This is a genomic window from Mucilaginibacter antarcticus (genome assembly GCF_042686155.1).
Taxonomy (GTDB): Bacteria; Bacteroidota; Bacteroidia; order Sphingobacteriales; family Sphingobacteriaceae; genus Mucilaginibacter; species Mucilaginibacter antarcticus.
Window position 1 is genome coordinate 1 of sequence record NZ_JBHUON010000029.1, and the last position, 50,199, is coordinate 50,199.

At 42.4% G+C, this 50,199-nt stretch carries 46 protein-coding genes; 23 read left to right on the top strand and 23 right to left on the bottom strand.

What is annotated here, in order from left to right; translation table 11 throughout:
• Positions 1-220: 220 nt before the first annotated feature.
• On the bottom strand, positions 221-835 hold the full coding sequence (locus tag ACFSYC_RS17760) for a nuclear transport factor 2 family protein (RefSeq protein WP_377130192.1): 615 nt from the start codon (positions 833-835) through the stop codon (positions 221-223).
• A gap of 302 nt (positions 836-1,137) precedes the next feature.
• Here ACFSYC_RS17760 and ACFSYC_RS17765 point away from each other — a divergent pair, with 302 nt between their 5' ends.
• A complete protein-coding gene (locus ACFSYC_RS17765; RefSeq protein WP_377130193.1) occupies positions 1,138-3,048 on the top strand; it encodes an AMP-dependent synthetase/ligase in 1,911 nt (636 codons plus the stop codon).
• 116 nt (positions 3,049-3,164) lie between these two features.
• Here ACFSYC_RS17765 and ACFSYC_RS17770 read toward each other — a convergent pair whose 3' ends face one another.
• From ACFSYC_RS17770 to ACFSYC_RS17780, 3 genes are all read right to left on the bottom strand, one after another.
• Positions 3,165-3,848 carry an HAD family hydrolase gene (locus ACFSYC_RS17770; RefSeq protein ID WP_377130194.1) on the bottom strand — a complete coding sequence of 228 codons (684 nt, stop codon included), beginning with the start codon at positions 3,846-3,848 and terminating at the stop codon, positions 3,165-3,167.
• A 36-nt stretch (positions 3,849-3,884) separates the two neighbouring features.
• On the bottom strand, positions 3,885-4,610 hold the full coding sequence (locus ACFSYC_RS17775) for an SDR family oxidoreductase (protein WP_377130195.1): 726 nt from the start codon (positions 4,608-4,610) through the stop codon (positions 3,885-3,887).
• Positions 4,611-4,680: 70 nt separating this feature from the next.
• Positions 4,681-5,574, bottom strand: a complete 894-nt coding sequence (locus ACFSYC_RS17780; protein ID WP_377130196.1) for a helix-turn-helix domain-containing protein — start codon at positions 5,572-5,574, stop codon at positions 4,681-4,683.
• 80 nt (positions 5,575-5,654) lie between these two features.
• Between ACFSYC_RS17780 and lysS the strand changes: the two genes are divergently transcribed.
• Entirely contained in the window at positions 5,655-7,376 is a 1,722-nt protein-coding gene (gene lysS, locus ACFSYC_RS17785) for a lysine--tRNA ligase (protein WP_377130197.1), read from the top strand.
• A 219-nt stretch (positions 7,377-7,595) separates the two neighbouring features.
• Positions 7,596-7,808, top strand: a complete 213-nt coding sequence (locus ACFSYC_RS17790) for a hypothetical protein (protein WP_377130198.1) — start codon at positions 7,596-7,598, stop codon at positions 7,806-7,808.
• 40 nt (positions 7,809-7,848) lie between these two features.
• Here the strand turns inward: ACFSYC_RS17790 and ACFSYC_RS17795 are convergent, their stop codons facing one another.
• Positions 7,849-8,400 (bottom strand): DUF2892 domain-containing protein, encoded by a 552-nt coding sequence (locus ACFSYC_RS17795; RefSeq protein WP_377130199.1) that lies wholly within the window; start codon positions 8,398-8,400, stop codon positions 7,849-7,851.
• Positions 8,401-8,474: 74 nt separating this feature from the next.
• Between ACFSYC_RS17795 and ung the strand changes: the two genes are divergently transcribed.
• Positions 8,475-9,158, top strand: coding sequence for a uracil-DNA glycosylase (gene ung / locus ACFSYC_RS17800; RefSeq protein WP_377130200.1), 684 nt, complete (start codon positions 8,475-8,477; stop codon positions 9,156-9,158).
• Positions 9,159-9,223: 65 nt separating this feature from the next.
• Here ung and ACFSYC_RS17805 read toward each other — a convergent pair whose 3' ends face one another.
• Entirely contained in the window at positions 9,224-9,694 is a 471-nt protein-coding gene (locus tag ACFSYC_RS17805) for an Lrp/AsnC family transcriptional regulator (RefSeq protein WP_377130201.1), read from the bottom strand.
• A gap of 307 nt (positions 9,695-10,001) precedes the next feature.
• Between ACFSYC_RS17805 and ACFSYC_RS17810 the strand changes: the two genes are divergently transcribed.
• Together ACFSYC_RS17810 and smpB are read left to right on the top strand one after the other, a co-directional pair.
• Positions 10,002-11,888, top strand: coding sequence for an Nramp family divalent metal transporter (locus ACFSYC_RS17810; protein WP_377130202.1), 1,887 nt, complete (start codon positions 10,002-10,004; stop codon positions 11,886-11,888).
• 85 nt (positions 11,889-11,973) lie between these two features.
• Positions 11,974-12,426 (top strand): SsrA-binding protein SmpB, encoded by a 453-nt coding sequence (gene smpB / locus ACFSYC_RS17815; protein ID WP_377130203.1) that lies wholly within the window; start codon positions 11,974-11,976, stop codon positions 12,424-12,426.
• 24 nt (positions 12,427-12,450) lie between these two features.
• On the opposite strand, the gene ACFSYC_RS17820 is transcribed toward smpB, so the two are convergent.
• Positions 12,451-13,107: a protein-L-isoaspartate(D-aspartate) O-methyltransferase gene (locus ACFSYC_RS17820; protein ID WP_377130204.1), complete on the bottom strand. Its 657-nt coding sequence runs from the start codon at positions 13,105-13,107 to the stop codon at positions 12,451-12,453.
• Between the two features lie 221 nt (positions 13,108-13,328).
• Between ACFSYC_RS17820 and ACFSYC_RS17825 the strand changes: the two genes are divergently transcribed.
• Positions 13,329-13,901, top strand: coding sequence for a hypothetical protein (locus tag ACFSYC_RS17825; protein WP_377130205.1), 573 nt, complete (start codon positions 13,329-13,331; stop codon positions 13,899-13,901).
• Here the strand turns inward: ACFSYC_RS17825 and priA are convergent, their stop codons facing one another.
• Positions 13,902-16,391 (bottom strand): replication restart helicase PriA, encoded by a 2,490-nt coding sequence (gene priA / locus ACFSYC_RS17830; protein ID WP_377130206.1) that lies wholly within the window; start codon positions 16,389-16,391, stop codon positions 13,902-13,904. It lies immediately after the preceding gene.
• A 3-nt stretch (positions 16,392-16,394) separates the two neighbouring features.
• Positions 16,395-16,781, bottom strand: a complete 387-nt coding sequence (locus ACFSYC_RS17835; RefSeq protein WP_377130207.1) for a DUF423 domain-containing protein — start codon at positions 16,779-16,781, stop codon at positions 16,395-16,397.
• Positions 16,782-16,864: 83 nt separating this feature from the next.
• Here ACFSYC_RS17835 and ACFSYC_RS17840 point away from each other — a divergent pair, with 83 nt between their 5' ends.
• On the top strand, positions 16,865-18,457 hold the full coding sequence (locus tag ACFSYC_RS17840) for a hypothetical protein (RefSeq protein ID WP_377130208.1): 1,593 nt from the start codon (positions 16,865-16,867) through the stop codon (positions 18,455-18,457).
• Positions 18,458-18,579: 122 nt separating this feature from the next.
• Positions 18,580-20,043, top strand: a complete 1,464-nt coding sequence (locus ACFSYC_RS17845; protein WP_377130209.1) for a DUF5723 family protein — start codon at positions 18,580-18,582, stop codon at positions 20,041-20,043.
• Here the strand turns inward: ACFSYC_RS17845 and tsaB are convergent.
• The 5 genes from tsaB to mscL form a co-directional block, all read right to left on the bottom strand.
• Positions 20,040-20,723 carry a tRNA (adenosine(37)-N6)-threonylcarbamoyltransferase complex dimerization subunit type 1 TsaB gene (gene tsaB / locus ACFSYC_RS17850; RefSeq protein WP_377130210.1) on the bottom strand — a complete coding sequence of 228 codons (684 nt, stop codon included), beginning with the start codon at positions 20,721-20,723 and terminating at the stop codon, positions 20,040-20,042. The genes ACFSYC_RS17845 and tsaB overlap by 4 nt on opposite strands.
• A gap of 82 nt (positions 20,724-20,805) precedes the next feature.
• Positions 20,806-21,048 (bottom strand): membrane protein insertion efficiency factor YidD, encoded by a 243-nt coding sequence (gene yidD / locus ACFSYC_RS17855; protein ID WP_377130211.1) that lies wholly within the window; start codon positions 21,046-21,048, stop codon positions 20,806-20,808.
• Positions 21,045-21,428 carry a ribonuclease P protein component gene (locus ACFSYC_RS17860; RefSeq protein ID WP_377130212.1) on the bottom strand — a complete coding sequence of 128 codons (384 nt, stop codon included), beginning with the start codon at positions 21,426-21,428 and terminating at the stop codon, positions 21,045-21,047. The genes yidD and ACFSYC_RS17860 overlap by 4 nt, the downstream gene beginning before the upstream one ends.
• Positions 21,429-21,502: 74 nt before the next feature.
• Positions 21,503-21,661, bottom strand: coding sequence for a 50S ribosomal protein L34 (gene rpmH / locus ACFSYC_RS17865; RefSeq protein WP_175268754.1), 159 nt, complete (start codon positions 21,659-21,661; stop codon positions 21,503-21,505).
• Positions 21,662-21,833: 172 nt separating this feature from the next.
• A complete protein-coding gene (gene mscL / locus ACFSYC_RS17870) occupies positions 21,834-22,223 on the bottom strand; it encodes a large conductance mechanosensitive channel protein MscL (RefSeq protein WP_377130236.1) in 390 nt (129 codons plus the stop codon).
• A 150-nt stretch (positions 22,224-22,373) separates the two neighbouring features.
• Here mscL and rpoN point away from each other — a divergent pair, with 150 nt between their 5' ends.
• Positions 22,374-23,849, top strand: a complete 1,476-nt coding sequence (gene rpoN / locus ACFSYC_RS17875; protein WP_377130213.1) for an RNA polymerase factor sigma-54 — start codon at positions 22,374-22,376, stop codon at positions 23,847-23,849.
• Positions 23,850-23,968: 119 nt separating this feature from the next.
• Here the strand turns inward: rpoN and ACFSYC_RS17880 are convergent, their stop codons facing one another.
• The 3 genes from ACFSYC_RS17880 to ACFSYC_RS17890 form a co-directional block, all read right to left on the bottom strand.
• On the bottom strand, positions 23,969-24,979 hold the full coding sequence (locus tag ACFSYC_RS17880) for a PorP/SprF family type IX secretion system membrane protein (protein ID WP_377130214.1): 1,011 nt from the start codon (positions 24,977-24,979) through the stop codon (positions 23,969-23,971).
• Positions 24,980-25,262: 283 nt separating this feature from the next.
• On the bottom strand, positions 25,263-28,823 hold the full coding sequence (locus ACFSYC_RS17885) for a PKD domain-containing protein (RefSeq protein ID WP_377130215.1): 3,561 nt from the start codon (positions 28,821-28,823) through the stop codon (positions 25,263-25,265).
• An 83-nt stretch (positions 28,824-28,906) separates the two neighbouring features.
• Complete coding sequence (locus tag ACFSYC_RS17890; protein WP_377130216.1) at positions 28,907-29,353, bottom strand: response regulator; 447 nt, start codon at positions 29,351-29,353, stop codon at positions 28,907-28,909.
• 103 nt (positions 29,354-29,456) lie between these two features.
• Between ACFSYC_RS17890 and ACFSYC_RS17895 the strand changes: the two genes are divergently transcribed.
• The gene (locus ACFSYC_RS17895) at positions 29,457-31,640 is read left to right on the top strand and encodes a sensor histidine kinase (RefSeq protein ID WP_377130217.1); all 2,184 of its coding nucleotides are present in this window, start codon (positions 29,457-29,459) and stop codon (positions 31,638-31,640) included.
• On the opposite strand, the gene ACFSYC_RS17900 is transcribed toward ACFSYC_RS17895, so the two are convergent.
• Positions 31,637-33,394 (bottom strand): ABC transporter ATP-binding protein, encoded by a 1,758-nt coding sequence (locus ACFSYC_RS17900; RefSeq protein WP_377130218.1) that lies wholly within the window; start codon positions 33,392-33,394, stop codon positions 31,637-31,639. The genes ACFSYC_RS17895 and ACFSYC_RS17900 overlap by 4 nt on opposite strands.
• A complete protein-coding gene (locus ACFSYC_RS17905; RefSeq protein ID WP_377130219.1) occupies positions 33,384-35,123 on the bottom strand; it encodes an ABC transporter ATP-binding protein in 1,740 nt (579 codons plus the stop codon). The genes ACFSYC_RS17900 and ACFSYC_RS17905 overlap by 11 nt, the downstream gene beginning before the upstream one ends.
• A 99-nt stretch (positions 35,124-35,222) precedes the next feature.
• Here ACFSYC_RS17905 and ACFSYC_RS17910 point away from each other — a divergent pair, with 99 nt between their 5' ends.
• The 3 genes from ACFSYC_RS17910 to ACFSYC_RS17920 all read left to right on the top strand — a co-directional run bounded on the left by ACFSYC_RS17910 (position 35,223) and on the right by ACFSYC_RS17920 (position 37,017).
• Positions 35,223-35,822 carry a GNAT family N-acetyltransferase gene (locus ACFSYC_RS17910; RefSeq protein WP_377130220.1) on the top strand — a complete coding sequence of 200 codons (600 nt, stop codon included), beginning with the start codon at positions 35,223-35,225 and terminating at the stop codon, positions 35,820-35,822.
• A 74-nt stretch (positions 35,823-35,896) separates the two neighbouring features.
• On the top strand, positions 35,897-36,118 hold the full coding sequence (locus ACFSYC_RS17915) for a CDGSH iron-sulfur domain-containing protein (RefSeq protein ID WP_377130221.1): 222 nt from the start codon (positions 35,897-35,899) through the stop codon (positions 36,116-36,118).
• A 98-nt stretch (positions 36,119-36,216) separates the two neighbouring features.
• Entirely contained in the window at positions 36,217-37,017 is an 801-nt protein-coding gene (locus ACFSYC_RS17920; RefSeq protein WP_377130222.1) for a tRNA pseudouridine synthase A, read from the top strand.
• Between the two features lie 49 nt (positions 37,018-37,066).
• Here ACFSYC_RS17920 and ACFSYC_RS17925 read toward each other — a convergent pair whose 3' ends face one another.
• The 4 genes from ACFSYC_RS17925 to ACFSYC_RS17940 form a co-directional block, all read right to left on the bottom strand.
• Complete coding sequence (locus tag ACFSYC_RS17925; RefSeq protein WP_377130223.1) at positions 37,067-38,296, bottom strand: hypothetical protein; 1,230 nt, start codon at positions 38,294-38,296, stop codon at positions 37,067-37,069.
• Between the two features lie 44 nt (positions 38,297-38,340).
• On the bottom strand, positions 38,341-38,553 hold the full coding sequence (locus ACFSYC_RS17930; RefSeq protein ID WP_377130224.1) for a VF530 family protein: 213 nt from the start codon (positions 38,551-38,553) through the stop codon (positions 38,341-38,343).
• Positions 38,554-38,625: 72 nt separating this feature from the next.
• Positions 38,626-39,285, bottom strand: a complete 660-nt coding sequence (locus tag ACFSYC_RS17935) for a bifunctional 4-hydroxy-2-oxoglutarate aldolase/2-dehydro-3-deoxy-phosphogluconate aldolase (protein WP_377130225.1) — start codon at positions 39,283-39,285, stop codon at positions 38,626-38,628.
• Positions 39,286-39,368: 83 nt separating this feature from the next.
• Positions 39,369-40,016 carry an ankyrin repeat domain-containing protein gene (locus tag ACFSYC_RS17940; protein ID WP_377130226.1) on the bottom strand — a complete coding sequence of 216 codons (648 nt, stop codon included), beginning with the start codon at positions 40,014-40,016 and terminating at the stop codon, positions 39,369-39,371.
• Between the two features lie 93 nt (positions 40,017-40,109).
• Here ACFSYC_RS17940 and ACFSYC_RS17945 point away from each other — a divergent pair, with 93 nt between their 5' ends.
• From ACFSYC_RS17945 to ACFSYC_RS17985, 9 genes are all read left to right on the top strand, one after another.
• Positions 40,110-42,668, top strand: a complete 2,559-nt coding sequence (locus tag ACFSYC_RS17945) for a DNA translocase FtsK (protein ID WP_377130227.1) — start codon at positions 40,110-40,112, stop codon at positions 42,666-42,668.
• 64 nt (positions 42,669-42,732) lie between these two features.
• Entirely contained in the window at positions 42,733-43,407 is a 675-nt protein-coding gene (locus ACFSYC_RS17950; protein ID WP_377130228.1) for a LolA family protein, read from the top strand.
• A gap of 65 nt (positions 43,408-43,472) precedes the next feature.
• A complete protein-coding gene (locus ACFSYC_RS17955) occupies positions 43,473-44,288 on the top strand; it encodes a hypothetical protein (protein ID WP_377130229.1) in 816 nt (271 codons plus the stop codon).
• 259 nt (positions 44,289-44,547) lie between these two features.
• Positions 44,548-45,387 (top strand): hypothetical protein, encoded by an 840-nt coding sequence (locus ACFSYC_RS17960; RefSeq protein ID WP_377130230.1) that lies wholly within the window; start codon positions 44,548-44,550, stop codon positions 45,385-45,387.
• A 58-nt stretch (positions 45,388-45,445) separates the two neighbouring features.
• On the top strand, positions 45,446-45,718 hold the full coding sequence (locus ACFSYC_RS17965; RefSeq protein ID WP_377130231.1) for a hypothetical protein: 273 nt from the start codon (positions 45,446-45,448) through the stop codon (positions 45,716-45,718).
• Positions 45,718-46,479, top strand: coding sequence for an MBL fold metallo-hydrolase (locus tag ACFSYC_RS17970; RefSeq protein ID WP_377130232.1), 762 nt, complete (start codon positions 45,718-45,720; stop codon positions 46,477-46,479). The genes ACFSYC_RS17965 and ACFSYC_RS17970 overlap by 1 nt, the downstream gene beginning before the upstream one ends.
• Before the next feature lie 62 nt (positions 46,480-46,541).
• Positions 46,542-47,726, top strand: coding sequence for an SGNH/GDSL hydrolase family protein (locus ACFSYC_RS17975; RefSeq protein WP_377130233.1), 1,185 nt, complete (start codon positions 46,542-46,544; stop codon positions 47,724-47,726).
• A 60-nt stretch (positions 47,727-47,786) separates the two neighbouring features.
• Complete coding sequence (locus ACFSYC_RS17980; RefSeq protein ID WP_377130234.1) at positions 47,787-48,707, top strand: DUF72 domain-containing protein; 921 nt, start codon at positions 47,787-47,789, stop codon at positions 48,705-48,707.
• A gap of 125 nt (positions 48,708-48,832) precedes the next feature.
• Positions 48,833-49,897 (top strand): M20 family metallo-hydrolase, encoded by a 1,065-nt coding sequence (locus tag ACFSYC_RS17985; protein ID WP_377130235.1) that lies wholly within the window; start codon positions 48,833-48,835, stop codon positions 49,895-49,897.
• The last annotated feature ends 302 nt before the right edge of the window (positions 49,898-50,199 follow it).

Here is a 50,199-nt window from a genome sequence, read left to right on the forward strand (position 1 = left end):
CTCGCTATAGCCCTGATCGTTGTGCAATGCGGCGGAGACCCGGGTTTGTTTTTCAAAACATAAAAATGGTCGGAATTTCTTCCGACCATTCGTGGCTATGAGCGCCTTTTCTGTTTTCCCCCGTTGTCATTCTAAGCGTTAGAAAAGAATCCTCTACACCTGGCTTAGTCGCATGCATAAGATTTCTCACTACGTTTCGAACTTACAGATGGTGTTTACGCTAAATCATCCCATTATCATGCATCATCACATCTGGCGCCGCTTGTTTGATGCTGTAATGATTGGCAATGGTTCCATTTACCACCTTAAAGATATCATACGAAGCAAAACTCTTCCCATCCTCTGCTATAGCTGATTGTGTGACGACGACATCACCCTCTCCTATTATCCGTTTGGCGTTCATACCCGGGCGGGCAGCAACGAATGCCTTACTGGCGTTTACATCCTCAGCATCGTCGGCCACAATCTTGTCTAAAACAAAATCATCGCCTACTTCCTGCACCGCGTCCCAATGTTCGGCAAGCATGCCGTTCTGCAACCTGAACAGGTCTATCACCAGCATGCGCTTACCCATAAACTTGATATCTAAAAGTCCGGCAACCATATCGCCTTCTTCTATAATCATTTTTACTGGTGACTGCGTTTCTGTTGATGGTGGTAAGGTTTTTAAAAACGCAATCATTTCTATCAATGCTGCGCGCCCGTCTTTGCCTGCTGGGCTATGTTGTATATAATCTTCGCGAACTAATAAATAAATCAATGTAGTATCTCGCTTGCCTACTACTTGTTTATAAAATTGAGCTATAATAGCTTTATTGGATAATATATTTTCCATACTGTCCATATGTTTTTAAGGCGATGCCCTGCAAGAGCAGGCTGGCCATTATAATTTAATGTTATGCAATAAAAATGCTGCACCAGGATATGGCGTAGCTAATAACCTGCATTAAACAGGTGTGCCGTAAGCGGCCCTTAAACTGAGTATGTGATGATAGTAATTATGGTTTAAAGATAGCAAAAAACCGATTTTCAAAACGCAATGCCTTGAGTTTTGAAAATCGGTGAAATCAAATTCAATCGGAGAAATTATTATAAATAAACTAGCTTTGTTATCCTTAAAAAACCGATTATCCTGTTATGAATCCAACACCTGAGCGCGGCACCGTACCCAGCCTGATACGTTATTTGGTAAAACATATCCATCCGGATACGCAAACTTTTATGAGCCATAAAGTTGATGAAACCTGGATTAATATTAGTTATCGTGAAGCATTGGAAAAGATCGACGCCATATCAGTCTGGTTTTTGAGCATCGGCATAAAAAAAGGCGACCGACTGGCACTTTTAATGGAAAACGGGCCGGATTATATTTATTACGACCAGGCGCTGCAACAAATTGGCGGCGTAAACACCTCCATATACCCTACGCTTAGCGAAAACGAAATTGAATATATACTAAACGATTCGGGTGCTAAAACCATTTTGGTTGGTAACCCATTCTTGTTTCGCAAGGTTATTAAAATAGCCGATAATTGTCCGGAGCTCATTCGCATTATTGCCTGCGACAAGGTTGATAGACACAAAGAGAAATCAAAATTAAAAGCTGGATTGATAGGATTGGGTGCTTTGATTGAAGAGGGCAGGCGGTTAATTCCAGCATATCGTCAGGCTATTAATATAGCCCGCGAAGCCATTATCCCATCAGATCTATCTTGCTTGATTTACACCTCCGGCACCACAGGTATACCAAAGGGTGTGATGCTTACCCACCATAATTTAGTCGAGAATGTTCGAGTTTCATTGATCCAGATACCGATTATTGAAAAAACTGATACGTTCTTATCTTTCCTGCCGCTCTCGCACGTATTTGAGCGTACGGCAACTTACCATGTTTGCCTGTACTCCGGTGCTAAGATTGCCTTTGCGCAAAGTTTGGAACTGTTAGCCAAAAATATGGGCGAGGTTAGGCCCAACGTTATGAACTGCGTTCCGCGATTGCTGGAGCGCATCCATGACCGCGCCATGAAGAACGGCACCAGCGCCGGCGGAGTCAAATCTAAAATATTCTTGTGGGCGCTTGAGGTTGGTAAAGATTACCGCATAGCTAATGAGGATGATAAAAAATCAGGATTGATTTTGAATGCTAAACATGCGCTTGCAGAAAAACTGGTGTTCAGCAAAATTAAAGAGCGTACCGGTGGTAATTTAAAAATTATGCTATCGGGCGGTGGTGCGCTACCTAAAAATATTGGCGAGTTTTTTGGCGATTTGGGCATAAAAGTATTGGAGGGCTTTGGCCTTACAGAAACATCCCCGGTGATGGCTGTTACCGAAGTTCACCGTCAAATATATGGCACCGTAGGCCGCATTGTGCCGGGTATTGAAGTGGCTATCCAAAATATTGATACTAAAGAAATTTACACAGTGCAAACGCACGAGTCGTTTAAAGAAAGCTTTCAGTCTGAAGAGGGCGAGATCATTACACGCGGGCATGGCGTAATGAAAGGCTACTTAAACAAGCCTGAAGAAACAGCTGCCACTATTGATAAAGACGGCTGGCTTCATACCGGCGACATAGGCAGATTTTTTAAGGGTAACCTGCAAATTACCGACCGCCTTAAAAACATGTTAGTTAATGCCTACGGCAAAAACATATACCCTAACCCGGTGGAGAATACCTACCTTAAAAGCCCTAAAATTGAAGGCGTATTTTTACTTGGCGATAAGCAAGAGTATATAACCGCTTTCATCATCCCGGCAAAAGACGCCTTGCAAGAACAGTTTGGCTTAACAGAAGCCTTTTTTGAAGAAGCTGATCCGTTTATTGATAATAAGGAGATCAAAGACTGGTTAAACGCTGATATTCGCAAACTATCAAATGAGTTAGCCAAGTTTGAGCGCATAAAAAACTTCAAGATCAAACGCAAACCCTTCAGCATGGAAGATGGCGAGATTACCCCAACCATGAAACCAAAACGCAAGATTATTGAAAAGAAATACGCGGACGCGATTGAAGAGTTATACGCGGGGAGCGGTGAAGCGGATTAAATAGTTCCATTGTCATTGCGAGCGTAGCGTGGCAATCGCACGGAGGAAAGTGCAGACCTCTAAGTGTGCGATTGCCACGCTCATTCCTCGCTCGCAATGACACAGCTTATTTTAATCTACAAAAACGCCAACACATCCTTTATACGCTCTACGCTCCTAAACATCCCACTATCAATACTGTGTTCAATTTCCTCATGCGCCCAGGTTATATGGTAGGGTACGTGGATAGCATAGCCGCCAATGTTAAGTACCGGCAGCACATCGCTTTTTAGCGAGTTACCGATCATCAGCAATTCGCTTGGGCGGATGTCGAGGTGTTTGATGAGTTTAAGGTAGTTGGCATCGTCTTTTTCTGACATTACCTCTACGTGGTGAAAGTACCCGTTAAGGTTCGATTTCTTGAGTTTACGCTCCTGATCTAACAGATCGCCTTTGGTGGCAACTACCAGGCGGTACTTGCCTTTTAACTCAGCCAGTACTTCTTCTACCCCATCTAACAATTCAATAGGCTGGTTAAGCATGGCCTTACCCAGGTCCATAATCTCGCCGATGGTTTTAGCGCTGATCATATTATTGGTGGCAACCATCGCGGTTTCAATCATGGACAGTATAAAACCTTTTATGCCATAGCCGTATAAGTTAAGGTTTCCTATTTCGGTTTTAAGCAGCTCACGCTCTAGTTCATGCCGCGGCAGAAATTCGCTTAATAAGGTACAAAACGCTTCTTCAGATGCTCTGAAATAGGGCTCATTTACCCACAGCGTGTCGTCAGCATCAAAAGCGATAACCTTTACGTTCATAACGTAAAGGTATCAAACTTAACTTATAACCAAAAGTTACCAGGGGCTTTCCTGATCCGCAGTTTCAATATCATTACTGTAGAACTTTCCTGTGGGGCCGTCTTGACCGAGGGTAGCATATTTTACTATTATTGCTGCAGCGGCTTCAACCGAGCCCAGTCCATTATGGTGGTTAAAATCCGTTTTTGTGTAACCTGGGTCCACGGCATTTATTTTAAACGCAGTATCTTTCATTTCATACGCCAAATGGACCGTATAAGCGTTCAGGGCAGTTTTAGAAGGACCATAAGCTGCACCCTTAACCTGATAAAACTTCCAGGCCGGATCGCTGTGCAACGTCAATGACCCCAAGCCGGATGTTACATTCACAATTCTGGGCGCGACTGATTTTTTCAGAACATCTATAACACTTTGCGTCACACTTATCGCTCCAAAAAAGTTAGTCTCAAAAACGTCTTTTATTAATGACAATGGTGCTGTGCTTGGAGCTTGTTCCCAAGCGCCTAAAATACCGGCATTATTAATCAAGACGTCCAATTCCTTGATTTGTGTAGCGGCAAGCGCAACAGATTCCGGGTTGCTAACGTCGATTTGCAACAATTGGACATTGTTTAAACCTTCGGCTTTTAATTGCGCTACGGCTTCTTCACCATTTGCCTTGTCGCGGCTGCCCAGGTAAACAAAGTAGCCTTGTTGTAATAGTTGTTTTGCGGTTTCAAGGCCGATACTTTTATTGGCTCCGGTTATTAATACTTTTTTCATGTTAGTTGTTTTTTTAAGTCGATACAAAAGTATCTACCAAAATCACATTGACACTTCACTCCTAAAGGTTTCAATGATACATTTCGCGGATGGTGGTTCTGTAACTAACCGGCGTATCGCCTACTATACGTTTAAAGAAACGGTTAAAGTAAGATGCTTCCTCAAAGCCCAGCCTGAAAGCAATTTCTTTAATAGAGTGATCAGTATGAAATAGCAGGCGCTTTGTTTCTAATATCAGTCGCTCATGGATGTGAACGATAGCGGGTTTTCCGCTTTGCTCTTTCACCACTTCACTTAAATGCCCAGCGGAAAGGTTCAACATGTCTGCATAAGTGGCTACGTCATGCTGTTGCTGATAATTCTCTTCTATTTTTGTAAGGTAACGTTTCAACAAAACGCGGTCAGGGAGAGCGCCTGCTTCATTAAACTGTTCGGTATATAAACGGCTCAGGTATATCATCAATATCCGCAGGTAGCCTATTACCATGCTATGCTGCCAAGTGTTATGCGTTTGATTCTCCTGGTAGATCTTTTCCAGCATATCTTCAATAAACGTTACATCAGCATCGCTCAAATTTAACTCGTGCCCATTGTTTTGATTTTGAATGATGGGCAGCTGGCGCAAAAAACTGTTTTCTTCGAGCGTTAAAAACTCCTCTGTAAAGCCTAAGCTGATTGCTGTTAATGGCGAGGTATCTTCTTTTAGATGTACTTGATGCGGTATGGTAAAGTAGAAAGTATTGGGCTGTAAAGTATAAGGCTTCATATCTATCCAATGCCTGCTGCTGCCCTGTTTAACAAACGCCCAGAAATAATAATCTTTACGGTGCGGCGTCAAAAAATCTTTACGCAGGTAGTTGGTGGCGTTGGCAATTTTATTAATAGCAAATAGTGTACTGCCCGTAACCAGATCAGCGGCCAACGAATATTTGGGAATCACAATTTCGGTATCGATAGCGTACATAATTCAAAGTTAAGCTAAACGTAACAGACAACCGGAAAAAATCCTATTTTTGCACCTTCAATAAAATATCGTTACAAAACATGAGTATTGCATTATCCGAACAGGAAATTATTCGCCGCGAATCACTTAAACAACTGCGCGAACTTGGTATTAACCCCTATCCTGCCGAAGAATATAAGGTTACCAACACGGCACAAGATATCACCGATAATTTCAAGGATAAGCCAGATAGTTACAAAGAAGTAACTATCGCGGGCCGTATCATGACCCGTCGTATTATGGGCAGTGCATCATTTGCTGAAATACAGGACAGCACCGGCCGGATGCAGATTTATCTTAAACGCGATGATATTTGCCCTGACGAAGACAAAACTTTATACAACACCGTATTTAAAAAATTGCTGGATATTGGCGACTACGTAGGCATTAAAGGCTACGTATTTTTTACCCAAACCGGCGAGATATCTATACATGTCCAAGCGCTAACTATCCTTTCAAAATCATTAAAACCATTACCTATAGTTAAACGCGATGAGGAAGGCAATATACACGATGGTTTTACCGACCCCGAGTTACGTTACCGCCAGCGTTATGTTGATTTGACGGTCAATCCGGAGTTTAAACAGATCTTCATCAATCGCTCAAAAGTGATTAGCACCATGCGTAATTATTTTAACGCGCAAGGCTGGATGGAGGTTGAAACCCCTATACTGCAAGCTATACACGGCGGTGCAGCGGCGCGTCCGTTTAACACACATCATAACACTTTGGATATGCCGCTTTACTTGCGCATAGCTAACGAATTGTATCTAAAGCGCCTTATCGTAGCGGGATTTGATGGTGTTTATGAGTTTGGTAAAATGTTCCGTAACGAGGGCATGGACCGCACACACAATCCGGAGTACACTGCTATGGAGATTTACGTAGCCTACAAAGACTATGTTTGGATGATGGCGATGGTTGAGGACTGTCTAGAGACTGTTGCCAAAGCCGTACACGGTGTTACTGAGGTACAGGTTGGTCAGCATAAAATAAACTTTGCCGGCCCGTACGAGAAGTTAACCATGTATGAGTCGATAGAGAAATATACAGGTATTGATGTGTCTGCAATGGACGAAGTGGGCCTGCGCGAAGTATGCGCAGGGTTAAGTATCGAGACTGATGCCAGTATGGGTAAAGGCAAACTGGTTGACGAGATCTTTAGCGCTAAAGTTGAAGCAAACCTAATTCAGCCAACATACATTACCGACTACCCTATCGAGATGACCCCGCTTGCTAAAAAGCACCGTAGTAAAGAAGGTTTGGTAGAGCGTTTTGAACTGTTTGTTAACGGTAAAGAAATTGGTAACGCCTACTCTGAGCTAAACGACCCCATAGACCAGCGCGAACGTTTTGAAGATCAATTAGTATTGGCAGGCCGCGGTGATGACGAGGCAATGGCAATGGATGATGACTTTTTGCGAGCGTTAGAGTATGGCATGCCGCCAACATCAGGCCTGGGCATTGGTATTGATCGTTTGGTAATGCTAATGACCAATCAAACTACGATCCAGGAAGTACTATTCTTCCCGCAAATGCGCGCTGAAAAGAAAGTTAAGGTAGCTACTGCCGATGATTTCATTAAAGTAGGCGTACCTGCCGAGTGGGTCGCCGTATTAAATAAAATGGGCTTTAACACTATTGAAGAACTTAAGGCCGGAAACCCAAACAAAGTGTTTAATGATTTGGGCGGAATACGTAAAAAATTGAAATTGGAAATCACTATGCCTGTAAAAGAAGTGGTGATGGCTTGGTTTGAATAGGTTGATATCTCCAAAACCTAGGGTTAAATTGGTATTAAACTTTTGGACTTAAAAAAACATTTTTAGGTTCAAAAGCTAATACTATTGTTATCCCCATTATCTCTGATCGGGTTTTCCACATCCGTTATTAACAATTCTTTAATATAAAAATAAACTTCTAGAAACTTTGGCATTCAATGTGTTGCGTAAGTTTACAAACACACATTTAATGCTAAAGTTATGACTAATTCCGTATTAGAAATTACAGAAAACGAATACCTGATTAAATTGAACAGATCCAATTTCAACCTGTCGTTTATCAGAAGCTTGTTGCAGATTGTTGAGGTGGCCGACCCAGTAGAAGGTTATCTGGAGACACCTGACAGAAACATCAGCTATAATAAAAGTCACCAGTCTGAGCCTGATTATTTCAGTTCTATTGAAGATAAATAGCCTTTAAAACTTAGTGTTTTAAAGACTATTTATTGATCTCTTAAAATTGTTGGCGATACCCGCCTTTAACTACTTGCTTGTCCATTTGCGCCATTTGCTGTTTCATCATTTTTATCTGATCAGCAAGTAACTTATTTTTATCATCCTTACCGGCTTCCTGTAAATACATAGTGGCTTCGCGCTTGTTGCGTTTAGCCATTGCTATGCCTGCCAGGCTTAATTTGGCAAGAGCTGTATTGTGCGACATATTCATCCCCAAAGAAAGCGCCTTTTTAAAATATTTCTCTGACTTTAGCGGCGCTTTACGCGATTCGATCAAACCTATCAACAAGTTATAATAACCGTGTTGGTTTTTGTGCAGTTGCTTTTCGTAATCAGTAACTTTTAATAACCAAACTTCAGATTTTTCAGTATTCTCTTTACGCAGAAAGTATTGAGCAATGATCATGTTTTCGTTAAAGAAAAACGATAACAGTACTATACCACCTAACAGCAGCACCAATATCCCCCATCCCCAAAAACTAAACACACAAAGTGCAATGGCGGCACCAAAAAAAACGCAGGCTGCAATAAGCCGAACTATATTTGACATAATTTGTTATCGTATAAATTAGAAGTGCAAATATCCGTTTATTTGTACTCTTAACCAACACTTCATAAATATTTATGGCAATTGAGTTAGAAGCCTCATGGCTTAAGGTTTTAAGCAGCGAATTTGATAAAGATTACATGCTTAAACTTAAGCAATTTTTAAAAGATGAAAAGCATGCCGGCAAAACCATATACCCCAAAGGCTCAGATATATTTAACGCATTTACCAAAACTCCTTTTAGTGATGTAAAAGTGGTTATACTGGGGCAAGATCCTTATCACGGCCCTAACCAGGCACATGGGTTATCGTTTTCGGTACAAAAAGGGGTTGATGTACCACCCTCACTTAAAAACATTTACAAAGAACTAGCCACTGACATTCCGGGATTTATCATACCCAGGACAGGCGACTTGACCCACTGGGCTGAACAAGGTGTACTTTTATTAAATGCGACGCTAACTGTACAGGCAGCAAATGCCGGTTCGCATCAGAAAAAGGGATGGGAACAATTTACTGATACGGTGATAAAAACTATATCAGACAAGAAAGAAGGTGTTGTTTTTATTTTGTGGGGTAATTACGCGCAATCAAAAGCGGTATTGATAGATGACACCAAACATCTGATTATCAAATCAACGCACCCATCGCCGCTTGCGGTAAGCCGCGGCGGATTTTTCGGTTCAAAGCCTTTCTCTAAAACAAATGCTTACCTGGAGCAACGAGGCGATAAAGGGATTGATTGGTCTATTATAGATTAATTATTGAAGATTAAAGATTAGTAAGTCGGCTCTTAACCACTAATCTTTAATCTTCGCCGAGGGTACTAATACTCCAACGGAACTATTGGCTCTTTTTTACTGGTAGACATGATCATCATGGTTTGAAAAGTTTTAACCACGCTGATGCGGCTAATCTTTTCCATGATCAATTGCTCGTACGATTTGATGTCACGTACATAAACTTTCAGCAAAAAGTCGCACTGGCCGGTTACGTGGTGGCACTCAGTCACTTCTTTAATTTGCTGTATCTCGCTAATAAAGGTATGTATCGTATCTTTTTGATGAAAATCCAGCGATATCTGTATAAAAGTTTTAATCCCCAGTCCCAACTTCTCCTCGTCAACTAACGCGTGGTAGCTTTTAATGTATGCGGCATTTTCAAGCTTGCGTACACGCTCTAATGTGGGTGCCGGCGACAGGCCAATTTCGGTAGAAAGCTGAAGGTTCGTTATCCTTCCGTTTTCTTGTAACGTCTTGAGTATCTGAAGGTCTATCCTATCTAATTCTGCTGCCATAATTAATTTATAAAATTCATACAAATTACAAAATTATATTCTTCATAATCAAGTATGGGAAAATATTATTTTTAAGATCATATATTAGACAAGTCTAAAAACTTTAATTAGATTTGTTTAAGTAAAGTAATAGGACAATTATAAAAGCACGAAGAGTGCGCAGTGTGCCAAAACCAAATGAAGACCTTCAGCGTTTATGAGTGTAAGGATTGAAAGATATATTTGATTACGACCGTTCCATGATATCACAGGTTGACTTAACCACATACATACGCCGCAAAGTGGCTAAAAAGACACTGATCGCTATATGAGCAAAAAACATACAGAATCATTAGGCGATATACACAGTTCGGTAAGCACTGAAAATAAAACCGGCTGGAAAAAGATCCTGGCGTTTATAGGCCCTGCCTACCTGGTAAGCGTTGGTTATATGGACCCCGGCAACTGGGCTACTGACATTGCCGGCGGCAGCGCTTTTGGGTACAAACTAATTTGGGTACTACTGGCGTCAAACCTTATAGCCCTGCTGCTACAATCATTAAGCGCCCGTTTAGGCATTGTACGTGGGCTTGACCTCGCCCAGGCATCAAGAATAACCTATCCGCCATTTGTAAACTTTTGGCTATATATATTAGCGCAAATAGCTATTATAGCCTGCGATTTGGCGGAGATTATTGGGATGGCCATAGGCTTAAACCTATTATTCGGCCTTCCGTTAATATGGGGCGTTTCATTAACCATAACCGATACGCTGCTGATGCTCTTTTTAATGAACAAGGGCATGCGCAAGCTTGAAGCCTTTATTGTTTCGATGATATTTATTGTGGGCCTCTCGTTTTTGGTAGAGATGTTTATTGTACAGCCGGATATAAAGGAGGTTGCTTTGGGCTTTATCCCAAGTAATTTAACAGGTAATGCCTTATATATTGCCATAGGTATTATCGGTGCAACGGTAATGCCGCATAACTTGTATTTACACTCATCATTGGTACAAACACGGCAAATAACACGTACGGATGCCGGGATCAAAACGGCTATCAAATTCAATATGTTTGATACCGTTATAGCGCTTAACCTGGCGTTTTTGGTTAATGCGGCTATTTTGATATTAGCTGCCAGTGCCTTCTTTAAAAATGGATACTTCCAAATAGCCGAAATCCAGGATGCTTACCGTTTGCTTGAAAACATATTTGGCAAAACAGCGCCGGTGCTCTTTGCAGTTGCTTTGATAGCTGCAGGGCAAAGCTCTACCATAACAGGCACATTAGCCGGTCAAATAGTAATGGAGGGCCATATTAACCTGCGCATTGAGCCTTGGTTGCGCCGTTTGCTTACACGGGCACTAGCTATTGTTCCCGCTGTATTTACCATCCTGCATTTTGGTGATGAGGGCTTAGGTGACCTGATTATTCTAAGCCAGGTGGTACTGAGCTTGCAGTTGGGTTTCGCAGTTATACCTTTAATTCACTTTACGTCTGATAAAAAGAAGATGGGCAACTTTGCCATTGGGACCCTTGTAAAAATTGGCGCCTGGGCAAGTGCGTTGATTATTGTAGGCCTAAATGCAAAGCTGGTGTACGAACAGGTAAACAGTTGGATACAGGCAGCACCGCAAAGCGCCTTTTGGGTATACGTGGTAGTTTTACCCATAGTTGGCGGCATAGTATTGTTATTGCTGTATATTACGCTCAGGCCATGGTTATTTAAACATAAAGACCAGCCTATATATATCCCACATGGCATAGCCAGCCAATTAGGCGATCTGGGCGCGATAGAATATCATCACATTGGCGTTAGTATTGATTTTTCAAAGAACGACACTAACTCCTTACGCCATGCCATAATGCAGGGAGGGAAAAAGGCCACCTACTCACTTATCCACGTGGTTGAAACGGCCGGCGCACGTTATTATGGTGGCGAAGTGCTTGACCACGAAACACAAAGCGACGTAGATAATCTTGATCAGTATATAAGTGCGCTAATAAAACTTGGCTATAAAGCCGAAGCAAAGATTGGCTACGGTATAGCTGCTATTGCAATAGCCGACATCGTAAACAAAGAAAAAATAGACTTCATCGTGATGGGTTCGCACGGCCACAAGGCATTTAAAGATCTGATATTTGGCACCACGGTAAATAAGGTTAGGCATATGGTGAATGTGCCTGTGTTGGTAGTGAAACCATTTGGCAAGTGATTAGTTAATTAGTGATTGCGATTAGTCATGATGGCTAATAACTGATTAACCAATAACCAATCACTTTACTTACTTTTGTAGCCCCATGAGCGACGATAGAATATATATAAAGAATAAAAAAGCATACTTTGAATATACCATCCTGGATAAATATGTGGCCGGGGTGAAACTGCTGGGTACAGAAATTAAGTCGATACGCGCTAATAAGGCGAACATTAACGATGCCTTTTGCACTTTCATAGGCGGGCAACTTTATATCCGCAACCTTCACATTGCCGAATATACCTTCGGCTCGTTTTACAACCACGAAGCCAAACGCGACCGTGTGCTGCTTCTGAATAAAAATGAGCTTAAAAAATTACTCACCCGCGGCGAAGAAAAGGGATTAACCATTGTACCGCTGGCAATTTTTATTAGCGAGCGCGGATTTGCCAAGATCGAAATAGCACTGGCGCAAGGTAAAAAGACCTTCGATAAACGCGAAACGCTGAAAGAGCGCGATACTAAAGTGGAAATGGATAGAGCGATGAAAAGATAGTTGATGTCGGATACCCGGAATCAACTACCAGGCTCTCTCTCCTACCAACGGCACAAACCTAAAAGTGTCCAGCACATGCTTTTCGTAGTCATGTTCGCCGGTTTTTAGTATGGTTACCATTTTTTGAGAGTTTTCGTCGCCAACCGGGATAACTAAAGTACCGCCAATATTCAATTGGCTTAACAGTATCTCGGGTACCGTAGGTGCACCGGCGGTTACTATGATCTTATTATAAGGTGCATGGCTGGCAATACCTTTTGAGCCATCGCCTAAAAAAAAGTTAGCTTTATAACCCATGCGGGGTAACAGCAGCCTGGTGCGTTCGTAGAGTTTCTCCTGTCTTTCTATGCTATAAACTTTGGCCCCTACCTCCATCAACACACAAGTTTGATAGCCACACCCGGTGCCAATTTCCAACACCTTATCGCCTTTTTTAATGTGGAGCAATTCAGTTTGATAAGCAACGGTATAGGGCTGCGAAATAGTTTGCCCCTCGCCTATCGGGAATGCAATGTCTTTATAAGCCTGGTTCCAAAAAGTTTCGTCGAAAAAAAAGTGGCGGGTAACTTTACCAATGGCTTTAAGCACCGCTTCGTCCTCAATTCCTTTTTTTCGTAACTCTTCTACCAGTTTTTTGCGGGCACCTTGCTCGCGGTAATTATCAATATACTTATAAGCCATTATAGCGTAAAGTTATACAAAAACAGGGTTGTTTTAAGGCAATGAGCCATCCATGCCTCAAAAAAGATCGCGGTAGCCTGATTGCTAACAAATTAATTTCTTTACAGATTAAAGGGGTACCAATGTAGCGAAGCTTTAAGCAGTACCGTTTAATCAACATATAACAAGCTAGTGTAACGCGCCCATTATAAAACAGCTAAATTCCAAACTCACATCTCATTATGAAAAAACCAATTATCTCTTGTCTGCTAATTATCATAGGCCTGTTAGTAGTGCTTACCTTCTCGCTTTGCAAAAAAACAGATAAGGATGTGTATACCGCCGAAGCTAAAATTTACAATTCGGGCCCGATTGCGCTTGACGGCTGTGGTTGGTTTCTTCGGATTGACAGCACCAAAGAATACAGCCCGGTTACGCTACCCGAAGATTTTATGGTAGGCCAGGGTATGAAAGTTACTGTACGTTACCGCCCGTTAAACACAACCTTTCAGTGTGGCTGGGGCGCCAAACTGAAACAGATAGAAATTTTAGACATTAAACGTAAAGATCCAATTGCGCTGCCTACAGAAGCTACGGTAATAAATGCCGGCCTAACCGGTGCAGACGGTTGCGGCTGGCTGCTAAAGGTTGATACAACCTTTTACAGCCCTAACAACCTGCCGGAGAAATATAGGAAAGACAACCTTAAAGTTAAGATGGCTTTCATCAAAACTAATTTTAAATATCAGTGCGGCGTTGGCGCTAACCTTCAATATTTCAGGATAGATCTTAGAGATATACAGCCAGGCCAATAATTAATAAGGATCAACGTCCGGTTGCACAATACTGCCCTTGCTTAATTGGGTAGTTTGAAACTGGGTGATAATATCCCTAATGCCTGCTTTTACCTTATTAATAGATACGCCGTCCTTTTCAAACTTTAACATGATGGACTGGATAAAATAATTGCGGATGCGGCTAACCAGTGGCACTTGCGGACCATTAACCCGGTCTGCACCAAAGTGCTTACGCAGCTCGTTTCCCAGGTAAATTGCCTGGTTATGCAGTATCTCAGGATTTTTGTGTTTGATATCTAAGTTAATAATGCGATAGAACGGCGGATAGTGAAAGCTACGCCGTTCTTCCATTTCTGTAAGATACAAGTCTAAATAATCGTTCTCTATCACCTGCTTTATTACCCTATGCGATGGGTCGTAAGTTTGTATCACCACCTTGCCCTGTTTGCCGCGCCTGCCTGCCCTGCCGCTTACCTGCGCCAGTAACTGAAAACTGCGCTCATTAGCACGATAATCGGGGTATTTTAGCAAACTATCCGCATTAATAATCCCTATTACTGTAACGTCCGCAAAATCAAGCCCCTTGGCAACCATTTGTGTACCAACCAGTATATCGATCTTTTTTTCTTCCAGATCATTCAGGATATTCTGTAGCGCATTGCGCGATCTGGTAGTATCCAGATCCATACGGGCAATGCGGGTTTCGGGTAGCAACAGGCTTAATTCATCCTCTATCTTTTCGGTACCAAAACCGCGGTATTCTAAATGTGTTGATCCGCAGGCCGGGCAAATATTGGGCGTATCTTCTTTATAACCACAGTAGTGGCAATGCAATTTTCCACTATGTTTATGGTAGGTTAAGCTAACATCACAATTAATGCATTTAGGTGTGTAGGCGCATATTTTACAAAGCAGCACCGGGGCGTATCCCCTCCTGTTTTGAAAAAGTATTACCTGCTCTTTATTTGCTAACGCGACGCCAATATCATTCATTAAAACACTGGTAAAGTGCGATTGAATGGTTTTCTTCTTGGTTTCTTCGGCAATGCTCACCACTTCTATGATGGGCATTTGTACGCCGCCGTAACGCTCGGTCATTTCGGCAAAACCATATTTATTGGTGCGGGCATTGTAGTAACTTTCAAACGATGGCGTAGCCGAGCCGAGCAAAACTTTGCCTTTATACATATTGGCTAAAAACACAGCAGCGTCGCGGGCGTTGTAGCGCGGGGCCGGATCAAATTGTTTGTATGATGTTTCGTGCTCTTCGTCAACTATAATCAAACCCAAATCAGCAAACGGCAAAAAAACAGCTGAGCGTGCACCCAGCACAACTTTATACTCGTTATTTAATACCTTTTGCCAAACCTCTACCCGCTCATTATCATTAAATCGCGAGTGATAAACGCCAATGCTCGATCCAAAATATTTTCGAAGGCGCTCTATGATGTGTGTGGTAAGCGCAATCTCAGGCAGCAGGTAAAGCACCTGCCTGCCTTGTGCCATCATCTCCTCTATCAGGCGGATATAAATCTGTGTTTTGCCTGATGATGTAATACCATGTAACAGCACAACATCCTTTTGCTTAAACTGATCTTGGATGGATGTAAAAGCACCATGCTGCTGCTCGCTTAACTCAAAATTGGCATCCAGATCTTCCTCTTCAAAATAAAGGCGGCTTACGTTTTTCTCTTCGGCAATAAAAACCTCTTTTTCAATCAGCGAATTTATGCTCGATGCGCCTGCTCCGCTTTCTTCAACCAATTCTGTTTTTGAGATCGCTTTTTGTTGGCGGGCAAGCTTGATGTAGGCTAATACCGCGTCGGCTTGTTTGGGCGCGCGCTTTTCAAGTATGGCGAATAACTCCTTTAAATTATCCTGGCCCTGGTATGCGGGGTTAAGCGTTAAAAAGGTACGGCGGCGTGGTTTGTAACGGTCGTTTACTTCTTCGGATATATTGACAATATTTTTCTCGAATAATCCCTTTAATATCGGCATTACCGTTTTTTGGCTTAACAACTTCGCTATGTCGCTTATCGTAAGTTCGGGTTGTATCTCTAACGCCTCGACAATCAGGTATTCCTTATCGTGTAACGCAGTTTTATCATACTCAAAATCCTTATTCAACTGCACTTTGGTTTCGCTGGCCAGTTTTAGCGCCGATGGTAGCGCGGCGTTCATTACCTCGCCAGCAAAACACATGTAGTACTCGCCCAACCATTTCCAAAAATGCAACTGCCTGTCGGTTACAACGGCGCGGTCATCAAGTATCTCTAAAATATATTTAGCTTCGTATTTCTCGGGCGGATGCTCTGTAATGGCGCATACTACTGCCGTATACATTTTACTTTTGCCAAACTGTACCACCACCCTTTTGCCAATGGCAATCAAATTATTTAATTCGTACGGAACCCGGTAAGTGTAGTTTTTGGCAATAGCCAACGGTAAGATCACTTCAACAAAAAGTGTCTTTCTGTCTGTGTATTGGCCATCGGTAAATTCAAGCATAGTTTATTTGCTGCTAATAGCTGCACAAGCAAGTGTAACCCAGCCTGCAATAAATAGTACTCCGCCAAGTGGGGTTATGGGGCCAATTATCTTTACGCTGCTTTCTAAATTTAACAAATCGCGACAAGCCAATAGGTACAGGGAACCTGAAAACAAAACAATACCGGCGGTAAATAGGTAAAATGATGCCGTAAGGCAACCGCTATTAGTTTTAAGTGTCGATAAAAACAGCAAAGCAAAAACGTGGTAAAAATTGTAATGCACTGCGGTATGCCAAATATCCAGTTGTGCGGGCGTTATTTTTGCCTTTAAACCATGCGCGCCAAATGCTCCGGTAATAACTGCCAGGGCGCCCAATATTGCAGCCGTAATAACTATTGATTTGTTCATAGAAAGATTAAAACGCTAAGGTAACCAATTGAAAGTATTACTTGAATGCTCCGATGTAATATTCTAACTTGCGCTAAACTATTATGAGGCGACTTATTATAACCACCGTGGTACTATTTGTAGCAGTAATTGCTGTTACGGTGGCTTATTTTAAGAATTTAAACACCCTGGGGCTGCATACCAGCGAAACCATGCGCTACATACCGGACGACGCGGCACTGGTATTTGAGTTTAAAAACGATGATGGCTTTTACGATATCTTTGCAGGCAATAAATTATTTGCTGCTGTAGTTGGCCAAAAACAAATAAGCGAGCTTGATACTTTGCGTCGTCAACTGCTTACGGTTGCCCCTTTAAAACAGTTTTTTACAGGGCAGAACACTTTTATCTCGCTACACCCTGTACTAGGTAAAACCGTCGAGATTTTAATTACGGCAACCGCCGCCAAAGGTTTTAAACCACAGGAACTGGATAAGATCCCGGGTCAATCAAATAAAACGCTTTTAGTGTCGCCGTTGACTATTGATGGCAAACGCGGCTATTCTATCTACTCCGGAGTGTTAAAAAAGCGTTTTTATTTGCTTAACAAGGCTAATGGCCTTTACATTGCCAGTTTCTCTAAGGAACTCATAGACCAAAGCGCCCGCTACCAACCCAAAAAAGATGAAACAAATTTTTTGGCCCTACCAGATCAGCAAAACAACAATTCGCTGGCTAACCTATATATTAATTACGGCAGACTAAATATGTTGTTTGCCACTGTCTTTAAAAATAAAAACACTGAAATTTTTAAAAGCTTTAAACTGCTGTCGGCAAAGGCAGCACTTAACTTAAATTTTAAAAGCGATGCCTTGCTGTTTACAGGATTTTCAAATATTGAGCATGATCAACCTGCTGGGTATCTTAACCTGTTTGCAAATCAGGAGCCCATTGTTAATCAATTACAAGCCATCTTTCCATCTACAACGGCTTACAGCATGAGCTTCGCCGTGTCTGATGCTAAAAAGTTCAAGACAGATCTTTCAGCATGGCAAGTTAAAGCCAAATTGCAAAGCCAGAAAGACTCTCTTTTTGCAAAAGTGAAAGCCGAAACAGGATTAAGTCTAATTTCTGAATTTAATAACGCGCTTGGACACGAATTTGCGACAATAACCACACGATACCAGGAGCATTATGCAATAATTAGCCTTAACGATGGTTCGGCATTTAAACCTGTAATGGTCAATATTAGCCAAATGACTACTTCTGATATTGGCCAGATAAGCTATCGCAAACTCCCATTTTTTTTATTAGGCGATGCCTTTAGTCATTTCGATCATCCGTGGTTCATTGTCCTTGATAATTACTTGATATTGGCCAACAGCGAATCGGAAATTACAAGCTATAACGACACCTACCTTAACCATAAATTTCAGAGCAAGTTACCCCTGTATAATCAATTTAATAAGTTAACATCAGAGCGAGGTAACGTGGCCTGGTATATAAACTTTAAAAACGCACAGCCTATTTTGAAGCGGGACTTGGCTAATGATTTTTACAATAATTTTGAATGCGACGAAACCGGCTGGAAAAATTTTTACGCCGCATCATACCAACTAGTAGCAGCCGACAAAAATTTTTATACAAGTTTTTGCTTGAGCCTTAACCAACCCGACACTACCAGCAAAGTTCGATAGTTTAACCCCCTTAGCTGCAACCTTTATTAACCAAAAAACAATATTTCATTTTATTTTGGCGATAATAGGTTTTGAAATTTTATCTTTAAAAACTCATTTATACCCCCGATGTAAGTTAACAGATGAAAAAAACCTTACTTATTTGGTGCTTTATTTTAATTACGATTAACGTATTTGGTCAACAATTTTCGCAATATAACACCGGCTCATTGTATGATTCTTTTGAAAATCCGGCTCAGCGCGCTTTTATCCCCGATACTACCCGTCAATATGCATCCAATTTTTTCATTCCAAATTTCTCGAGTGACTTTTATATTGCCGGCAACGCGCAACAAGGTGTAAAAACCAGGCTATTTTCATCTTATTACAACAGCGCTAATTTAAAAACTGGCGAAAATGCCTTTAATAGGATACGGCTAAATTTCAACTCGTACGCTTTAATGTTTAAAGTTTTTGCAAGCGAAAATGGCGATCAGGAAGTTGGAGCCTTTTATAATGTAAAAGGCGACGCCAGAGCCCTTGCTACAGATGAAACTTTAGCGATTTTTAATGGCTTCAATAACTTTACAGGTAACTCTTACAGCAATGTTTTAAATGACAATTTTCGCTATCAGCTTTATCATCAAATAGGTTTTACTTATCGGGAGCAGGTATCCAAACACTTTGCCTTTGGTTTAAAATTAAGTGCATTATCAGGTATTGTTTATCGCGAAACTAATATCACACAATCATCAATAACTTTTGACAGAACTGCGGGTACCGAAACCGCGATACTTAGCCTTGAAGGCGAAAGCAGAACCAGCGCCGCTGACAACAAAAGCAATTTTCAGAAATACGGCCCTACGTTTTTAAATCCGGGCGCAGCCATAAGCGTAGGCACCATGATTACAGATGGGCTTGGCTATAAATGGCAGATTAACTTAAAAGACCTTGGGTTTATCTACTGGAACAAAGCTTCAAAAACCGGCGTATTTGGCGGCACCAGCACAATAGAAGGTTTTTTAGGCGCTGATCGTGAAACTGCAATAAAAAACGGCTCAACCGAGATTACAACCAGCAATCAAACAACCGGAGCATTTACCACTACTACCAACGGTTTGCTTGAGTTAAGCGTAAATAAACAATACTGGTTAGACGGTAATGAGCGCTTCAAGTTTTCGCCCACACTCATCGCATCAAAAGAATTAATGTATAATGGTTTTACAGCCGCATTAGTTGCCCCGGTACAAATGGGCAAGTATACCGCCACGGTGGTATCATCGTACAATGATCTTAAGTTGTTTAATTTAGGTGCCCAATTTATGTACAAGGCAAACAATTCTGAATTTTTTATAGGTACCGAGCAACTCTTTCAATCTGTTTCTCTTGCTAGAAGCGCCGCTAACCCACCAGAAAAAAAGCAAATTGCTGTTAGCCAGGGAAGCCACTCAGGCTTCGGCTTTTATCTCGGGGCGTCATTTAAATTTGGATACCTAATTGAGCGACGTTTAAATTCAAGCTCTATACCAGATGGCGACGACGGTCGTGGTTTTTTTGGCCGCACCTGGGACAAGCTATTTGGTAAAAAAGATCCTGGCTACAATTAGGCCTTCTTTTGCGTAACTAAAAAGTCTTTTAAATAAAAAGGCTCAAAATACGCGACGTCTTCAAACTGGCCATTTACAAACTTTGCTAAGGCCTTTTGGGTGAGATGAGTGGCTGAGTTAGCAAACCCCGCTATAAATATAGCATTTGGGTGATTACCTAACATCTCTTTACATTTATCGGCGCCATCGCCAAAAAACACGATCGAATTATCCTTTAAATATTCCGCAAAACTATTTTCGTCAATTATCTCAGCCGTTGTTGGTTTAACCTCGCTGCCATCAATATTATATAACGCGGTGTATACTTCCATGCGGCGGGCGTCTATCATGGGGCATAATAAAGTTCTCGGCGCCAAGCTGCTGGTACTGATCATACCCTGAGCCATGGCAGAAAGTGTCTCCACGGCTATAAGGGGCTTGTCCAGACCAAAACACAAGCCTTTGGCAGTTGATACGCCTATACGCAAGCCTGTGTATGAGCCTGGGCCGCTGCTCACCGCGACAGCATCAAGATCCGCATAAATCAAACCGGTTTGCTTTAGCAGTTCGTCTATATATAAGGTAATAACCTCCGCGTGGATGTTATGCTGGTTAAGTTCTCTAACAGCTATAACTTGCCCGTCTTTGGCTAATGCTACAGAACATGCGGTGGTTGCTGTTTCTATTTGAAGTATAGTCATTTCTAAAGTATTGTTATCAGTCATCATTTAGACCCAGCGCTATTAACATAGGCTGACTAAACATCAATGACAAATGAACTAATTAAGGTACCGGGTCATGTCCATGACCTCCCCAGGGATGACACCGGCCAATACGTTTTAAAGTTAACCATCCCCCTTTAAAAGGGCCATGTTTTTTTATGGCTTGAATACCATAAGCAGAACAAGTTGGCGTGTACCGGCATGATGCCCCCAAAAGCGGCGATAACAAGTATTGATATAGTCTTATAAGTGCTAAAAAAATAGCGCTTATAACATTTTTAAAAAAAGGTACAAGCGCTTTCATTTTGCCAGTTCTGCACTAAGTTGTACCAACAGCTTGATCATTTTCTTTTCCATCAAATCATACCGCTCGATAGCCTTACCAATATAACCAACTGATAAAATGATTTGCTTGTTACTAGCCTGAAGATGGGTGTAAAGTTGCTGCTGCTTATTGAGGCGATAAGCCTCGCGCATGCGGCGTTTAACGGCATTACGGTCCACAGCGCTTCTGTACCTCTTTTTAGATACCGAAAACAGAACTTGTGCGGGAGCTTGTTGCAGCTCATCTACATAAAGCCAGGATGCCTTGTAGGGATAACACAAAAAAGAAGAACCGCTATGAAAAAGTCTGTCAATAAGACTTTTATTACATAACCGTTCTTCTTTTTTAAAGGTATACATAGTTACTTTTTATGAACCGTGATTAAAAAAACAGGCTCACACACACTCCCGGCAACAAGAGTAGTAACCTTATATTATGCTTTGTGGCGGCCTTCGCTTGATACAGATAATTTTTTTCTGCCTTTAGCTCTTCTGGCTGCTAATATTCTTCTACCGTTAGCAGTAGACATGCGCTCACGGAAACCGTGTTTATTTCTTCTTTTTCTTTGCGAAGGCTGGAACGTTCTTTTCATGACTTTTTATTCTATTTGTTTTTAAAAAACAAGAGCGCAAATGTACTGTAAATATTTTATTTATCAAATACATTTTTCCAAATTGGGTACACTTTTATACTTATTTTAAAAACCGCTAAAATAACGCGTTACTTTAACTTTCCAAACGCCTGATTTAAAACTACATGCTAAATTATTTGCTCTTAGCCAGTAAATCGCGGATCTGGGTAAGTAATAGTTCTTCAGTAGTTGGTGCAGGTGCCGCGGCAGGTACAACCTCTTCTTTTTTCTTGGTGGCGTTAATGGCCTTGACTACTATAAAAAGCGCAATTGCCACGATGACGAAAGATATAATCTGCGACAAAAAGTTACCATACTTTATTGCGGTGCCTGGTATTACCAGTTCGGCAAGGTTAGTTAGGTGGGCAGCTTTAAGGGCCGGGGTAAGTAAAGCGGGGGTTATAATATCATCAACCAGTGAGCTTACAATTTTACTAAATGCAGCGCCAATAACAACAGCGACCGCCAAATCCATAACGTTGCCACGCACGGCAAACTCTTTAAATTCTTTTACAATAGCCATAGTATCTCCAGTTATATCCATAAAGTTATTATAAAATAACTGTTACAGCCAAACAAATGTCAACTTTAGCCATTTACTTTTAAATCATATTCGTTTTTAAACAAGTTTTAATTTACCAGGTAATTTGACGTAAATTTACCGCGTTAATCTATGCTAAAACAAAACCTCCAACAAAAGCTATTACAAAAGCTATCGCCGCAGCAAATCCAATTTATAAAGTTGCTGCAGGTACCTACAGTGTCTTTAGATACGCGCATTAAGGAAGAGTTGGAAGAAAATCCTGCGCTCGAAGATCTGAGTTTAACTAACCTTAACGAGCCCGAAGAACAATACCCTGACCGCGACCCGGATGAGGATACCTTCAACAGCGAAGAAGAGCGCGGCGAGATGGATGAATTCAACATCGACGATTACCTGCAGGAAGATAACGTAAACGAATACGGATCACGCTATGACCAGAATGGCGACGATGAAGAAGATCGTAAGGAAATACCTTTTGCGGTACAGAGCTCGTTTTTTGAGCTACTACAATCGCAATTGGATATGTTGCCTATGCCGGATAAGGATTTTAAGATAGCCAGCCAAATTATAGGCAGCTTAGATGATGATGGTTATCTGCGCAGGCCTATTATGTCGCTTACGGACGATCTGGCTTTCTCGCAAAACGTGATGGCTGAAGACGAGGAGGTTGAGGAGATGCTGAAGCTGATACAAAGCTTTGACCCTCCGGGCGTGGGCGCACGCACTTTACAAGAGTGCCTGCTTATACAACTGCGTCGTAAAGATCAAAGCGATCCTATAGTTATAAAAGCTATCCTGGTGGTAGAGCATTATTTGGATGAATTTACCCGCAAACATTACGATAAGCTTGAAAAATCGCTCGGACTTACGTCGACAGATCTGAGGGCTATTGTGAACGAGATACTTAAGCTTAACCCTAAACCAGGCGACTCGAACGAGGTGAACACCAAGCAAATGCAGGTGATACCAGATTTCCACATCAAAAATAGTGATGGGGTGTTGATATTAACTTTAAACTCAAGAAACGCGCCTGAACTTAGAGTGAGCCGCTCCTACCAGGAGATGTTTCAGCATTACGACAAGGCGTCGCAAAAAGATAAGAAATTAAAAGAGGCGGTACATTTTGTAAAACAAAAGCTCGACTCGGCCAAATGGTTTATTGACGCTATAAAGCAGCGTCAGCAAACGCTGTTAAAAACTATGAATGCCATAATGCATTACCAATATGATTTCTTTTTAACCGGTGATGATAAAAACCTCAGACCAATGATATTAAAGGACATTGCCGACAAAATTGGCATGGATATATCAACGGTATCAAGGGTGGCCAATTCAAAATATGTGCAAACAGAGTATGGCACCTTCTTGCTGAAATCTTTCTTCTCTGAAGCTATACAGACCGAAAGCGGCGAAGAGGTATCAAACAAAGAAGTTAAAAAAATCCTGGAAGAACATATTGGTAAAGAGGACAAGCGCCATCCGCTCGCCGACGAAAAATTGACCGACATACTAAAAGAGGCCGGTTACAACATTGCCCGCCGTACCGTGGCTAAATACCGCGAACAAATGAATATACCGGTGGCAAGATTGCGGAAGGAACTGTAGCCTCCTAGCCTCTCTAAGGAGCATTTAAAACACTTTTTAACAGCGAAGGCCTCATTTAAAAATGAGGCCTTCGCTGTTAATTCGAATACCTGAATCCCTCTTTTTAGAGGCAGTTACGCTTAAAATCCGTGCTGCGGGCAAGTAACCTTGTACCTGTTGTTAAGCATTATGCCTATCACTATTTCGTGCGTGCCACGGCTTACGGTATTTAGCGCGCTGGTAGTAGCATCGTAAGAATAACCTATGTTGATAAAAGAACTCAGGTTAAACCCCACGAGGCCGGCGAACGAATCATTATGACGATAAGAACCTCCTATCCAAAATTTGTCTCTAAAAGACGCCTTTAAGTTTAAATCATAAGTTAAAGGCACCGGTTTTATTTGCTTTATCAATATTGATGGTAAAAGCGTAATATCATCTGTGGCGTAAAACTTGGTTCCGCCGGTTAAGTAAAAATGTGGCACCGTCTGGCTGCCTTCTGTGGTGGCGGTTGAGTTATTAAATACGTTTTGTTTAAGTAACTGTTGGACAGACAATCCTGCATAAAAATCGCCTGAGTATAGCCATGCGCCTATGCTAATATCTGGTTTCCAAGGGCTGCTTATGTTGGCTATGGCGGGGTCAAGCGGATTACTTAACACAACATCTGCCGAGTTAAAGGTAAGGTGGCTTAAACCAGCCGACACCCCTAAAGATAGGTTTAACTTTGGCGCCAAACCTAAATGGTAAGCGTACACCGCTGCAAATTTTGATTGGGTAATTTGCCCGGCCTTATCAGTAAGCATGGTAAACCCTATGCCGTGGTGCGGTGCCGATGCCTGGTAATACTGACTGTATAACCTACTAGATGGGTTAGAATTATCTCCGCCAAAACCTGCTGCGTCGCCCTCAATAAAGTTGCGGCCAATTGGCGCATTGATAGAAAGGAAACTTGTAACAGGCGCACCATTCAGGCCGCTCCATTGCGCCCTATAGCCCATTTTTAAATCGGTATAATTTTCAATACCGGCTACAGCGGGGTTTAAAATAAAGTTATTAAAAATATACTGTGTAAACTGTGGCAACTGCTGCGCCTTTGAATTGTTGAATATAAAAACACCAAGCAGAAGCAAACAGATGTATCTTTTCATTAAAAATTCACGCCACATAGTAATCAAACAGTTATTAGCTTTTAGATAGATAAACGGTTTATAATTCTACAATTATGCTTCGAGCTAAAGTAATGAACGAATATAGCCTTTAAAGCGTATTTGAAGATATGTTGTAGCATATTTATTAAGTGGTAAGTTATTTTTTTGCGTGACGAGCTTGGCAAGTAATAAAAATAAAATCAGTACGACCTACAAAAGCAAGACGCTTTTCACACCGTTTTGGCGCCGGTGCACGTTGAATATTGAATTAGTGGTAATGTTGCTATCTTATAAGTGTTAAATATCCTGCGGTAGGTTTCCTACCACTATTTGGGCTTATTATATAATAATAAGCACCAAACGGCAAACTACCCCCGTTTAATGTCCCATCCCACGGCTTTGTATAACCATTTGAATAAAACACCCTGCTACCGCTACGGTTAAAAATCTCGACAGTTGCGTTAGGGTAATCATTTAAATATTTAATTTCCCAGGTGTCATTAATACCATCCGCATTTGGAGTAAACGCGTTGGGTATAACAGGGATTTTTAACACCTTCACAAATGTCTTTACTACCGTAGGGCAGCCATTGTCTGACGTTACTGTTAAGGTATACGTAACGTCAGCATTGATACTTACAACCGGATTAGCAACATTATCCTGGCTTAACCCTGCCGCAGGCGACCATTTATAGGTCAACGCACCGCCCCCAAGCATCGTTATCTTAGGCTGTAAGGTTAGCTGGCTACCTTCGAGCACCGTATAACGATCCGGCAATGAAACGGCAGGGCTGGGATTTACCAGTACCTGAAAAGTAGTATTGTACTCGCAATTTGTATTTGCATCATCCACAGTAAATTTATAAGTGATAGTATGGGTACCCGGCCCGGCAATTTTAGGGTCAAACAAGCCAGTTGCCGTAATACCCGGACCCTTAAATTCATAGGTACCCCGCAAATTATGAGCTTCGGTACCGGTAATTTGAATAGCAGGGTCATTTTGACAATAAACCTGTGCACCAACAAGCTCAACCGTACCTATAGATAAGCTAACCAGGGGGCTAGGATTAATAACAATTTGCTGGGTAGCAGTTTCGGCTGTACACCCAGTACCAGAGCCTGTAAACGCAACCAACTTAACGTTATACGAAATTGGTAGCCCTGTATTATTTATCGGGTAATCAATATGGTACGTTTTGTCTGCACGCAAAGTGTTTTTATAAAACTCCTGGTACTCTGTTGGGCGGTTGGCAAGGTCATAGTAAAATCTTATCCTGGTAACTTCTCCAAAATCAGGCTTAGATCCATCTACAAAAGTTAAGCCGTCGGTACCGCAGATAAATTTATTATCTACCGCAAATTTAGCATGCGGGTCTGCACTGTTAACGGTAAACGTATCTTGCTTAATGTCTACACAGCCGTACTTTGACGTAACCGTTAGAGTAATAATGTAGTTTCCTTCCCGACTGTAAGAGTGCTGCGGATTTGCCGAAGCAGATTTATTAGCTGCGCCGCTGCCGGGGTCACCAAAGTCCCAATCGTATTTAAATTCAGACTGAGTACCATCACTTATTGTACTGGTTGTGGTAAACTGCGAGTTGCGGTCCATCACACAGGCGTCAGGCAGTGTAAAACTTGCAAGCGGTTGCGGATTTACTGGTACCGTCAATATTTTAGGGATACTAATGCAACCGGCGGCCGTAGTAACCGTAAGCTTTACATTATAGTTTTGTATAGCCGCATAAGTATGTGTTGGGTTTTGCAGGGTAGATACAGGTGTGCCATCGCCAAAATCCCACTCCCATTTTGTAATTATAGCGCCGGGTTCTACTGGTAACGATGTGCTGGTGAATGTAGCCTCCTTATCTATGCAAACAACAGGCAACGTAAAATTGGCTACCGGTTTGGCTACGATATGGACTTTCTTAATATCACTGACAGTTAAGCATCCGCTATAGTCAACAACTGTTAAGCGCACATCATAATCTCCGGCGGCGGCATAGGTATGCGATGGATTTTGATCCGTAGATTTGTTGCCGTCGCCAAAATCCCATTCCCAGCTTTTTATCACGTTACTTGTGGCAGTGGTAGTATTGTCTTTAAATACTGTCGGATCGCCTAAACAATTGCTGACGGCTGCCCCAATATCTTTGCCGGGCGGGTCTGTAATGGAGAACACATTTTCGATATCGACATTGGCCCCGCAATCATCATTTGTATTTGGATTAAATACAGTGGCAATTACCACATGCGTGCCCGCCGTAAAGTTTATCTGGTCTGGATACTCATACACATACAGGGTTTTACCGTCTCTCAAAACTGTACGGGTATAGGTGGGGTTAGTTATAACTGGCTTTTGCTCTCCGTCTATTTTCCAGGTAATGCTTGGTGTTTCAAATGGTATGATAGATTGCAGCTTATAAGACTTATCGCTACAGCCGGTAGTTAGCGGCACGTCAATATCTTCGGTGTTTTTTAAACCAACATTGGTATTAAGATCTTGCAGGTTGGTACCGGCAGCATAACCGTATGATTCTGTGTTTCCAAACCCGTAAGCTACAGCATTAAACGGTACCCCGGCGTTTAATGTGTGGCTACCTGCGCTAACGGGGATTTGCGCATATGCGTAATTGGTACCCGGCACCTGCAAAAAGCCATTATACGGCGTGCCATCAAGCGTTACGGTAGACGTAGCATTGCTGGCTATAATGACATTAATGAAGCTCCTGCTAATGTTGTACCTGGATGTAGAGTACAATGTAACGTGATTTAAACCCTGTTCTATCGGGCTCAGATATATCATCTCAGGGTCGCCAACATCGCCTTGGATGCTTGAGCAATTGATCTCTTGATTTTGCGTGGGCGAATACTGCACCAATTGTATAGGCTTGTCCGCCGTAACCACGTTGGTGCTGGTGGAGCTGAACTCGTAGTATAAGCCATTTGTAAATGATGAGGAATTTAATCGACTGCCGTTTAGGGTTACCGTGGTATTTGGTTCTTTTAATACAATTCGGTAAACATCAAAAGGGCGCGACAATAATGGGGCAGCTACATAGTTTTTTCCCCAGGTAGCGGTAGGATAAACCTGCTGAAATAAGTTGTCAGAACTAAAAGAACGGGCTGTTGTATTACAGCCTATACCCATCCGGCTGGCGCCGGAAAAAACGGCTATTTTTTTACATGTGGCTGCAGTGCCGCTGCTAACTGATTTGATTTTAGTCCCGGTTAAATCAGTTCTTGACATACCCTGATAAACGTCGCCCTTGTTTAAGGTAATAGTAAAGCCGACACCAGAACGTTCGCCGTTCAAAAGATCGGCCGCCGGGGTTATTGATACCGACGTGTTATCCTCTGTACCTATGATAGCAAAGGTTGAATATGCCGGGTTGTTTACCTGCGCGTTTGATATCTGCGTGTAGTTAAGTGATATATAATCTTTACCCATAGCATTAACGGGTAACAATAATGTAGCCCCGGATACATTGGAGGCATAAATGTGGGCATAAATGGCTACCGGCCGCTCTGACGTGATGTGAATGCTTTTATCGCTAAATAAACCTTGCGCGTCAATATGAGCGGTTATGGGAATATCAACAAAAGTTACTGAGTTTGCGGTTACGGTAAAATCCTGCAGGCGCACTCCCCCTACCTCAACCGTACCTTTGGTAGATAAGTCTGAGGTAATGTATAGTACCATACTGGCACCGCCAGCACTACCAGTACCATTATTATGGCACATAAATGCCGTATAAAACTCCGTCCCTTTATTACTCTGCGAATAAGCTTGTAAACTTACCATTAGTAACAGGGGAATTACTACTGTGTAAAATACTTTCTTCAAAATCCACTACACGTTAAAATCGCTCCACTTAAATCAATCCGATCAAACCAATATACGCAAATTAAAAGTAAACAGTTGCCGTACTAACGCGATTTGCCAAGGGAATCAAGCTCCGCGTAAGCCAGCCGCAATTTGCGGGCAAGTTCTTTATTCTCTTTGCGTAAATTATATATTTCGAGGGCATTTTCTATATACATCTTTAACTCATCGTTTTGCCATGGCTTTACCAGGTATTTATAAACCTGCCCACGGTTAATGGCATCCATTACAGCATTAATGTCAGAAAAACCGGTTAACAATATCCTTATAGTATCCGGGTAAATTGACAATATGGACTCTAAAAACTCAATACCAGTCATACCGGGCATGCGTTGATCTGTTATGATAACACCAATCTCCTGGCTGTCTAATATTTTCCGCCCCTCTTTGGCAGATATGGCGGTAAAAATTTCGAAATCGCGCCTGAAGGCGGCTTTAAAGCTGTTAATGTTATTTATCTCATCATCAACGTATAGTACACCTATTGCCATATAATTATTTGTAAACGAGGTTTTTAATTTTAAATTTCAAAAGATGCACATTTTTTTGTTTTTCTATGCATTTTTATGGCATACCGAGCCCTGAATTGTAAAAATGAAAAAAATATTGCTAATCCTGTGTTTCCTGATAAAATATATCAGCGCTATGGCCCTGGTAACCGATACCTTGCAGGTTAGTAACAACGAATCGTATTACTTAACCAACCGATATTTTGAAGAGCTTGAAGACCATAACAAGACCATTGTTCCGCAGGATATTTTCAGCAATAAAGATTTTCATCCAATAAAAGACAGGTTCCCCAGGTTAAAAATTTCAAAATCAGTAACGTGGTTAAAGTTTACGGTAACCAATAATACCAGCCAAAATTACTTGCCCATTACCATCAGCAAAAGCATTATAGACGACTTTGACATTTATTTTAAAGAAACCAGGCCAGGCGACAAAAACGGCGATGGTCAAATGGCGTTGCTAACCTCAAAGTCGCCGCAATACAGCTCAAATATGCTTAACAAGGGTGTAATGCTTATTGATGCTAGTATTGAGCCGGGCACTACCCGAACGTTTTTTGTTCGTATAAAAAGTAATGCCACCGTGGTGATACCTATACAGATACAAAGTGCCGATAAGTTTATACAAAAACGCAGTATTGAAAACATGATAAACGGCGCCTTTATCGGCATGTTTATCATCATGGCCCTTTATAACCTTATGCTTTTTATAAACGTGGGCGACAGAAGTTACCTGTACTATGTGGTGTATATTGTTTTTTTAGGGCTGACGCAGCTGTTTACGCTTGGCCTGGGCAGCTATATATTCCCCGGCAACGTAGCAGTTATGAATACATACGTTACGCCCCTGATCCGCATTTTCTTTGGTTTCTCTCTATTACTCTTCGCAGGGGAGTTTTTGCAGTTTAAAACAAGCCTTAAAAAGTATTACAGCGTATACCAGTTGCTATTTTTGATATACATCATATCTGCTGCGGCAACGGTAACCGGTGCTACACGGATAGCTTACACGCTCATTACCTGGGGTGCTATAGCTACCTCGGCATCGTTGTTAATTGCGGTGATCATACTTTACATCAGGGGATTTAAGCCGGCCAAGTTTTTCATTATCGGCTGGGGATTGTTTTTAATTGCTTTACTGTTAACTATAGCCCGCAACAGCGGTTTTATACCTTACAACTTCTTTACCCTAAATTTACTGATAGGCAGCGCCGTGGTCGAGTTGATACTGTTCTCTGTGGCGTTGGCCGATAAGATCAACTTTTATCGCCGCCAAAACACCGAATCGCAATTGGCGGCACTTGCCATTGCCAAACAAAACGAACGGCTTATAACACAGCAAAATGTCTTTTTAGAGAACAAGGTAAGAGAGCGCACATTGGAACTCATTGAAACCAACCAAAGCTTATCTGTATCGCTTGATACCTTAAAAGCAGCCCAGATCCAATTAGTAGAGACCGAGAAGATGGCGTCGCTGGGACAGTTGACAGCCGGCATTGCGCACGAAATTAATAACCCTATCAATTTTGTAAGCTCAAATGTGGCCCCTTTGCGGTTAGACTTTAATGAGCTATTTAACCTCCTCAATCAATATCAGCAAGCCGCTAATCATCCCGAAAATACTGGGTTGCTGAAAGAAGCTAACGCCTACTGTAATAAAATTGATGTTCCATTTGTTAAAGACGAAATACTTAAGCTGTTAAACGGCGTTGAAGAAGGTGCCAACCGGACTGCCGAAATAGTACAAAGCTTACGCACCTTTAGCCGCATGGACGAGCTGGAGCTTGTTGAAGCCAACATCAACACAGCTGTTTTAAGCACGCTGGTAATTTTGCGAAGCTCCATTCCCTATTACATAGAGATTAAGCCAATACTTGATAATGTAGAGCCAATAAATTGTTACCTGGGTAAGTTAAACCAGGTATTGCTTAACCTTATTAACAACAGCATACAGGCTATAAAAGCCAAACGCGTGCATCATAACGAAAGCGTTGCCATTTACACACGGGACGCAACAGACCATGTCATCATCGAAATAACAGACACGGGTATTGGTATGAATGAGCATGTAAGGCAACGCATTTTTGAACCATTTTTTACCACCAAACCTGTTGGCGAAGGAACAGGATTAGGGCTATCTATTGTGTTTGGTATTATCGAGAAACACCATGGGACAATCCAAGTACAGTCAGAGCCCGGTGTAGGCACTACCGTTACCATCAATATCCCTAAAAACCTGACAGCCCCTAAGATGGACGAAGAGTATTAACTAACGCGCTTATCTTTAAGCAGCATATCCACGGCATCATTCAACGAGCCAGCCTTGATAACTTCGCCGGAGTTTACAAAATAGATTTCGTCGGCATTCTCAATAGTATTTAAACGATGGGCTATAATTACCCGGGTAGTATGGGCAGGCAGGTTGTTCAATATATCGCCTAAAAGTTTTTCGGTAATGGTGTCTATGTTGGCAGTTGCTTCGTCCAGTATTAATAGGTCGGGGTTACGCAGCACGGCGCGCATAAAGGCAATCAACTGCTTTTGGCCCAGGCTGATGCTGTCGCCGCCCGATGTTACTTTACTGTCTAGTCCCTCCTCAAAAATCGCCAGCAGGCTGCCCAGGTTAGCATCGGCAATAGCCTGCTCTAACTGCTGGTTGGAATAATTTTTATACGCATCGTTACCATACAAAATATTTTCGCGCACGGTACCTGTAAATAAAAATGGCTCCTGTAAAATAAAACCTACTTTTTGGGCGCGCTCATTAGCACTGTAACTGCGGATGTCTTTGCCGTTAAGTAGAATGCTGCCCTGCGTAGGATCATACAAACGGGCTATAAGCGATGCTGTTGTAGTTTTACCGCCGCCGGTAGGCCCAACCAGCGCGTAGGTTTTGCCGCGCTCCATTTTGAAGCTTACGTTGTGCAATATCTCATGCCCGGCTGCATAACCAAAATGAACATTTTTAAATTCAAGCAACGCGTCAGAATGTGTTTCAGTGCTATCGTCAATGCTAACCAAATTACTTTCCAGTCCTAATATTTGCGATATCCTGTCCCAGGCCGCCATAGCGGTCTGGAAGTTGGCCCACAGCGCCGCAAGCTGCCTTAACGGATTATAAAACAAGGTGACGTACGACAGGTAAGCTATTAACAAACCGATAGAAAAATCATTACCAATCATATAAATGCCCAGCACAAGTACCGTTAGCTGGGCCAAACTTGCACCCAGCGTATACACGGGCATAAAAATGTTATTGGCCAGCCCCGCGCTTACCGCCGACTTATAGTTTTGCTGATTGGCTACATCAAAACGTTTCCTAAAATAATCGCGGCGGTTAAAGGCTATAATCACTTTAAAGTTGTTCAGGCTTTCCTGAATCTCGGCGCTCATGCCGCCCACACTTTTCAGGTTTTTGGCGTTGGTGCGTTTAACCCAGGGCGATACCACCATGGTAAAGATCAATATCAATAACATAGGCGCCATAGCAGCAAGGCCTAATTGTACATGTATCGCCATTAAAAACACACCGGCTCCTGTCATGGTGGCTATACTACCGATAAACTGCACTAACGATTGCGAGAAAAACTGGTTAAGCTTGTCGGTATCATTATTTACGCGTGATATCAGGTCGCCGGCTTTGTTTTGGTTAAAAAAGTCGACCGGTAATTGCTGCAGTTTATTAAAAATGGCGTTACGCAGCGTAAACAACATGCGCTGCCCCACCCCGCCCATTAGCTTGGCTTGCAGATAGCTGGTAACTAAGCCTACTAAAAACATGGATAGTAAAACGCCGCACCAAAACAATACACCCTGGTATTGCTTGCCCTGCACGTAAGTATCAATAGTATGCCCAATAATAAGCGGGCCAAGCAAGTTCAATGCTGAATTAATGATGATGGCAATAGTAGCCAGCACCAGCGTTTTATGCTCATTAGCTATTAGCTGCAGCAGCTTACGTAAGGCAGCCAGGTTTGATAGCTTTTCGGCCCGCTCAGACAGTTTGTTCAAATTATAATTCATAGTTGCTGGTGCTTTGTTGCGAATTATAAATTTGTACATACTCCGGGCTGGTGGCCATCAGTTGCTGATGCTCGCCACTGGCTTCAATCTCGCCCTGCATCAATAATATAACCTGGTCGTAATGCTCAATGGCAGCTATTTTTTGCGTGACCGATATCAGCGTAATTTCCGGATAGTTGTTTTTGATATTGGCCAGTATATTACGCTCGGTATTAGTATCAACCCGGGCAGTAAAATCATCAAGCAATAAAACTTTGGGGTTAACGACCAGCGCCCTTGCCAGCATAATACGCTGCTTTTGGCCACCCGACAGGCTTGAGCCCCGCTCAGACACTATTGTATTCAGGCCCTCGGGTAAGCTGGCTACAAAATCCTTCAGCTCAGCCGTATCAACAGCTTTTTGTAATGATTCGTCAGTTACTGTATCGCTAAACGCGATATTTTCGCGGATGCTCATATTAAAGATAATGCTATCCTGAAACACAAAACCTACCTGGCTATGAAAACTTTCGCTGTTGTAAGTAGCTATGGGCTTATCATCATACAAAGTCTCGCCGGCGTTGGCATTAATTAGCCCGGTTAATAAATATAGTAACTGCGTTTTGCCCGCTGCTGTTGGGCCAATAATGGCAATTTTTGAACCTGCAGCCACTTTCATCGATACATCCTTCAGCGCAGGTTTTTGCCCAAAGTTAAGCGTAACATTTTTTAGCTCAATTTTGCCGGTAATATTTGCTGTCACAGTGCCCTTATCTTCCAAGTCAGCGGCGTTTAAAATCATACTGATACGGGTGTATGATGCTGTTGCCTGCGCTATAATGTTACTCATAAAACCTATCACCAATATCGGGAAGATGAGCATAGAAAGGTAGCTGTTAAACGCGGCAAACTCGCCTAAACTCATCTGGTTATTAATTACATAATGCCCGCCTATGGCCAAAATGCTTAATGATGCAAGGTTTGCAGTAAACGTTACTACCGGTATAAGGCCGGCAAACATTTTCAGGATGTTTAATCCAAAATCGCGCGCTTTGCTGTTGGCCTCTAAAAACTTAACCGTCTCCAGGTTTTGCGAGTTGATAACCCTTATCAGGGCGGCCCCAAGGATACTTTCGTTTATGATTTTGTTAAGCCAGTCTATCACCTGCCGGCTCTGTATAAATAAGGCTCTTACCTTTTTCAACACATAAAAAAACGCTCCGCCTATAATAGGGATGATAGCCATAACCACCAAAGCCAAGCGCCAGTTTAAGCTCAGCAATAAAATACTGGCGCCCACGATGATAAATATAGACGACGCGATAGATACAATGGCCTGCGATATAAAAAGCTTAATAGAGTCGGTGTCTGCCGTTAAGTTGGTCAGCAATTTTGATGGGTTGGCCTGCTCAATAAAAGCATGGCTTTGGCGCGAAATTTTATCTGCCAGGCGCGTTCGCAGATCGCGCGCAACACGCTCTGAAGCATATGTTTGTATAATGCTTTGCAGGTAGCCAAATATAAACACCAGCCCTACCGCAATACAAAACTGGGTAACCAGGCTTTTAACATTAAAGGTATTATGGGTATAAGCGTCAATACCGTTTGCTATTAGCTTAGGCAACATAAGGTTAATGCCGTTACTGAACAGAGCAAACAGCAATAACAGGGCTATAAGCCCGCCATAGGGCTTTAGCAAAGGTAAAATACTTGGCGGTTTAGGGCCTTGAGGTGTACTTGGCGGCGGCATGTTATATTATTGGCAAATATTGTGCAAATGTTTTAATTCTGGCTAAAATTGTAGACGATTGCCGAATTAAAACATTTTAACAATTGTAAACTAAATCAGATGACAGAATTTGACAAAGATGCAAACTATATACTTGAGGACGATAAAGTTTTGTTAAGGCCCTTACAAGCCGACGATTTACAACACTTTATCCCCTTTGCGTTAAACGAGCCTGATACCTGGCAATACTCGCTAAAATCTGCCGCAGGCGAAGAAGCTATGCGGACGTATGTTAACGAGGCAGTTACGGCCCGCCAGGCCGGAAAAGAGTACGCCTTTATTGTATACGATAAAACTACCGGCCAGTACGCCGGCTGCACGCGTTACTATGATATACAACCTGCTTACAAAACCCTGCAATTGGGCTATACCTGGTACGGCGAAACGTTTAGGGGAACGGGACTTAACAAGCGTTGCAAATTCTTATTACTACTATTCGCATTCGAAAATTTGGGTATGGCGAGAGTTGAGTTTAGGGCCGACAATAAGAACCAACGCAGTATAGCCGCCATGAAAAGCATTGGCTGCACGGTTGAGGGCGTGTTGCGCGATCATTTTCCCCTGGCTGCCGGTGGTCGACGCGATTCGATTGTATTAAGTATATTGAAAGATGAATGGCATGCTACTGTAAAGCACAATATTAGTAGCAAGCTAAGATAGATTCTGAATAGCACTTAATATGCTATAGCGTTAGCCATTAAATTATCTTTGCCCTTAACAAGAAATTTAAATACATGAGCACAAAACTAACCATTAACAACAACGGATCTGTAAAGATTGACGGCGATTTTGAGATTGTTGATATGCAGGGCAACAACTATAACTTACAAGGCCGTACCGTGGTTTCGATATGCCGTTGCGGCTTATCTGCCAACAAACCATTTTGCGACGGATCTCACAAAGGTCATTTTGAGCACAACGCCGTAGCGTTTGATTTGCCGCCTAAAAAGGTGTAAAACAGCCCCCTCTAATCCCCCCCGGTAGGGGAGACTTACTAACAAAATAAACAATTAAGCCCTCCCTACCGGGGAGGGTTTGGGAGGGGCCGATTTCTATGCGCTATTTCGTCCACATCGGTTATCACGGCACTAAGTATAGCGGCTGGCAGCGCGACCCGGATGTGATAAACGTGCAGCAGGTTATTGAAACCGCGCTAACCCGCATATTAAAAACGCCTACCTTTATCAACGGTTGTGGCCGCACCGACGCTCACGTACACGCCAGCCAGTTTTTCTTCCACATGGATGTGGAGCGCGAGTGGGATTTTGACCTCGTCTTCCGGCTTAATAAACTTTTACCTGCTGATATAGCCGTATTTGACATTATCCCGATGGATGGCTTGCCGCATGCCCGTTTTGACGCCGTATCCAGATCATACGATTACTTTATCCATACGTATAAAGACCCTTTTTTAAGCGATTTCAGTTCGCTTTACTTAGAGAAAAATTGGGAGCTTGATAAAATGAAGGCTGCTGTGGCATTACTGCCATTGTATAATGATTACCGCTGTTTCTGCAAAACGCCCGATAAAAACTCGCACAACATCTGCAATGTAACTACGGCCGCTTTATTTGTTGATGCGCAGCGCGACAGGCTTCGATTTCAAATCTCGGCCAACCGTTTTTTAGGAAAAATGATTCGCATTATCATGGGCAGGCTGCTTGAAATTGGTCGCGGCAAAATGAGTGTAGATGAATTTGAATCGTACCTGATCAGCAAACAAACCCCTGCAGTAATTATCCCCGCGCATCCGCAGGGTTTGTACCTGTCGAAAGTTACCTATCCCTATCTGAATTTAACGTCACGAAGCGCGTTTGCTTTGTTAAGGGATGAAGAAAGCTGGTTGACTGTCTGAAATGCACTAACATTAAGTAAGTTGGTAAAGGCCTTGTCGGTCATCCAACCTAATTCACCGTCGTACGCCTTATAATTACTTTTAGCTGTTTAATCCAATCACTTTTGTTATTTAAAAACACATGTGGTTCAACACCTACTTCTTCATATTGCAATAAGCCGGCTTCATCCGGCATATTGGTGGGATAAAGTTTAAATCTACCACTTGGCAATACAGGCGAGTAACCATCGTTGTTTCCGTAAGCAATCATTCCATTTGTTGTTTCGCCAAATAGCTTGATATTTTTGATGGGTTTAAGTCGCAAGGCAAAGCGCTCGCCCATACTTATTACCATACCGTTAATCAGTACAAACACTTTTCCTTTCTCGCTATAGTTTTTTAGCAATGCAAAAAACTGATTTGCGCATTTAGCTGCCCCGCCTATATTTCCTCGTAAATCTACTATCAGATTAGGCGCGGTTAAAGTATCTTTGATACGGTTGTAAAAAGCTTTGGCGATTTTTAGATTCTCTGGCGATCCATTAAAACTTCCAAGATGAAGATATTGAATATTGGGTTCTAAAGTATTGAAAATATAAGCGTCATTGCTTCTAAAATTGGCGTAGGATACAATGTTTAATTTCTTCAAATCGTAGTGGTGAAACTGCCCATTGGTAAGCTTGTCGTTTTCGACGTACCTAAAAGCTTTTGTGGCAAGATCACAATAAACTGTCCGAAAAGAATTTGGGCTTGTTTGTATCAAAATGGAGAATAGTTGCCCCCTGTCCCAGGTTTGTAATTTTGATGATAAAAGCACACCGACCAAGCTGTCTTTTCTCAAAGTCCGGTAAATCCCGATCTTTGCGACATCGCCAATTACATATATCCCCTCAACACTACCTGTCGCTTTTTTAGCAAGCGAGCTTTCCAAAGAATCAAGATTAAGCTTAACACGCGGAAAGCTTTTAAATGTCGGGGAGGTACGATAGTCCCTAATAAATCCCGGGGTTTGCAGTGTTTTAAAATCTATGTCCCGGTTGTAGTTTTGGTAAAAGGCAAGGTGCTTGTCTTTTATAGGCCAAAGCAACTTTGATAAGTTGTAAAATGTATCTAAAGCGGTAGGTGCTACTGGTTGCGCCTTTAATTTGGCATACAGGTTTTGATAGGCTGTTTTCTTTTCGCCGGTTATTTGATCTGCATAAGAAGGCGTTTTTTGCAATTCCTGGTATAAAAAGTCAAAGTCTTTTTGAAATTCATTCTTTTGTTGCCCCAAAAGGGATTTACCTGTTAGTAAAAGCAAAACTAAAAGACCGAATCTCGTTTTTATATAGCTAGGTATCATTACTACTTCCCGCTCACATACAAATCCTCAACCTTTTTACGTGCCCAGGGCGTTTTGCGTAAAAATTTTAGGCTTGACGATATGCTTGGATCTTCTAAAAAACAATTGATCCGGATACGGTAACCTAGCTCCGGAAACCCGTATTTGGCCACCAGCTCGGTAAGTATAGCTTCAAGAGTTTTACCGTGAAGTGGGTTGTTCGCTTGTTCTGGCATGGTGATAAATGCGATGGTGAATAATTAATTGTCGGTAGCGATGGGTTTGAAACCCATCGCTATAAGAGAAATTTATCTAACTTCTTTCACTAACGCCATCGCCTTTTTAGTAGCTTCCGTCAGTTCAGCATATTTCTTTCCTTCCATTACATCACTACTAATTAACTGGCTACCCATACCCACCGCGCAAACACCGGCCTTAAACCAGCCGCCAATGCTTTCTTTAGTAACCTCTACCCCACCCGTAGGCATAAACAGCAGGTTAGGGAAAAACGATTTGATGCCGGCTAAAAAACCGGGACCTAACATATTACCCGGAAACAGCTTCACTAATTTTGCGCCAAGGTTTTCGGCCTTGATAATCTCGGTTGGCGTCATACAACCGGGAATCCAAAGCAAGTCGTGTTTTTCAGCAACAGGTATCACCTCTTCAACCAGCCCGGGGCTAATAATATAATCGGCACCTGCGTCAATAAAAGCTCTGGCGCTCTCGGCATTTTTTATGGTACCTATGCCCAGGCGCATATCCTTTAATTCGGTGTCGCAAATCAGGCGTAACTTAATGAAGTTGATCAGCGCTGCATCGCCACGGTTGGTGTACTCTATGGTTTTAATACCTGCTGCGTAAAGTGCGTACAATATATCAATGCTGGTTTGCTCGTCTTTATTAAAATAAAGCGGCAGGATACCTTGCGTTTTTATAAGTTGTAGTATGTCGTCTTTGTTAGTCATAAACGGGTGTAAAAGGTGGCTAAGGTAACTAATTACCTCTAAAATTTCGACTAAAATGCTTCCGCAAATCAGTGGTACGCTTCTCAGGAAAGAATCTCAGATATCTCTGTATATCCTTTAGCGCTGGCCAGATCAGCCGGCAGCTTGCCGCCCTCCATCCGCACGTTAACATCGGCGCCACGCTCAAGCAGCAGTATCAACAGTTCCAGATTACCATTCTGCGCCGCCGAATGCAGCGGAGTTACGCCGGCTTGCTGTTTGATATTAACCTGGGCCCCCTTATCAATCAGCATACGGGCAATATCAGTATAGTTACCTGCCGCTGCGGAGTGCAACGGAAACACATTGAACCCGTTATCAGATGGCAGATTAACATCTGCTCCTTTCAAAACAAGATAACGCGCCACCTCAAACTGACCAAAGTAACAAGCTAGGCCTAAGGGCGTAAAGCCATCAGCTGCATAGTTATTTACATCGTCAGGGTGATTAAAAATTAGATGAGCCACCATATCGAACTTACCAACCGCCGCGGCTTCAAACAGGTTAATATCACCCACATATTTAAGCAACACATTACTAACCTCCGGCTTTTTGTAATAGCACGACAACATTAACGGCGATACGTTATGGGTGGTAGTTTGTGTGGCTAAAGCGGGATTTTGTGCAAGTAACTCGTCAAGTGCAGGGGCATCACCCTCTGTAATATACTGCTCTAATAGTTCTAAACTCATTACCCAATATTACTAAAAAATTAAAAATATAAATGCATAGTTGTTTAATGTATGTAACTTTATATTTGCACCATACTACTGTTACAATTAAGAATGCCGGTAAAAGGAAATCAGTTTAGATCAAATAGCTTTAAAGAGGAGAATCAGCCTCGCCCATCTTCAGAAAAAGGCGCCCGTGAGCGTATCTCTAAGCCAAAATTTGAAAGAATGCCGTCATTTGACCTTGCCGACGGCCGACTGGTTAAAATTGTAGGTTTATTCTTTTTGATCCTGTCGCTATTCTTCCTCATCGCGTTCACTTCATACCTGTTTACCTGGGAGCAAGATCAAAGCTATGTATCAACAGCCAACGGCGGCTGGGGCAATCTACTTGCCCGCCAGGCAGATTTGACCTTAAAAGGCATAGCCCCGGTAGAAAATTGGCTGGGTAAATTTGGCGCGCTACTGTCAAATCAATTTATATTCGAGTGGTTTGGTATAGCGTCGTTCCTGTTTGTGTTTGTATTTTTTGTGATAGGCTACCGCATGCTTTTTAAAGTAAAGCTATTCCCGGTGGGCCGCACGCTGGGTTATTCGTTTTTTGGGTTGATATTTATATCGGTAGCCATAGGTTTTATACACGCCTTTATGTATGATGCTCCCCACTTCCTGGAGGGCGAGTTCGGCTTTTGGAGTAACCGCCTATTGGAGGTAGAGATAGGCCAGGCCGGCATCGCGGGGCTAATAGGGTTTGCAGCCTTAACCACACTGATCATTGCCTACAATATAGATTTTAAACTACCCGCGCGTAAACAGAAGCCCGAAGATGAATTGGTACCTGCTTTTCCACCCGGATCTACTGAACGCCTGAGTACCACGCCCGTTGAATTGTTAGACGAAGAAATATCACACCCGGTAGAGTGGCCAAAGGGCACTAATACTATAAAACCAGAAGCATTCACACATCAGCCCTTGCCGCCGATGGTACAGGCAGAACCAATATTTCACGAACCTGTTATACTGACACCGGATGATGAGGACGTAGATCCCGATCCGGCCGACGATATACCGCTAACATTAGAAACAGAGCGCCCATTACCGGAGCTCAACGTTGAAAAATCTGACGACGAAAAGGCCAGGAAACTGGTGGAAGAGTTTGGCACATACGATCATAAACTCGACCTGGCATCGTACAAATACCCTACCCTTAATCTTTTAGAGGAATACGGCACCGGTAAAATAGCCGTAAATTCTGACGAACTGGAAGCCAACAAAAACAAGATAGTTGAAACGCTTAACCACTACAATATCGAGATCGATAAGATTAAAGCGACCATAGGCCCAACAGTTACGCTATATGAGATCATTCCCGCTCCCGGTGTGCGGATCTCCAAGATCAAAAACCTGGAAGATGATATCGCGCTTAGCCTTGCGGCTTTGGGCATCCGTATCATTGCGCCGATGCCTGGCAAGGGTACTATTGGTATTGAAGTACCGAATCAGAACCCTGAGATGGTGTCTATGCGCTCTATTTTGGCTACAGAGAAGTTTCAGAACACTACCATGGATCTGCCTATCGCTTTAGGTAAAACCATATCAAACGAAGTGTTTATTGCCGATCTGGCCAAAATGCCTCACTTACTGGTTGCCGGTGCTACCGGTCAGGGTAAGTCGGTAGGCATTAACGCCATCCTGGTATCGTTACTATACAAAAAACACCCTTCCGAACTGAAGTTTGTATTGGTCGATCCTAAAAAGGTAGAGCTAACGCTGTTCCGCAAAATTGAACGCCATTTTTTAGCCAAGCTGCCTGATGAAGCGGACGCTATTATAACCGACACTAAGAAAGTAGTTAACACGCTTAACTCGCTGTGTATTGAGATGGATCAGCGGTATGACTTGCTGAAAGACGCACAGGTACGTAACCTGAAAGAGTATAACGCCAAATTCATCAACCGCAAAATAGCCGACCCTGAGAAACACCGTTATCTGCCGTTTATCGTATTGGTTATTGACGAGTTTGCCGACCTGATGATGACCGCAGGTAAAGAGGTAGAACAGCCTATAGCCCGTATTGCCCAGCTGGCCCGTGCGGTGGGTATCCATTTGGTTATAGCTACGCAGCGCCCGTCGGTTAATATCATTACAGGTACTATTAAGGCCAACTTCCCGTCAAGGCTGGCGTTTAGGGTATTGTCTAAGATCGACTCGCGTACCATTCTGGATGCTGGTGGGGCAGACCAATTGATTGGCCGTGGTGACATGTTATTCAGCACCGGCAGCGATTTGATTCGTTTACAATGCGCCTTTGTAGATACACCGGAAGTTGAACGCATATCCGACTTTATTGGCAACCAACGCGGCTACCCAACCGCCATGTTATTACCAGAATACGTAGGCGAAGGCGAAAGCAGCAGCAGCAAAGAGTTTGACGCTAACGACCGCGACCCAATGTTTGAAGAAGCAGCCCGCTTGATCGTAATGCATCAGCAAGGATCAACCTCTTTGATACAGCGCAAGCTTAAATTGGGCTATAACCGCGCCGGACGCATCATCGACCAACTGGAGGGTGCCGGCATTGTAGGCCCGTTTGAAGGCAGCAAAGCCCGCGAAGTATTGTACCCCGATGAGTATTCGTTGATGCAGTATTTAGATACGTTGAGTAAGAATTAGTCCCGGATCTATAAGTCCCACTTTTAGCGCTAAACTATTTGTTTAATAGATTGTCATAACACCGATGAAAAAAATATTATTATCTATTATCTGTTTGTTAGTTGTAGCCGCTTTCCCCGCTTTTGCGCAAAAAGACGCACAGGCCAAAGTGATATTGGGCCAGGTTAGCCAAAAGTACCGCACTTACAATATCATTAAAAGCGATTTCACCTTCACGGTAGATAACCCGCAAGCCGGCATAAAAGAAACCCGCAACGGCAGCCTTATCACCCAAACAAAAAGCAACAAGTATAAGGTAGCTATTTACGCGGCAGGGACTGCCAATGTAGACAACGAAGTGATCAACGATGGTAAAACACAATGGACCTACCTAAAAGCCGACAAAGAAGTGCAGGTAAGCAAAGCCAGCAGCAATCCAAACGAGTTTAGTCCAGCCAAAATATTTACCATATACGAGACTGGTTATAAATACCTATATACCGGTGATCAAAAAATCGGCGGCAAAATTTACCAGGGTATCGATCTTACTCCAGAAAGCGAAAAGGCTCAGTATTTTAAGATCCGTTTGCTGATAGACAAAGCGAAAAAACAGATCTACAGTGCCCAGATCTTTGACCGCAACGGCAGCAAATACAACTACACACTGCGCAGCTTTGTTGGCAATGCCGCTGTAGCTGCTACAACTTTTACTTTTGATGCAAAGGCGCATCCGGGTGTTGAGGTGGTTGATTTGAGGTAGTTGTAATTAATGCATTTTGCATATACAGTGTTATCTACTTACATTAGCAAACCTTTCCATATGCAATGAAAAAACCTTTACCAATTTTATTATTAATTATCACACTTTTTGGCAGTTGTACTTTTTTAACCAATAGCTTCAAATATAATAATACCACTCAGGCTTTTATGGACTACTTAGTTCATAAACAGTACGACAAATGCATTCCTTTGCTCGCTTTTGCAAATAACACTAACCCTGCTAACTTAAAAAAAAAGCTTGATGGTTTCAGTATGATTGTTGTAAAAAACTTTGGCAACAACCTGGACTACTCTTTTATAAAAGCAGAAAAAACATTTGGAACAAACACGTCGAATAATACAGCGCCTAACACTACGGTAGTCTTTGTAGAATACACAAACCGCAGCCATTTCGGCATGATACAGGCTGTATTTGATGACAAATCAGGAAAGATACTAGACATTAAAACATTAGATATTAAAGAGCGAATTCCATCGATGACGTTTTATTGGCTTTTTGGAATCATCGCCCTTTGTATCCCGGCATTCAATATATACATGATCATTTTAATAAAACGCAGTGATATGCGTCGTAAATGGTTGAAATACTTTTTTGTAATACTTATCAATGTCCCGGCTGTCTGCTACAAAGCTGTTGGCGGGTTATCTTTTTTATTTTTAAACTTTCAATTTTTATTTGGTATAAGCTTTGCGAAACAAGGTTACCTGAACTCGTATTGGATATTTGGGATTCCTTTAGGTGGATTAATAATTTTATGGAAACTCAAGACAAAAAATTATAAAGTTAGATCGGAAAGCGCAATCGGAGAATCGACAAACCCTGAAACAGAATCCGACCAAGCGGAGAATACAAATGGTTAATTAAGAAATTCAATGATCGCAACAAATTTATTTGATTTACCGTACTTAATTACTAAACAATAGTCATTAAAAAGTTGCGAGACTCATCTATCGCTTTAAGCAATCAAAATACCTACTTAGGCAAACTCATACCGTTGAGCCAAGCGGAATGGATGAAGCAGTTTGGAAAAAGTGGGCATTAACTTTCAATTTTACTTCCTTTTATTTCATCTTTTTTATCGTCAAATTAGCGATACTAATGGTTAACCCTTTACCGCCAATGAAAAAACTGTTGCTTTTTGTGTTTTTTATTTTTTCCTCGCTGCTTACAAGTGCACAAGATTTTTGCGCCCTAAAGCAAGAAGCAGATATACTAAAATCGAAAGGTAAATACAAACAAGCCGCCAAATTTTATGATAAGGCTATTGACAGGGTTGTAAAATACCAGGACAAGGTAATGAGTAATGATTGGATAGAACTATCCATCGCGGCAGCTCATAACGAACCTAAATTTACCAAAAAAACCAAGCCCGAATATGCGTTTGTAAAATATGGTTCAGATGGAACAATTTTGAAAGATAAAATCGGAAGCCTTAAAGACAACGGCGCAAAATGTGTTTTTACCTATAGATTATTCGGGGGCTTTACAGGCCATAGTTACCGATGGCAATCTCCCACCGGATTGATAACTGTTGGGCGATCATCAGACAGGAAAGTTTTAGTTTGGGCGAACAAGGGCTTTGTATTTATGCAAGGTTTTGACAATCAAAACGTTTACGAACCTATTAAGGTAGAAAATAAAGAAATTATTGACATCTGCCTTAACCATTATAATGACTTAGTAAATGATAAAATTAATCCACTTAAAAGAAAAGATAGCGAACAATTGAGGAATGAAATAGCGGTGATGATTGGCAAAGAAAGTCATTCCATCAAGGTGTTTGACGATGGCGATTTGGTAGCTCCTGTAAAAATTGAACGCTTTGGTAAGCCCGTAAGTAATGATGTTGTTTTTAAAGGTGACTCGATACTATACCAACACAACAGTCAGACCATGTTAATCAAATTAATACCGCTGCTACGGGCAGAACGTCTCAAATTTTTTCCGACGGGAGGTTAGGCTCAAACATTTACCCCCCACATTTTTAACCCACCCGCTAAATACGTACTTTTGGTTGATGCTTACGTTTACCGCCCATACGCTCGAAAAACTGGAGCTGCTGCTTAAAACAGCGGGCTACAAGGTGCGGTATGAAAAAGGCAACTTTAAAACCGGGGCATGCCTTTTGCTCAACAGCAAAATGATTGTTATAAACCGTTTTTCGAATTTAGAAAGTAAGATCCTGGCTTTGGCCGAGCTGCTACGCGATTTGGAAGTAGACATTAATTTGCTCGACGATAAACAGTTTGCCTTTTTGCAACAACTTAAACAAACTAAACTGGAGCTGTGATGACCGTAACTTTTTTAGGCACCGGTACATCGCAGGGCGTACCTGTTATAGCTTGCGGTTGCGAGGTGTGCACCTCGGCAGATCACCGCGACAAGCGTTTACGCTCGTCTATATTGGTGCAGGCTGATGATAAAACAGTGGTAATTGATTCGGGACCCGACTTTAGGTACCAAATGCTGCGCGCCAATGTACAACACCTTGACGGCGTGGTATACACACACGAGCACAAGGACCATATTGCCGGCATGGACGATATTCGCGCGTTTAATTTTAAACAGCAGGAAGCCATGAATATTTATGCTGATACCAGGGTGCAGGCTGCTTTGATGCGCGAATTTCCTTACGTATTTGCAGAATTTAAGTACCCCGGCATCCCGCAGGTAACCATCCATCCTATTGGTTTGGAGCCTTTTGATATTGGCAGTATACATTTTGTACCTATAGAGGTAATGCATTACAAATTGCCGGTGCTGGGTTTCCGTATTAATGACTTTACCTACATTACCGATGCCAAAACGGTGTCAGAGAGCGAGAAGGAAAAGATAAAAGGATCAAAGATATTGGTCATTAACGCGCTGCAAAAGCAAAGCCACATCTCGCATTTCACGTTAGACGAAGCTATAGCATTTGCCAATGATATGGGGGCCGAAACAACTTACTTTACCCACATTAGCCATCGTTTAGGTAAACACGCGGACGTAGCTGCTGAGCTGCCGCCCGGAATTGAGCTTGCCTATGACGGTTTAACGCTGACGATATAACACTTACATTTTGATATTTTAAAGCGCTATAGCTTTATCATTAATTAACTTACTTTAGCTTAATGGTAAGACTATGTTTGGTATATCTATTGTGTTTGGCAACTGCATTGCCGGGCCATGCAACTGGTTACAAGTCGAAACCTACCAAGGTGTTGTACGACAAAGTTCTGACAGCTAAGAACATTTACCCCGAACTGGTTTTCGCCCAAAGTACTGGCAATTTCAGCGCCGATGGCTTGCTGTTGACATCGGCCGACAAACTGGTTAAGTTAAATTACTATTATTCGTTAGCTGGCAGGTCTGTTCAATATAAAGTAAAGTTGTCTGGCGATGCTGTGGCTGCTTTTCAGACCGATAAGGGCGACTTTAAAGCCTGGGTTGACGTTAAAAACAAGACTATCGCTATCAGCACCAATCCGGTAATGGTAAAACAGGTTGATTTTTTGACCGGCGATACCGAATACACCGTAGAAATAACACGCAATTACCAGGAGTCTAAAATTAAAATTATAAACCCAAAGAACCGCAAGCAGGCAGAGTTAGGCGCTACTAACGACGGTGCAGGCGGCCATGGCACAGGTGCAATAGCAGCAGGATACGGCGTAGGTATGCAGCATGATTATTACACCTTCGGGTTACAAAGCGGCACGCAAATGCTGGTTAAACAAATTAAAGTTCAGGCTGCTCAGAATAATTTTAAAGTGCTGCTATACGGCGACTCAATAACCGAACCCGAAGGATACTTCCCTACCGCAAGTTTTGATCAATCATGGACGCAACTGGTAATGGCAAAGGTTAAAGGCAAAAGCATGTGCAGCGGGCGCGGCGGCACTACTATTAACGAATTGCTGGAGCGTATAAAAAACGAACTACCTTACATAAAATCAAAATATGTTATGGTAACCATTGGCACTAATGGCGGCAATACCGAGCAAAATCTAAGCCAGCTGGTAGAATACATACACGCGCAGGGCTCCATACCCATATTAAATAATATCCCGTCAAACGAGGCAGGCACGCAGGTGCCGGTTAATGCTATGATAGATAAGATCCGCTTAAAATATAATATCAAAGGATGCAAATTTGACCTGGCGACATCATTAGATCAGGATGGACAAAAAGTTGACAAATCAACTATGTGGTTTGAAGAGTATAGCTGGGGCAAAATTTATCATCACCCTAACATAAAAGGTGCCATGCAGATGTATGAACGTTCACGGATGGATTTGCCCGAACTTTATAAGTAAAACATCGTTATCATTAAAATCCCGGTTATCTTAGTCCTTATCTTGCAATAAAAAAACACTATGGAATTTGGCCGCGTTGCACCCGAAGAATTACCGTTAATTGATTTCACCCTCCCGCCCGACACGGAGCTAACGATCAATACCCTCAATGCAGCAAAAAACGGCCAACCGCTGCAAGTACACGTAGGTTGCGCCAAATGGGGACGTAAAGAATGGGTGGGCCAGATCTATCCGCCTAAAACTAAAGACGCTAACTTTTTAGACGAGTATGTTAAACATTTTGACTCGATAGAACTAAACGCCACGTTTTACAATCTGTACCCCCCGGCAACTATCGAAAAATGGAAGGCAAAGGCCGAGAGCAACCCGGACTTTAAGTTTTGCCCCAAGTTTTCGCAAAGCATCAGCCATATCCGCAGGTTAAAAAATGCCGACGAAATAACTACCACTTTTTATGAGGGTATTATGGCCTTTGGCGATAAGTTAGGCCCCCTGTTTTTGCAGCTAAGTGATAATTTTACCCCAAAAAGTTTCCCGGAATTAAAGGCTTATCTTGAACATCTCCCTACAGATATCCCGGTTTTTGTTGAGGTGCGCCATAAAGAATGGTTTGCCAATACAGAGGCGCGCGGGGCATTTTTTGGTTTGCTGCGCGATTTAAATTTAGGCGCGGTAATTACCGATGCATCCGGCAGGCGAGATTGCGTGCACATGGAGCTACCTACCCCCCACGCATTCATCAGGTTTGTAGGTAACGGCGATGGAGACGCGACGGACAATAAACGGCTTGATGAATGGGTTGATCGTATTGCGCAATGGCGCGACCAGGGCCTGCAAAGCGTTTGGTTCTTTATGCACCAGCACGACGAGCGACACTCGCCGGAGGCTGCCGATTATGTGACCCGTAAGTTGAATGAAAAATTAGGGCTCAATCTTCCTCGCCCCCAGTTCGTTAATAAGCAAGACGGATTGTTTGGTTAAAATCCCTCCCAACATTCCCCCCGGTAACGTAGTACTTTAAATAATACCATAAAAAAGTCTCCCCTACCAGGGGAGATTTAGAGGGGCCTCACTTGAACAAAAAACCCTATTTTTGGCTATTATTTATGACTAACATAGACACCTTATACCAGCAAGCCGTCCAGTTATTGCAGCAACTGATCTCCATTCCGTCGTTTAGCCGCGAAGAGGGCCGGACTGCAGACCTGTTAGAAAACTACTTGAAAACCCACGGCATCGTCCCCAACCGTAAAGTAAATAACTTGTGGGCGTACAACAAGCGTTTTGATGCTGCCAAGCCTACCATACTACTAAACTCGCACCATGATACCGTAAAGCCAAACTCCGGTTATACCCGCGACCCATATGACGCCGTTAGTGAAGACGGTAAACTATATGGACTGGGTAGTAATGATGCCGGTGGATGCCTGGTATCGCTTATAGCCGTGTTTGTTTACTTTTATCAACAAACGGATCTGAAATATAACTTTTGCCTGGCAGCCACTGCCGAAGAAGAAATATCAGGTGTTAACGGCATAGAACTGATTATGTCCGAACTGGGCCAGCTTGACTTTGCGATAGTTGGCGAACCGACCCTGATGCAGCTTGCCATAGCCGAAAAGGGGTTAATGGTATTGGATTGCGTAGCACATGGCAAGGCAGGCCACGCCGCCCGCGAAGAAGGTGACAACGCCATCTATAAAGCGATGATGGATATCGAGTGGTTCCGCACGTTCCGGTTCCCGAAAGAAAGCGAAATGTTTGGACCGGTTAAAATGTCTGTCACGGTTATCAATGCCGGCTCTCAACACAACGTGGTGCCTGCCAGCTGCAATTTTGTAGTTGACGTTAGGGTAACCGATGCCTACCGTAACGAAGAAGTATTAGCGATCATCCGCCAGCATGTTAGCAGTGATGTAACGCCGCGCTCCACTCGTTTAAAGCCATCTTCAATAGATAAGCAACACCCAATAGTGCAGGCAGGCCTTGCATTAGGCAGAACCACCTACGGCTCCCCCACTACATCTGATCAATCCCTGCTGGACATCCAATCCATCAAAGTTGGCCCCGGCGATTCGGCAAGGTCTCATAGTGCTGATGAGTTTATTTATGTGGATGAGATTAGGGAAGGTATTGAGTTGTATGTGCAGATGTTAGAGAAGATTGTTTAGTGGCGCTGTTTATCCGTTGGGTTTAACCGTGTGGATTGGCTACTTATCAAATTCCCCATAAAACGTCAAATCGCGCCCAAGGATTAAATTAAACAACATGGCTGGCCCCAAAAGTTGGTTCTTTTATCGTGTTTCAATCAGCTTTAATTAGCAATCTTGTTTCATTTCTGCCAATTTTTCAATTTTATAATAAACTCATTTTCAATTTGACTTGTCCTGAAATAGGTTTACACATTAAAGTGTAAACGATGAACAAAATTAAAGAAGAAAAGATCATTGAGGATCATTTAAGCGAAGGCATA

Coding starts and splice junctions, on each gene's coding strand:
- ACFSYC_RS17760 (WP_377130192.1), bottom strand. CDS start 835: ATGGAAAATATATTATCCAATAAAGCTATTATAGCTCAATTTTATAAA.
- ACFSYC_RS17765 (WP_377130193.1), top strand. CDS start 1,138: ATGAATCCAACACCTGAGCGCGGCACCGTACCCAGCCTGATACGTTAT.
- ACFSYC_RS17770 (WP_377130194.1), bottom strand. CDS start 3,848: ATGAACGTAAAGGTTATCGCTTTTGATGCTGACGACACGCTGTGGGTA.
- ACFSYC_RS17775 (WP_377130195.1), bottom strand. CDS start 4,610: ATGAAAAAAGTATTAATAACCGGAGCCAATAAAAGTATCGGCCTTGAA.
- ACFSYC_RS17780 (WP_377130196.1), bottom strand. CDS start 5,574: ATGTACGCTATCGATACCGAAATTGTGATTCCCAAATATTCGTTGGCC.
- lysS (WP_377130197.1), top strand. CDS start 5,655: ATGAGTATTGCATTATCCGAACAGGAAATTATTCGCCGCGAATCACTT.
- ACFSYC_RS17790 (WP_377130198.1), top strand. CDS start 7,596: ATGACTAATTCCGTATTAGAAATTACAGAAAACGAATACCTGATTAAA.
- ACFSYC_RS17795 (WP_377130199.1), bottom strand. CDS start 8,400: ATGTCAAATATAGTTCGGCTTATTGCAGCCTGCGTTTTTTTTGGTGCC.
- ung (WP_377130200.1), top strand. CDS start 8,475: ATGGCAATTGAGTTAGAAGCCTCATGGCTTAAGGTTTTAAGCAGCGAA.
- ACFSYC_RS17805 (WP_377130201.1), bottom strand. CDS start 9,694: ATGGCAGCAGAATTAGATAGGATAGACCTTCAGATACTCAAGACGTTA.
- ACFSYC_RS17810 (WP_377130202.1), top strand. CDS start 10,002: ATGAGCAAAAAACATACAGAATCATTAGGCGATATACACAGTTCGGTA.
- smpB (WP_377130203.1), top strand. CDS start 11,974: ATGAGCGACGATAGAATATATATAAAGAATAAAAAAGCATACTTTGAA.
- ACFSYC_RS17820 (WP_377130204.1), bottom strand. CDS start 13,107: ATGGCTTATAAGTATATTGATAATTACCGCGAGCAAGGTGCCCGCAAA.
- ACFSYC_RS17825 (WP_377130205.1), top strand. CDS start 13,329: ATGAAAAAACCAATTATCTCTTGTCTGCTAATTATCATAGGCCTGTTA.
- priA (WP_377130206.1), bottom strand. CDS start 16,391: ATGCTTGAATTTACCGATGGCCAATACACAGACAGAAAGACACTTTTT.
- ACFSYC_RS17835 (WP_377130207.1), bottom strand. CDS start 16,781: ATGAACAAATCAATAGTTATTACGGCTGCAATATTGGGCGCCCTGGCA.
- ACFSYC_RS17840 (WP_377130208.1), top strand. CDS start 16,865: ATGAGGCGACTTATTATAACCACCGTGGTACTATTTGTAGCAGTAATT.
- ACFSYC_RS17845 (WP_377130209.1), top strand. CDS start 18,580: ATGAAAAAAACCTTACTTATTTGGTGCTTTATTTTAATTACGATTAAC.
- tsaB (WP_377130210.1), bottom strand. CDS start 20,723: ATGACTATACTTCAAATAGAAACAGCAACCACCGCATGTTCTGTAGCA.
- yidD (WP_377130211.1), bottom strand. CDS start 21,048: ATGAAAGCGCTTGTACCTTTTTTTAAAAATGTTATAAGCGCTATTTTT.
- ACFSYC_RS17860 (WP_377130212.1), bottom strand. CDS start 21,428: ATGTATACCTTTAAAAAAGAAGAACGGTTATGTAATAAAAGTCTTATT.
- rpmH (WP_175268754.1), bottom strand. CDS start 21,661: ATGAAAAGAACGTTCCAGCCTTCGCAAAGAAAAAGAAGAAATAAACAC.
- mscL (WP_377130236.1), bottom strand. CDS start 22,223: ATGGCTATTGTAAAAGAATTTAAAGAGTTTGCCGTGCGTGGCAACGTT.
- rpoN (WP_377130213.1), top strand. CDS start 22,374: ATGCTAAAACAAAACCTCCAACAAAAGCTATTACAAAAGCTATCGCCG.
- ACFSYC_RS17880 (WP_377130214.1), bottom strand. CDS start 24,979: ATGAAAAGATACATCTGTTTGCTTCTGCTTGGTGTTTTTATATTCAAC.
- ACFSYC_RS17890 (WP_377130216.1), bottom strand. CDS start 29,353: ATGGCAATAGGTGTACTATACGTTGATGATGAGATAAATAACATTAAC.
- ACFSYC_RS17895 (WP_377130217.1), top strand. CDS start 29,457: ATGAAAAAAATATTGCTAATCCTGTGTTTCCTGATAAAATATATCAGC.
- ACFSYC_RS17900 (WP_377130218.1), bottom strand. CDS start 33,394: ATGAATTATAATTTGAACAAACTGTCTGAGCGGGCCGAAAAGCTATCA.
- ACFSYC_RS17905 (WP_377130219.1), bottom strand. CDS start 35,123: ATGCCGCCGCCAAGTACACCTCAAGGCCCTAAACCGCCAAGTATTTTA.
- ACFSYC_RS17910 (WP_377130220.1), top strand. CDS start 35,223: ATGACAGAATTTGACAAAGATGCAAACTATATACTTGAGGACGATAAA.
- ACFSYC_RS17915 (WP_377130221.1), top strand. CDS start 35,897: ATGAGCACAAAACTAACCATTAACAACAACGGATCTGTAAAGATTGAC.
- ACFSYC_RS17920 (WP_377130222.1), top strand. CDS start 36,217: ATGCGCTATTTCGTCCACATCGGTTATCACGGCACTAAGTATAGCGGC.
- ACFSYC_RS17930 (WP_377130224.1), bottom strand. CDS start 38,553: ATGCCAGAACAAGCGAACAACCCACTTCACGGTAAAACTCTTGAAGCT.
- ACFSYC_RS17935 (WP_377130225.1), bottom strand. CDS start 39,285: ATGACTAACAAAGACGACATACTACAACTTATAAAAACGCAAGGTATC.
- ACFSYC_RS17940 (WP_377130226.1), bottom strand. CDS start 40,016: ATGAGTTTAGAACTATTAGAGCAGTATATTACAGAGGGTGATGCCCCT.
- ACFSYC_RS17945 (WP_377130227.1), top strand. CDS start 40,110: ATGCCGGTAAAAGGAAATCAGTTTAGATCAAATAGCTTTAAAGAGGAG.
- ACFSYC_RS17950 (WP_377130228.1), top strand. CDS start 42,733: ATGAAAAAAATATTATTATCTATTATCTGTTTGTTAGTTGTAGCCGCT.
- ACFSYC_RS17955 (WP_377130229.1), top strand. CDS start 43,473: ATGAAAAAACCTTTACCAATTTTATTATTAATTATCACACTTTTTGGC.
- ACFSYC_RS17960 (WP_377130230.1), top strand. CDS start 44,548: ATGAAAAAACTGTTGCTTTTTGTGTTTTTTATTTTTTCCTCGCTGCTT.
- ACFSYC_RS17965 (WP_377130231.1), top strand. CDS start 45,446: ATGCTTACGTTTACCGCCCATACGCTCGAAAAACTGGAGCTGCTGCTT.
- ACFSYC_RS17970 (WP_377130232.1), top strand. CDS start 45,718: ATGACCGTAACTTTTTTAGGCACCGGTACATCGCAGGGCGTACCTGTT.
- ACFSYC_RS17975 (WP_377130233.1), top strand. CDS start 46,542: ATGGTAAGACTATGTTTGGTATATCTATTGTGTTTGGCAACTGCATTG.
- ACFSYC_RS17980 (WP_377130234.1), top strand. CDS start 47,787: ATGGAATTTGGCCGCGTTGCACCCGAAGAATTACCGTTAATTGATTTC.
- ACFSYC_RS17985 (WP_377130235.1), top strand. CDS start 48,833: ATGACTAACATAGACACCTTATACCAGCAAGCCGTCCAGTTATTGCAG.